The organism is Kribbella sp. NPDC059898 (assembly GCF_042730855.1).
Taxonomy (GTDB): Bacteria; Actinomycetota; Actinomycetes; order Propionibacteriales; family Kribbellaceae; genus Kribbella.
Window position 1 is genome coordinate 56462 of record NZ_JBHWKR010000024.1, and the last position, 43435, is coordinate 99896.

At 65.8% G+C, this 43435-nt stretch carries 41 protein-coding genes and 1 pseudogene (1 of these 42 only partly in view); 16 read left to right on the forward strand and 26 right to left on the reverse strand.

Annotated features, from left to right (window positions below; all coding sequences use genetic code 11):
- A protein-coding gene (locus ACFV9C_RS41715; RefSeq protein WP_380203047.1) for a hypothetical protein crosses the window boundary here: on the reverse strand, positions 1-526 show its beginning. Its footprint begins 677 nt before the window's first position; the window shows 526 of its 1203 coding nt (coding positions 1-526); it begins with the start codon at positions 524-526; its stop codon lies beyond the left edge, outside the window.
- A gap of 262 nt (positions 527-788) precedes the next feature.
- On the opposite strand from ACFV9C_RS41715, the gene ACFV9C_RS41720 reads away from it, so the two are divergent.
- From ACFV9C_RS41720 to ACFV9C_RS41740, 5 genes are all read left to right on the forward strand, one after another.
- Positions 789-1595 (forward strand): hypothetical protein, encoded by an 807-nt coding sequence (locus tag ACFV9C_RS41720; RefSeq protein ID WP_380203049.1) that lies wholly within the window; start codon positions 789-791, stop codon positions 1593-1595.
- A gap of 621 nt (positions 1596-2216) precedes the next feature.
- Positions 2217-2681, forward strand: coding sequence for a hypothetical protein (locus tag ACFV9C_RS41725; RefSeq protein WP_380203051.1), 465 nt, complete (start codon positions 2217-2219; stop codon positions 2679-2681).
- Positions 2682-2812: 131 nt separating this feature from the next.
- Positions 2813-4513 (forward strand): tetratricopeptide repeat protein, encoded by a 1701-nt coding sequence (locus tag ACFV9C_RS41730; RefSeq protein WP_380203053.1) that lies wholly within the window; start codon positions 2813-2815, stop codon positions 4511-4513.
- Positions 4514-5870: 1357 nt separating this feature from the next.
- Complete coding sequence (locus tag ACFV9C_RS41735) at positions 5871-6110, forward strand: hypothetical protein (RefSeq protein ID WP_380203055.1); 240 nt, start codon at positions 5871-5873, stop codon at positions 6108-6110.
- A gap of 56 nt (positions 6111-6166) precedes the next feature.
- On the forward strand, positions 6167-6787 hold the full coding sequence (locus ACFV9C_RS41740; protein ID WP_380203057.1) for a 2'-5' RNA ligase family protein: 621 nt from the start codon (positions 6167-6169) through the stop codon (positions 6785-6787).
- On the opposite strand, the gene ACFV9C_RS41745 is transcribed toward ACFV9C_RS41740, so the two are convergent.
- The gene (locus tag ACFV9C_RS41745; protein ID WP_380203059.1) at positions 6780-7010 is read right to left on the reverse strand and encodes a hypothetical protein; all 231 of its coding nucleotides are present in this window, start codon (positions 7008-7010) and stop codon (positions 6780-6782) included. The two genes, ACFV9C_RS41740 and ACFV9C_RS41745, sit on opposite strands and share 8 nt — an antisense overlap.
- Positions 7011-7229: 219 nt before the next feature.
- On the opposite strand from ACFV9C_RS41745, the gene ACFV9C_RS41750 reads away from it, so the two are divergent.
- Both ACFV9C_RS41750 and ACFV9C_RS41755 read left to right on the forward strand, forming a co-directional pair.
- Positions 7230-7679 (forward strand): hypothetical protein, encoded by a 450-nt coding sequence (locus ACFV9C_RS41750; protein ID WP_380203061.1) that lies wholly within the window; start codon positions 7230-7232, stop codon positions 7677-7679.
- Positions 7676-8560: a phosphotransferase family protein gene (locus ACFV9C_RS41755; RefSeq protein WP_380203063.1), complete on the forward strand. Its 885-nt coding sequence runs from the start codon at positions 7676-7678 to the stop codon at positions 8558-8560. Before ACFV9C_RS41750 ends, ACFV9C_RS41755 begins: the two co-directional genes overlap by 4 nt.
- A gap of 1210 nt (positions 8561-9770) precedes the next feature.
- On the opposite strand, the gene ACFV9C_RS41760 is transcribed toward ACFV9C_RS41755, so the two are convergent.
- Positions 9771-11219, reverse strand: coding sequence for a hypothetical protein (locus tag ACFV9C_RS41760; protein WP_380203066.1), 1449 nt, complete (start codon positions 11217-11219; stop codon positions 9771-9773).
- Positions 11220-11827: 608 nt separating this feature from the next.
- Between ACFV9C_RS41760 and ACFV9C_RS41765 the strand changes: the two genes are divergently transcribed.
- Positions 11828-12100 (forward strand): hypothetical protein, encoded by a 273-nt coding sequence (locus ACFV9C_RS41765; protein WP_380203068.1) that lies wholly within the window; start codon positions 11828-11830, stop codon positions 12098-12100.
- 208 nt (positions 12101-12308) lie between these two features.
- Complete coding sequence (locus tag ACFV9C_RS41770; RefSeq protein ID WP_380203070.1) at positions 12309-13010, forward strand: Abi family protein; 702 nt, start codon at positions 12309-12311, stop codon at positions 13008-13010.
- Positions 13011-13082: 72 nt separating this feature from the next.
- On the opposite strand, the gene ACFV9C_RS41775 is transcribed toward ACFV9C_RS41770, so the two are convergent.
- The gene (locus ACFV9C_RS41775) at positions 13083-13442 is read right to left on the reverse strand and encodes a hypothetical protein (protein WP_380203072.1); all 360 of its coding nucleotides are present in this window, start codon (positions 13440-13442) and stop codon (positions 13083-13085) included.
- A gap of 422 nt (positions 13443-13864) precedes the next feature.
- On the opposite strand from ACFV9C_RS41775, the gene ACFV9C_RS41780 reads away from it, so the two are divergent.
- The 4 genes and pseudogenes from ACFV9C_RS41780 (at position 13865) to ACFV9C_RS41795 (ending at position 17745) form a co-directional block, all read left to right on the forward strand.
- On the forward strand, positions 13865-15370 hold the full coding sequence (locus tag ACFV9C_RS41780; protein WP_380203074.1) for a serine/threonine-protein kinase: 1506 nt from the start codon (positions 13865-13867) through the stop codon (positions 15368-15370).
- 208 nt (positions 15371-15578) lie between these two features.
- A complete protein-coding gene (locus ACFV9C_RS41785) occupies positions 15579-16151 on the forward strand; it encodes a hypothetical protein (RefSeq protein ID WP_380203076.1) in 573 nt (190 codons plus the stop codon).
- A gap of 516 nt (positions 16152-16667) precedes the next feature.
- Positions 16668-16829, forward strand: a pseudogene (locus ACFV9C_RS41790) (competence protein CoiA family protein); the annotation flags it as partial.
- Positions 16830-16917: 88 nt separating this feature from the next.
- The gene (locus ACFV9C_RS41795; RefSeq protein WP_380203132.1) at positions 16918-17745 is read left to right on the forward strand and encodes a hypothetical protein; all 828 of its coding nucleotides are present in this window, start codon (positions 16918-16920) and stop codon (positions 17743-17745) included.
- A gap of 760 nt (positions 17746-18505) precedes the next feature.
- Here ACFV9C_RS41795 and ACFV9C_RS41800 read toward each other — a convergent pair.
- The 6 genes from ACFV9C_RS41800 to ACFV9C_RS41825 all read right to left on the reverse strand — a co-directional run bounded on the left by ACFV9C_RS41800 (position 18506) and on the right by ACFV9C_RS41825 (position 22569).
- On the reverse strand, positions 18506-18796 hold the full coding sequence (locus tag ACFV9C_RS41800; RefSeq protein WP_380203079.1) for a helix-turn-helix domain-containing protein: 291 nt from the start codon (positions 18794-18796) through the stop codon (positions 18506-18508).
- Between the two features lie 83 nt (positions 18797-18879).
- On the reverse strand, positions 18880-20664 hold the full coding sequence (locus ACFV9C_RS41805) for an ATP-binding protein (RefSeq protein ID WP_380203081.1): 1785 nt from the start codon (positions 20662-20664) through the stop codon (positions 18880-18882).
- Between the two features lie 46 nt (positions 20665-20710).
- The gene (locus ACFV9C_RS41810; protein WP_380203083.1) at positions 20711-21322 is read right to left on the reverse strand and encodes a hypothetical protein; all 612 of its coding nucleotides are present in this window, start codon (positions 21320-21322) and stop codon (positions 20711-20713) included.
- The gene (locus ACFV9C_RS41815; protein ID WP_380203085.1) at positions 21319-21795 is read right to left on the reverse strand and encodes a hypothetical protein; all 477 of its coding nucleotides are present in this window, start codon (positions 21793-21795) and stop codon (positions 21319-21321) included. Before ACFV9C_RS41815 ends, ACFV9C_RS41810 begins: the two co-directional genes overlap by 4 nt.
- A gap of 58 nt (positions 21796-21853) precedes the next feature.
- On the reverse strand, positions 21854-22075 hold the full coding sequence (locus ACFV9C_RS41820; protein WP_380203087.1) for a hypothetical protein: 222 nt from the start codon (positions 22073-22075) through the stop codon (positions 21854-21856).
- An 89-nt stretch (positions 22076-22164) separates the two neighbouring features.
- A complete protein-coding gene (locus tag ACFV9C_RS41825) occupies positions 22165-22569 on the reverse strand; it encodes a hypothetical protein (RefSeq protein WP_380203089.1) in 405 nt (134 codons plus the stop codon).
- A gap of 59 nt (positions 22570-22628) precedes the next feature.
- On the opposite strand from ACFV9C_RS41825, the gene ACFV9C_RS41830 reads away from it, so the two are divergent.
- Positions 22629-23003, forward strand: coding sequence for a hypothetical protein (locus ACFV9C_RS41830; RefSeq protein WP_380203091.1), 375 nt, complete (start codon positions 22629-22631; stop codon positions 23001-23003).
- Positions 23004-23047: 44 nt separating this feature from the next.
- Here the strand turns inward: ACFV9C_RS41830 and ACFV9C_RS41835 are convergent, their stop codons facing one another.
- The gene (locus ACFV9C_RS41835; RefSeq protein ID WP_380203093.1) at positions 23048-24679 is read right to left on the reverse strand and encodes a UvrD-helicase domain-containing protein; all 1632 of its coding nucleotides are present in this window, start codon (positions 24677-24679) and stop codon (positions 23048-23050) included.
- Between the two features lie 59 nt (positions 24680-24738).
- On the opposite strand from ACFV9C_RS41835, the gene ACFV9C_RS41840 reads away from it, so the two are divergent.
- Positions 24739-24945, forward strand: coding sequence for a DNA-binding protein (locus ACFV9C_RS41840; protein WP_380203096.1), 207 nt, complete (start codon positions 24739-24741; stop codon positions 24943-24945).
- A 2004-nt stretch (positions 24946-26949) separates the two neighbouring features.
- Here the strand turns inward: ACFV9C_RS41840 and ACFV9C_RS41845 are convergent.
- Positions 26950-29595: a replicative DNA helicase gene (locus ACFV9C_RS41845; protein WP_380203098.1), complete on the reverse strand. Its 2646-nt coding sequence runs from the start codon at positions 29593-29595 to the stop codon at positions 26950-26952.
- Between the two features lie 424 nt (positions 29596-30019).
- Between ACFV9C_RS41845 and ACFV9C_RS41850 the strand changes: the two genes are divergently transcribed.
- Positions 30020-30397: a hypothetical protein gene (locus tag ACFV9C_RS41850; RefSeq protein WP_380203100.1), complete on the forward strand. Its 378-nt coding sequence runs from the start codon at positions 30020-30022 to the stop codon at positions 30395-30397.
- A gap of 182 nt (positions 30398-30579) precedes the next feature.
- Here ACFV9C_RS41850 and ACFV9C_RS41855 read toward each other — a convergent pair whose 3' ends face one another.
- From ACFV9C_RS41855 to ACFV9C_RS41920, 14 genes are all read right to left on the reverse strand, one after another.
- A complete protein-coding gene (locus ACFV9C_RS41855; RefSeq protein ID WP_380203102.1) occupies positions 30580-30963 on the reverse strand; it encodes a hypothetical protein in 384 nt (127 codons plus the stop codon).
- Positions 30964-31062: 99 nt separating this feature from the next.
- Entirely contained in the window at positions 31063-31986 is a 924-nt protein-coding gene (locus ACFV9C_RS41860) for a hypothetical protein (RefSeq protein ID WP_380203104.1), read from the reverse strand.
- Positions 31983-32762 carry a hypothetical protein gene (locus tag ACFV9C_RS41865; RefSeq protein WP_380203106.1) on the reverse strand — a complete coding sequence of 260 codons (780 nt, stop codon included), beginning with the start codon at positions 32760-32762 and terminating at the stop codon, positions 31983-31985. The genes ACFV9C_RS41860 and ACFV9C_RS41865 overlap by 4 nt, the downstream gene beginning before the upstream one ends.
- A gap of 36 nt (positions 32763-32798) precedes the next feature.
- Entirely contained in the window at positions 32799-36176 is a 3378-nt protein-coding gene (locus tag ACFV9C_RS41870; protein ID WP_380203108.1) for a LysM peptidoglycan-binding domain-containing protein, read from the reverse strand.
- A gap of 43 nt (positions 36177-36219) precedes the next feature.
- A complete protein-coding gene (locus tag ACFV9C_RS41875) occupies positions 36220-36696 on the reverse strand; it encodes a pilus assembly protein TadG-related protein (RefSeq protein ID WP_380203110.1) in 477 nt (158 codons plus the stop codon).
- Positions 36693-37166: a TadE/TadG family type IV pilus assembly protein gene (locus ACFV9C_RS41880; protein ID WP_380203112.1), complete on the reverse strand. Its 474-nt coding sequence runs from the start codon at positions 37164-37166 to the stop codon at positions 36693-36695. Before ACFV9C_RS41880 ends, ACFV9C_RS41875 begins: the two co-directional genes overlap by 4 nt.
- Positions 37166-37564: a TadE family protein gene (locus ACFV9C_RS41885; RefSeq protein WP_380203114.1), complete on the reverse strand. Its 399-nt coding sequence runs from the start codon at positions 37562-37564 to the stop codon at positions 37166-37168. Before ACFV9C_RS41885 ends, ACFV9C_RS41880 begins: the two co-directional genes overlap by 1 nt.
- Before the next feature lie 22 nt (positions 37565-37586).
- On the reverse strand, positions 37587-37781 hold the full coding sequence (locus ACFV9C_RS41890; protein WP_380203116.1) for a hypothetical protein: 195 nt from the start codon (positions 37779-37781) through the stop codon (positions 37587-37589).
- 74 nt (positions 37782-37855) lie between these two features.
- Complete coding sequence (locus ACFV9C_RS41895; RefSeq protein ID WP_380203130.1) at positions 37856-38872, reverse strand: type II secretion system F family protein; 1017 nt, start codon at positions 38870-38872, stop codon at positions 37856-37858.
- A complete protein-coding gene (locus tag ACFV9C_RS41900; protein ID WP_380203118.1) occupies positions 38758-39681 on the reverse strand; it encodes a type II secretion system F family protein in 924 nt (307 codons plus the stop codon). Before ACFV9C_RS41900 ends, ACFV9C_RS41895 begins: the two co-directional genes overlap by 115 nt.
- Positions 39678-40943: a CpaF family protein gene (locus tag ACFV9C_RS41905; RefSeq protein WP_380203121.1), complete on the reverse strand. Its 1266-nt coding sequence runs from the start codon at positions 40941-40943 to the stop codon at positions 39678-39680. Before ACFV9C_RS41905 ends, ACFV9C_RS41900 begins: the two co-directional genes overlap by 4 nt.
- Positions 40944-41149: 206 nt before the next feature.
- On the reverse strand, positions 41150-41968 hold the full coding sequence (locus ACFV9C_RS41910) for a hypothetical protein (protein WP_380203123.1): 819 nt from the start codon (positions 41966-41968) through the stop codon (positions 41150-41152).
- 3 nt (positions 41969-41971) lie between these two features.
- Entirely contained in the window at positions 41972-42652 is a 681-nt protein-coding gene (locus ACFV9C_RS41915; RefSeq protein ID WP_380203125.1) for an SAF domain-containing protein, read from the reverse strand.
- Positions 42653-42823: 171 nt separating this feature from the next.
- A complete protein-coding gene (locus tag ACFV9C_RS41920) occupies positions 42824-43228 on the reverse strand; it encodes a hypothetical protein (protein ID WP_380203128.1) in 405 nt (134 codons plus the stop codon).
- Between the last annotated feature and the right edge of the window lie 207 nt (positions 43229-43435).

Consider the following 43435-nt stretch of genomic DNA (forward strand, 5'->3'; position numbering starts at 1 on the left):
CTTGACGCGATGCGTCGAGGTAGCGGACCTCGCCGTACACCAGTCGGCCTTGCGGATCGACGCAGATTCCCGTGATCGCCGAGGCAGAGCCTGTCGCCGGTCCGCCGTCAACCGTGAACCCGAGCCGGCCGTCACCAACCATCGGTGTCACCTTGCCGGAGGCATCGATTTTCGCGACCTGCCCGATCCCCTTGAGGGAATGCGAAATATAGATCGTCCCGTCGTCGGCGACGGCCAGTTGCGATGCCGAAGTGACAGCCGGATCGACAAGAATGTGCTGCGCTCCCCCGCCGGGCTGGAAGACCCAGATGGTTGCCCGGTTCTTCTCACTGATCAGCAGCCGAACCACCCCGTGCCCGTCGACCTCAAGGTCGCGCACGGACCCGCTGAGCCTGGCCTCGTCAGCCTTCGTCGCGGACGCATCCGTTCCACCGCCGGCCACCACGGTCAGAGCCTGGCGTTCCTGCTGCTTCGGTGAGTGATCCGCACAGGCAGTGAGGAACAGACACTCGGAGGCAGCCAGCACTACGGCTACGGTCGCCGCACATCTCCAGGTCATCGCGAACAACCTACCCGCGTGCGGGACCCTCGCAGAGCCACCGTGCCGCCCGTACCGCCTTGAGATCAGCACTGCGGACAGTTTCGTCCTTAACCGACTCCGCCGTGCTGGCATTGTGCAAGGAGGCTGATCGGGGGCGTCCCACACACCCGACGGATCCCGCTACCGGACCGGTGGCCCCGATCAAGCGGTCCGCCGCGCAGCCTCTGTGGCTGGATAGTCTCGGGCCATGACCGATGAGAGACGCGGGCTATCGCGTGCATCTGCCGGCATCAGGACGCACCGTGGTAGGTCTTCGCGGGTGTTGATCGCCCCTATCGCGATGGCAGCCCTCGTCGTCGGCCTGCTGATCGTCTTGGCCAATCGTGGAGGCGCCGACCACGCCGCCATCCCTCCCGCACCGATGTCACCGGACGGAGGGTCTGCGACCGGCCCGGCTGCAAGGCCATCGCCGACCGATTCCGTGAGCGCAACCGCCTGCAGCCTCCCTGCAGGCGGTCAGACGGTGCCCAGCACCGCGATCATCGGGGCGTCCTGGAGCCTGGTGAACCAGGTCGCTGTTCCCGGCGCCGATGCGTACGGTCCGCAGTGGACGGATCCCGATGGACTACGTCGTTGCTTCGCGCACTCGCCGGTCGGAGCGGTGTGCGCGGCCTACAACCACCTCGCGTCGATGTCGATCCAGAACGACACGACAGGCGCAAAGACCTTCCCAATTCTTCGCCGCATCATGGTGCCTGGAAAGGACCTCGAGAGCTACATCTTGTGGCTCCAGACCGCACCGGAAGATACCAGCGACACTGACGGGACCGTCGGCGTCCAGCTGACAGGTTTCAAGATCCTGGACGCGACGGGTGACCGCGTGACCCTTTTGGTTGCCGCCCAGGCCGGCGCGGGCTACGCATCGTCGACCTGGACGATGGTATGGCTCGGCGGAGACTGGAAGGTCCGTCCTCCGCAGCCCGGTGAGCGCGCGGGCGAGCCGTACACCGCCATCCATGATCTGAGCGGCTTCGTCCCGTGGCGGGGTGCTTGACGTCGGTCGATCGCGGCACCGCAGGTTTGCTGCTTCAGGACGCCCTGTCGGTTGCCATAGCCAACTACTCATAGAGTGTTCATTCGAGGAGGCTACTCAGCTGCGGGTGACTCGTAGCTGATGGTCTCCGAAGAGAGATCTGCATGCTGCCCTCACGGCGCCAGTTCACCGCACTCGCAGCAGAAGTAGGGCAGACTGATCAAGAATCATGGTCCTCGCAAGCAAATGCCCAGGTCAGTGAGCCTGCTCCCCGCGGACGCGGGGATGATCCCGCAGTGCAGCGGTGCGGAGCGGAGACCACTCGCTGCTCCCCGCAGACGCGGGGATGATCCCGGACCTGTCGCGTCCGAACGCATCACGGTCCGCTGCTCCCCACAGGCGCGGGGACGATCCCAGCTTGGCAAGCTCTTTCGCGGACGGGTGGTGCCACTCCCCGCGGATGCGGGGATGACCCCCACTGAGCGTGGTGACTCATGCTTTGAGGGGGCGGTGGTGACGGTTCAGAGGTCGCGCCGGCGCCGTCGCAATTCACGAAGATCTGACGTCACAGAACACTCTCAGTGCCAGCCGAACAGCTGGCAGGGGTTGACCGGGATTGAGCGGGGTGGGGAGGATCGTGGGATGGATCCTGTGACGGCTGTGGTGGTTTCGGCGATTGTTGCCGGCGCGGCCGCGGGGGTGAAGGACTCGGCGGCTCAGGCGGTGAAGGAAGCGTACGCAGGATTGAAGACCCTGATCGCTGGCAGGTACCGCGACGTCGATGTGGCGGTGTTAGAGCGTCGCCCTGATTCGGTGGCCAAGATGGAATCATTGGCTGAGGATCTGGAGGAAGCAGGCGCGGCGGGAGACACCGAGCTGGCAGCTGCAGCCGCAGTCGTGCTGGAGGCTGTACAGCTGCATCACCCACAAGCGGTGGTTGGTGTGGATGTGAAGAGTCTTGTCGCCGCCACCTTGGAGATCTCCGACATCAAGTCCACCGCCGATGGTGTGCGACTCGCGGACAGCCGGATCGCGGGCGATGCGAAGATCACGGGAGTACATGCGGGGCTCAAGGAGCCGCCGGACCCCACGGCGGCGCGGTCGTAGCTCCCGCCGCTACCGCGCCTGCCATCCCGGGTGTCGCTGTCAACAATGTAGCGGGCAACACCATCGGCGGAGACCTCATCATCGGGGCCCTGGAGCCGCTTGGCCCTCGCCCGCTCCACGCGCTAGTCAAGGTGTTTGGCAATGACGATCTGCCTGCGGTCGCGCAGCTGAATCCCTACCTGCTTGGGGCCACGAGCTCGGCGTACGGCAACGCACAAAGCCAAAACCAGGACGCCTATGTGAGACGAACCGCCAACCAGCTCGACGCCCGGCTAACGGAGGCGCTGAGCGCTGACCAGCTCGTGATCGTGGTCGGCCCGTCCAAGGCAGGAAAGACCCGCACACTCTTCGAAGCGATCCGCAATAACAACCCGGCCGCAAAGGTGTTGTGGCCCGTGAACGACGGCGTTGTTGAGGTCGCCACTCACCCCCGGATCGCTGACACCGATGATCCGATTGTGGTGTGGCTCGATGACCTCGACGAATACCTGAACGCCACTACCCCACTCACGACAGCCTTGCTGGCACGGCTCTCTGCTCGTGCCGGCCGCACGACAGTCGTGGCGACGCTGCGTTCGGAGAAGCGGGACCAGCTCCGCATCGCCGGCGAGCTCCAGCGCGGCACCCGGTTGCTACTCGATCAGGCGCTCACGATTGACCTGAACCACACCAGCGAGAACCCGGACGAGCAAGCCGAAGCTGCCAACACCTACCCTGACGAGACTTTCGGCCACCACGGGCTGGGCGAGATCCTGGCCGGGGCACGAGACCTGTTGCAGCGTTACGACGATGCGAAAGTACGAGATCCGTTGCAGTACATCGTGACTCAGGTTGCCGTCGACTGGGCACGGATTGGCCGGCCAGGCCCGATCCCCGAACCCACGCTCGCCGAGTTGACTGTGGAGAATCTCCGCTTGACGCGGCCAGACATCGACATCACCAGCGTCAATGTACGCGCAGCAATCGCAGCCGTGCGCACACCTCCGGAGGGCGCAGGGAGGGCGGCGGCGCTGTCCACCAGCTACCTCGACGAACGCACTCGCGGATACCGCCCGTTCGACTATCTCGTTGCCGCTGACGATGGCCAAGATCACCGCGATCCACGCCCGGTGCCGGAAACGTTCTGGGCCGACGCAACTCGCGACGCCGACGCTCGCACCCTGAACATCGTGGCGATCGTCGCCAGCCAGCGGGGCACGTGGAGTGAAGCCATCACCTTGCTGTCGAGGGCTTACATGGCCAACGATGTCGACGCCATGGTCATGTTGGGGCTGCTCATGCTCACTGCCAAGGAGGCGACCGCTGAGGCAGCCGAGGGGGCAGAGGCCCTCTTCCGCGAGGCCGCGGCCGCCGGTCATCCTGAGGCGAAGGTCCAGCTTGGGTCCCTGCTCCTGGAACGAGGAGACGTAGCCGAGGCCGAATCCTTGCTCCGCGAAGCCGCGGACAGCGGACAGCCTGATGCGAGGTTCATGCTCCGGTCAGTGTCCCCCGACGGCGGACAGGCTCATGCGAGAGCCCAGTTGGGGGCTCTGCTCCTGGAACGGGGAGACTTCGCCGGGGCCGAACGTTTGCTCCGCGAATCCGCTGCTGCCGGACATCTCGACGCGAAGCTCCATCTCGGGGCTCTGCTCCTGGAACGGGGAGACATCGCCGCGGCCGAACCTTTGCTCCGCGAAGTCGCTGCTAGCGGAGAGCCAGCGGCGATGGCCCGGCTCGCGCTCCTGATCGTGGAACGAGAGGGTTCCGGAGAGAATGAGCCCATTCCGGAGGAGGCCGGCCTCTGGCTCCGCAGGGCCCTTAAGGGCAGAGGCGCCCTCAAACCGGATCTCTAGCTGGTGGCACATCGGGCCTGAGCGTCTGGAGGTGCCACCTCAGGGTTGACTCGTCCGAGCCAAACCCAGAACCTCGACTGAGCAGGCAACGACATCGTCGCTGGCCACGCCGAGACAGCATGCTCCCTAGTCTGACGCGGAGCCATCCGAGATCCCCCCTGTGCCATGCGGCCTCACCTGGGGCCACCCCAGTACGGAGCCCCTACCCAAGCGATATCTCCCCGCGGATGCGGGGATGATCCAATCACCGCTGACCACGGCAGCAAGAACCGGACGTGTTCCCCGGACCCGGAGACCCTAGTGATGTCCTCAGCATGCCTAGCCAGCGGGTTGAAGCTCGCCGCGACATCCCGGCTCGCGACCGTGCGCTTCGCCTCGAACAACAGCCGGCGCAATGTGCCGTACGGGGAGACGAGATCCGCGACCCAATTACGTGGGGATGATCCGACCGCCACGCCGATTGCCAGGTCGAGCCCGGCGTGACTCCCCGCAGGCGCGGGGACAAGCCGTGCGGGACAAGGCCATCAGCGCCAGGGCGTCGTGCGCAGCTATTGGTTGGCGCAGTGCTTTCAGGGTCACACCGATGAGTCCCGAGCAGGACGTTCTTCCCGACCGCGGGTGCCGCGTCTGTGACGCCGGTGTAGATCTGGTCACCGGTTGACGCAAGCGGCTGGCGTCGCCGCACTGTCCTCAGCGTGCAACTCCTGCGCAACAGTCAACATCCCGTTGTCAACGTCTGCGGGCGGCTGGAGTACCGGTGCGAATCGGTCGAAGTTGAGTCCGAAGAGAAATTGCATGCTGCCCTCACAGCGCGTCTTCACCGCATTGGCAGAAGTAGGGCAGACTGATCACGAATCCCGACTGTCGCAAGCAAACGCCAAGGTCAGTGAGCTGCTCTCCGCGGACGCGGGGATGATCCCAGCCAAGAGTGGTCGAACTCCCACACCCACGGCTGCTCCCCGTGGACGCGGGGATGATCCGTCGGGTCGGAAGCTGTGACCTGTGGCCGATGACTACTCCCCCGCGGACCCGGGGATGATCCGCCGGTCACCGTCGAAGACATCCTTGCTGAGGGCTGCTCCCCTCGCAGACGCGGGGACGATCCTCACATGCTCGGGCAGTTCACCCGTGGGTACCTCTGCTCCCCGCCGAGGCGCGACACCTGGCCGACCAGCTCCAGCCGTCCCCCGATGAGGTCGGCGGGCCGTTCCAGTGCACGACCGGTCGGGCCGCCGGCCTGTGGGCCGACACCCATTTCGGCCCGCACCAGCCCAGCAAGGCGTTGGCGCTCACCTTGGACGGTCTGAAGGCTTTCGAGCGCACCCCAGTGGCAGATCGCAACGCGAGCAGTGAGCGGATGGTGCGGCTGCGGCTGGCCAAGGCACACTTGATGCTCGGTGAGCCGGACGGGGCGGCAGAGGCGCTGCAACCGGTGCTGGAGACCCCGCCGGAGCATCGGGTACGGCCGTTGCTGCGCCGGGTAGGTGAGGTGGCAGCGCTGGCTGCCGTGGAGGGACCGCGGCCGGCTGCCGCGGTCACCACTGGGATCCGGGACAGCATCGCGGACTTCACGTTGCGTGCCACGTCAGCGACCTGACGCGCCACGCCGACCTCACCGCCACGGTGGACCAGGGCAGGGCCAAGATGTCGTGCATGACCGACGTGACGGAACTCCAAGATCACTGGTACTGGCGGCCCGGCTGGAGGGTCGGCCGGTCGTTCTACACCTGGCACATCACGTTCGCTGACTCCCCGGCGGTCGCGACCCTGGCCGACGAGTACGCACCTGCACTGGCTGACCTGCCGGAGTACGACCCGATCCCGCTGGAGTGGCTTCACCTGACCATGCAGGGCATCGGCTTCACCGATGAGGTAGACCGGGAGACCGCCGATCGCGTGGTGGAACTGGCCAGGGCCCGGCTGGCGTCGGTGCCGCCGGTGGACGTCACGATCGGGCCGGCAGTGATCGACCCGGAGGCGCTGAAGCTGCCGGTCCAGCCGGTGGAGCCGTTGATCGCGATCCGTGACGCGATCCGGGCAGCGATCACTGACGTGTGCGGCGAAGTGAGCGAGTCACCGGAGTACCGTCCCCACGTTTCCCTCGGCTACACCAACTCCACCGGCCCTGCACAGCACGCGCTCGACGTCCTGGCCAACCACGAACCCCACACGGCACAGGTCCGGGTAGAAGCGGTTGCGTTGATCGACCTGAACCGTGACCACCGGATGTACCAGTGGACCACCGTTGCCGAGGCCAAGCTCGGCGCTAGTTGACCCTACGGCCAACGCGCAGTTCGGCGTTCAACTGGTTGCCCGATCGTTCCCCGCCCAGCCGGCGGATAGTCGCAAGGTAGCGGTCAGGCCGGAGGGGCAGGGGCTTGGACACGACTTCCCAACGTTGCCCGTCGTCATCGAAGAACACGACACCTTGGGCAACGGTCTCAGCGGCCAGGACGTAGACGCCGATGGCAACGCGGCTGGCCGGTACGTCGTCCATCGCTCCAGGCTAGCCTCGGGCTGCCGATCAGTCGGAGACAGCCGGTGGTTGGTACACGTTGGCCAGGCAGCGCACCACAGCGTCGAACGCCGAACTGCACAGCTGCCGTGGCCAGGAAGGCGAGGTGCCGACAACGTGGATGCGTCATGTCGCCTGACAGCGACCGAGCGAGCCATGCTCCTGGCTGCCCGTGTTCGCGCTCTGGCCAAGCTCGGAAGCGTGCAGGAGACCCTGCGGACGGTCGGCCTGGCCGACGAGCAGTTCGCCCACGCGGATCGCGCCAAGGACCCCGACTGGATGCACTACTACGACCGGGCGCAGCACCTCGGCAACACCGGCCACGCATTGTGGGACCTTGCCGTCCCGGAGGGCGAAGCCGAACAGGAAGCAGCATCCAGGCTGGCCAGCGCGGTCGCCGGCCACACCGAAACCTACGTTCGGTCGCGTGCGATGAGCGGGATCAAGCAGGCGTCGCTATGCATGACGGTCGGCGATCCACAGGAAGCCGCCGTGATCGGCGCGCGGGCGCTCAAGGACGCCCAATCCCTGCGCTCGCGCCGCGCTGCCGACGACCTCCGCGATCTGGACCGCCGCCCCACAGTGTTCGATCGGGTCGACGAGGTCGCCGAGCTCCGCCACGACATCCGCAACGCACTGGCCGCCTCGTGACCGTGCCACCTTCGGAGGTACTGCTCAAACGCGCCTGCGCTCAAGTTGGCCTGTCATCGTTCGGCGCAAGGCCAATCCGGATTGGTGAGAACGCGATCTACAGCCTCCCAAGCCGAGTCGTGGTGCGCATCGGACGAAGTGGGCAGGCAACTGCTGCCGCCAAAGAGGTAGCCGTTTCCCGCTGGCTGGAGTCGGCGGAAGTGCCAGCAGTCAAAGCCTTTCCCGACATAGATCAGCCACTCGTCATCGATGGCTCACCAGTCACTTTCTGGCGCGAGCTTCCCGAACACCGTCACGGCACACCACCCGAAGTCGCCGCCGTACTCAAACGGCTACACGCCAGTCCGCTACCGACAGACTTCGAGCTTCCGGCACTCACGCCGTTCGTTCGCCTCGCCGAGCGCATTGACCGCGCCAAGACCCTCGCCGACGACGATCGCGGCTGGTTGCGCCACCAACTCGCCCAGCTCACGAAGGCCTTCGCCGAGCTTCCGGCCGGCCTGCCACGGTGCACGATCCACGGCGACGCCTGGGCAGGCAACGTCGTAGTAACGGCCGACGGGCCGGTCCTCCTCGACCTGGAGCGATTCTCGCTCGGACCGCCCGAATGGGACCTGGTCAGCACGGCCGTTCGGTTGAGCACATTCGGCACCATGACGGCCAAGGACTACGAGAGCTTCGCCGCGGCGTACGGACACGACGTGCTCAAGTGGGACGGATTCGACGTCCTGCGCGACATCCGTGAGCTGCGCATCACCTGCTACGCCGCCCAGCGCGCCAGCGAGGAGCAATCGGTCCGTGCCGAGGCAGCATTGCGAGTTGCGTGTCTCCGCGGCCTACGCGGGCCACGACCGTGGCCGGATTGGAAACCCCTGAGCTGACATTGAATGGCCGCATGACTGTGTCCCCGCTTCCGCGGGGTTGATCCGGAAACTCCTGGCGAGTTCTTCGAAGGCCAGACGTCCTCCTACAACACTCGGGGGCTCACGATCAGGCCGACGCACTTGTGACGGTGCACGCCGCTCGCGCGTGCCTATCGTACGGCGCGTAATCCCCGCGTACGCGGGGATGATCCGGTCGCGTCACGCAGCTGGACCAGGCCGTCGATGTGCTCCCGGCGGACACGGAATGATCCGGGCAGCAGCACCACGGAGGCGAAGAATGTCTGATACTCCCTGCGGACGGATTGTCCCGGCTTGCAGCCGGTGGTCTTGGTGCCGATCTGCTCCCCCGCGAACGCAGGGATGATCCCACCATGAAGGAGATCCACGACCTGCAAGTAGCGTGCTCCCCGCGGCCGCGGGGACGATCCGCCTGAAGACTGGGTAGCGTTCTTCGGAATGCTGTGTTCTCCGCGGATGCCCTGGGATGGCTCGTTGCCAGGGACCCACTAGCCCCGCAGCGCTTGAAACTCCCTAGCGGACGTGGGGATGATCTCGGCCCACTTGCCCTCCCTGCCGCAAAGCAGTGATCTGGCTGGGAGAAGGCCCACGGCTCACGAAACCCTCCAGCGGCCACGGCGACGACTGACCAGCAGTACGTCCGGGCGACCAGCTCCGCGCAAAAGCTTGCCTCGAACCCTTCCTCGCGGACGCGGGGATGATCCCATCGGCAGGATCAGGTACCAGTGCTGCTCCCCGGCAGACGCGGGGGTGACCCAGACGTCTACTGCGCGATTGGCGGCACCATTGAGCCTTCCCCGCACACGCGGGATGCTCCCAGCGTGACCGCGATCGTTATTCCGATGATCAGCTGCTCCCCGCGCACGCGGGGATGATCCAGCCACCTTCAGGTTCGGGTGACGCTTCCTCACCTGCTCCCGCGGACGTGCGTCGTGCGGTGGGACGCTGCGCTGCACAGACGGCGCCTTGCCCTGGCCGGCGCGGTCTGCCGGCATGTGATCTCCGAGGCGGATGGCCCGCACGTGAACGGGTCCGGGCGATGAATCGACGCCTGTTGATCCGTTGTTCCTCGCACGGACGCGGGGCTTCAGCGACAGGGGGCGCAACGTGCCGCACCCCCTGTCAAATTCCGTGAATCGACCCAGACATCACGAGTGGGCAGGCCCCGTTCTGGTGTTCACCGTGCTTCCTAGGTGGCTCGCTCGGCCTCGAGTTGCCTGCGGGTCAGGGCGGTGCCGCGCGGCCACTTCATGCTGACCAGCTGCCGCAGTCCTTCGTTCAATTCTTCTGTACCGGACGCCGATTCGGCGTTGATGTCGTCCAGGAGGAGTGCGATGGTGCGGGCGAGGGTTGTCGGTCCTCCGCCGCCGTATCCGTAAGCGACGCCGCGGCCGTGCTGCCGTGGCACCGGGTACAGTTCGCCGTCGGTTGTGCGGATCCACAGCGTCTGGCCGAGGATCAGTTCCTGCAGTGGCGCGGTGGCCGGAATCCGGGCCGGGATCGCGGCGGCGATTCCGGCGTCGTACTTGTAGCGAACTACAGGTGCGTCAGTGCGTGGGTCGACGAGGTAATTCTCGACCCGGTCGGCATCGAACACTGCGAACATCGCCGGCAACGGCTCCTGGGCGGGCTCGAGGCCAGCGAGCCACTCAGCCGCTGCGGCATCGTCGGCGTCAGGGGCGAAGCCGTCGACGTAGGAGCAGGGGAAGTCTTTTCCACCGTCCCACTTCACCTTCTCGCGCACGCAACTCCACGACAGGGTGTCGGGGTTCCCGAGGATCTGGGCCCACGCAGCGCGCCGTACTACTTCAGGTACCTCAGTGACGGTGTCGTCGCCGGCTGCCGCGACCGCGGCGATCTGGATGTGCCCCAGACGATACGCCTCGGTTTCGCTCAGGCGGTCGATGTCACGCTCGACTTCGGCCCGCGACAGCTGACGCTGTTCGCGGGCAAACGCCGTGAGCGTCACGCTGACCGGGCTGCCGGCCTCGTGATCTGCGACGGCGCGCAGCAGCACCCCGACATCAACCTCGTCGATCGGAGAGGTCATCATCTGCGCCGCTCCGGGCTGCCAGCCCAACATCTCCTCGGGCTTACGCAGTGCCAGCGGCCACCACGGCACCGGCCCAGCGAGAATCTCGGCCAGGTCCGTCCATTGGGGCTCGTAGACACGGTCGGTCGCATGCCGATCGACGGCCTTCAGTTCCGGCCCGTCGACGTCGAACAGTTCAAGCCCGATAACGATCGAATCCAGTTCGGGCACATCGGCCAGGATGCGCCGCAACGAACCCCCGGTGAGGTCCGGCGAGCTCCCGAATGGTGTGTAGGTGAGGCCGAAGGTGAAAGCTCCGGGAACCTCCCAGATCAAGACGGCGTGCCCGCGGCTCGTCACCACCCGGCTGAACTCCGACGAGGCATCTGGCCCAGGGCGGCGGAAGAACACCGGCGCGCTCTTCTCGATGCCTCGTCCGGCCTGCGCGGCGTAGCGCAGGATCGATGCCTCAGTGAAGTAGTCCTTGTTGCCCTCCTGGACGGCCGGGGTAGGAAAGGCTGGGTCTGTTTTGCGTAGTTGCCACGCTCTGGGACGGGACACACCGAGCAGTTTTGCGATATCGGCCATGGAGAGCCGCTTCGACATCCACCATCTCCTCAGATTGAACTTACGGTGCCCGTAAGTTTCTAGTTACGCTATCCCCCTCAAGTCACTTACGCAAACCGTAAGCATGATCGGTTTGGAATCTCGGCGGGATGTGAGCGATGCGCGGCAGGCCGGGTACGCGCCGGGTCCGGGCCTGCATCGCCCCTCCCGAGTCACAGATTGCGAGAACGGTTGCCCTCTTCACCGGCCGGTATGGTCATCACCATGGCCGCCTTTCGTCGTCGTCTCGACGCGCCGAGAGTTGGCCTGACGGTCCGCTCACCTCGGAGGCAGACGGTGTTCGTGTTCCCCTCAGATGCGGGGATGTTCCGCGGAATAGGTCGGCTGCGCCGCAGTGCCTCGGGCGCTCCCCGCGGACGCGGGGATGATCCCATCACGCCATCAGGATCGTTCAGCAGTTCGGACTGTTCCCCGCAGGGGCGGGGATGATCCGCCTGGGACGTCTACTCGTCCTCGCTGCTGTCCTGCTCCCCGCGAACGCGGGGATAACCAGGACATGAACAGGGCGGCCATGGGCCGAGGCCGGACTCCCCGGACGGTCGAGGAAGGCCCTCGAAGCCGCGCGGCACTCGGAAAGGGATGCTCCAATGAAGTCTCAAGTGACGTACCGGGTACACGTAACCCATGAGGACGGGCAGTGGCTGGCCGACGTTCCACAGCTCGAAGGGGCGCACACTTACGCGCGCAGTCTCGCCGCACTCGACCGGTACATCCGAGAGGTCATCGTCCTCGCCGCCGACCTGCCCGACGACGCCATGGACTCACTCGATCTGGACTACACGTACAACGTTGCCGACCCGCTGATCGCCGACGCCGTCCGCGCCCACCACGAGCGAGCGGAGCTCCATGATCGCGAATGAGGCCTGACTTTGACCCTGACGACAAGAACTGGAGGTGCTCCCCCTCGACTTGGGGATGATCCGTCGACCAGGTGCTCTGGGGCGATCGCCATGTTCAGAGGCCGCCGGGCCGGCCGGAGACATAGCTAAGCCCCGCGGTGCCTAACACAACATCAAAGTTGGCCAGAGGGCAGTTAATCCGCGGGGCGATACCGCTACTCTACCCGGGGTGCAACCACCTGTTCAACCTGCACTCTCCCACGGCGAGTTCGAGAGCTGGCTCAGCCAGCCCCGCGCGGACCGGTATCTGAGCCACTGCAACGGGGACATCGCCGTCGCAATCGAACTCTACTTCTGGAACTCCAGACTCGCAGCGGCCGCCTTCAGCGACACCTGCCACCTGGAGGTCGCCCTGCGCAACGCGTATGACCGCCAGCTCTCAGCGCGCTACCCGGACTGGGCGGTCGACCCCGCCAGCGATCTGTTCACCCGGACCCAAGGCATTCAGGCCGCCGTACGGAAGCAGGCCGAGCTGAACCGCCGCAGCCAGCAGGCACTCGTCGATGCGCGCCGCGGGCTGGGTTCCAACCCGCAGCACGGCAAAGTCGTCGCTGCCATGACCTTCGGGTTCTGGACCAAGATGACCGACCACCCTCGCACCGCCCTGTTTTGGAACCCGATGCTGTCACGTGCGTTCGCCGGGTCACCCCAGCGAGCCGCCGTGCACGAGCTCGTTTCCCGCATCAACAAGTTCCGCAACCGGCTCGCCCACAACGAACCCGTCTTCTCCACCCGAACCGGTCTGCACGACCGCTTGGCCGACGCCGAGGCACTCTTGAACCTCATCTCCCCCGCCACCGCAGCCGTTGTCAAGGCCAACTCGCCAGTGCCCGCGATCATGGCCAGCTGTCCCGTCAGCAACCTCGTGTAAACCCGACCAGCCGCGCCGGCGGAACGTTCGACGTCAAGCGTGCTCCGCCAGCTCCGCGCCCGGATCTAAGACTTAGCGACTCTCAACGTCAGCGGCCCTTCCTTGCGCAGGTGTCTTTGTGCGTTTGACGTCACCTACCCAATCGATGAAGGCATCGCTCCTGGCTTGGCGGTGCCTACGGGCAATGCGCGTCAGGCGGTACAGCAAGCCGGCGGCGGCCAGGCCGAGCACGATCGCAGCACACACGAAGTAGGTCCCGTCTCCGTGAGTTGCCCTGGCCAGAAAACACCCACAGCTGGCTGCAGCCAGGCCGAGCAGGATCTCTGCGCGCCGAAGCGCGGGAACGAAGTGTCGATCGATCTTCAGTAGGGCGAATGTCAGCCCGAGCGTCGGCCGCACTCGCGGCTCGTCCTCCGCCAGTTCGTTGCCCATCTCATGTCTCCTCTTCACCAAAGTGGGTCGGCCACGACGAACGCCTTGTCCGGCCTCCCAGAGGTCGGACGGCACCACGTGCTGACCGGTTCCGATGGGTCGGTGGTGGTGTGCTTCGTCATCGAGCGTTTCGTCCCGCTCATCTAGGTCGCCCGCTTTCGTGTGGGTCCTGGGACTGCGGAGCACGATCACACCCGCGGGGAACCACGAGACTCGGAGCCCAGAATCGCCATCCGCCAACCCGGAGACCTGATCTCGTCCGTCCCATCAGTCACACAAGTAACATCAGCCTCAGAACACGTCTCATATTGGGCGCCCAAAGTCTGCGATCTGGCGATTCTCGACAGCTGATGCGGGTTGATGGCGGGGCGTGCGTCGCACCAGTACGATGCGGCAACGTATCCAAAGGAGGGGCCGGGGGGATGATGGAGCGGCTCACCAACGAGGATCCGGCGACGCTGGGACCGTACCGGCTGATCGCACGGATCGGGCAAGGCGGCATGGGTGTCGTCTACCTTGCCGAGGCCGGCGCCGGGAATGTAGCGGTCAAGGTTTTGCGGGCAGAGCTGGCTCGAGACCCAGCGTTCTTGGCGAGGTTTCGGCGAGAGATCGCGGTCTGTCAGCAGGTCGGCGGGGTGTGCTGTGCGCACTACCTTGACGCCGATGTCGACGCCTCACCACCTTGGCTCGCAACTGAGTACGTCACAGGACCCACGCTGGCAGAACATGTCGGCGGCCGCGGCCCGGTCTCTGATCTGATGCTTGTCGGGCTCGCGGCCGGCATCGCCGAGGGGCTCGTAGCCATTCACCGCGTCGGCTTGGTTCACCGGGATCTGAAGCCAGCGAATGTGATTCTCAGCCTGGAGGGTCCGCGGCTCATCGACTTCGGGATCGCCCATCACGCCGACGCGACCGCACTGACCGCGCCGGGCACAGTTGTCGGGTCGCCCGGCTGGATGGCTCCGGAGCAACTCCGCGGAGACAGGATCGGGCCGGCTGCAGACGTGTGGGCCTGGGGAGCAACCGTCGCGTACGCCGCCACCGGGAAGTCGCCATTCGGTTCGGGATCGGCACCTGAGATCGCCCAGCGGGTCCTGGCTGGCCTGCCTGATCTGACCGCAGTTCCGGAGTCACTTGCCGGGCGTGTGCGAGCGGCTCTCTCTCCCGATCCAGCCGATCGGCCATCTGCGGCCGACCTGATCGCTGACGCAACGACGCCGACGTCCCCGGATGCGATCACCACGGTGCTGGCCGAGACATGGAGGCCTATCGGCACGCTGCTCCTCACCCAGCCCACCCACCAACCTGCCGGGCTGGCGAACGGTTCGACTGCCGGCAACCACCGCAGGCGATGGCTGGTCCCTGCCGGCGCTGCCGCGGCGGTCGCAGTCGTGGCCGCTCTCGGCGCAGGCCTTCTCCACGACAGGCAGGCGTCGACGTCGCACCAACCCACCACCCAGGCCGTGACTCCCCCGGCCGTCTCGACCAGCACACCTGCACCCCAGCCATCCCCGTCGGCACAGACGTCGCTGGCGTCTTTGCCCCAGACCGTGGCCACCACCAACCAGTGGTCCATGGCCAAGTTCCGGCCATCTGCGACTGAGGCATCAATGTCTGGCACATTTCGAGCGTTCTCGGACCGGCCCAACTACATCGCGAACTTCCCTCTCACGATGAACGGGTGCGCCTCCCGAGCCATGAGGACCCACTGGCGCACCCTCGGCCAAAAGGTCACCGTCGGAACGATGTACTACTCGGACACGCCAGACACCGCGACCGCGTCAGACGCAACGAACCTGACGACCGCGACGAGCGGATGGATCGATACCGGCGGATGTGAACAGCCGGCCTTCTTCGTGCCTCACGGCTCAGCGAGCACCCTGGTTGACATCGCCTTCGAGACTCGCATCTACGACGCTGCCCCTTAGACGCCCGGGCGACACGAACATCTCGATCCCGGCGAAGCGCGACCGAGCTGCCGGCTTTATGACGCTAGAGCGGTAGCTGCCGAAGTGGATCCAGGAGCCAGGCGACGACTGATCGCCCGGCTGTTGCGTATCTAGCCCACCTCCGGCGACCGACCGTTCAGCGCCGGTCGGCGTTGCTCGCCCAACGGCTTTCGCACATCGTGGAGTGGTGGACACCGACGCCGCGCTGGTCGAGCTTTACGGGCCGCAGCCCGAGCATTTCATCGCAGCGCGCGACGAACTCGCGAAGGCAGTCGGGGAAGGGGATGGTCACGCGGCCGCCACCATCCGGATGCTACGCAAGACCACCATCGCGGCCTGGCTTGCCAACCAGCTCGTCCGCGTTGACCCGGACGGTGTCCACGCGCTCACAGAGCTGGGTGAGCAGCTACGCGAGACCTACCTGTCGACCGACAGCGCACGTCGGCGCGAACTCACGCGTCAGCGCCACGATCTCGTCGCTCACCTCGTGCAGGTCGCCCGCTCAAGGGCAGCCTCCGACCGCCGGCTCACCGGCCAAACCGTGGAGCGGCTCACCGAGACTCTCGACGCCGCCTTGGTCGACCCTGCCGCGGCACAGCTGCTCCGCAGCGGGCAGTTGACCAACGCTCTGCGCCACGTCGGCTTCGGTGTCGTCGACGAGAACAACAACCCCGCACCGCTTGCGCCAGCCCGGCCACGAGTCGTCCACCGCCCCCAGTCTCGACGCAAGACCACGACTGCTCGCTACCATCGGGGATGACCGGTCAGAAGCTGCCTCAGTTCAGGTCGGCCTGCGTGCTCCCAGCCGACGCGGGGATGATCCGCACCACTCGATCCCGGACCTTCCCCGGCTCGGCTGCTCCCCGCGGACGCGGGGATGATCCGCCTGCGCCGGCCTCCACGGCGAAGTGCCATCGACGAGTGTCTCGGGCTGCGTATCCGGCCGTTGCTGTAGGGCACTTGGTGATCAGCTTCGAGTGAAGCAGCGCGCCGACATGCGACACCGCGATTCGATGAACTCGTCGACGTTCCGCTCGACCCGATTGACGGCTGACGCGCGCCTGACGCGTCACACACCAGTCGCAACTGCCCCACCAACCTCAGAACACATCTCAGATAGACCACCCGAAATCTGAGATCGAGCGATTCCCAACACAGATACGCGTCCCCGGCCGGAAACTGTCGGAGGTGCCTGGGATCCTTCCCCACGCCGGAGTGGCCGGCCGTGACGCATCGCAGGCGGAAGGTGGTCTGAGGAGTGCTGTACGCGAATACGGTGGCCGGCGCCAACTCCGAACCTGCGCCCGGGTCGCTGGGCACGTGCCCGGTCTGCGACGGGCCGGTGCTGGCCAAGTGCGGGCAGATCAACGCCTGGCACTGGGCGCACGAGGCCGGCCAGGACTGTGATCCCTGGACCGAACCACTCACGGACTGGCACCGCGCCTACCAGCGGCTCGTTCCGGCCGAACGCTGCGAGGTTTTCATGGGCAAGCATCGCGCCGACCTCGTGGCTCCTCGCGGGAAACGTGGTCGAACTGCAGCACAGTTCGATCTCGGCCGAGGACATCGCCAAACGCGAGGCCCACTACGGCCGCGGCATGGTGTGGTTGTTCGATGCACGCCGAAACTTCCAGCGCGAGCATCTGAACCTTCGGCGCGGCGACAACGGTGACTACGTAAAGTTCCAGTGGAAGCAGGCCCGACGATCGATCCTGGAATGCCGCCGGACGGTCCTGCTCGATCTCGGTCAGGGTCTCGTGCTCAGTGTGAAGAAGAAGTACGCCGGGCCACCTGTCCGCGGCTGGGGCCACCTCTTCCACACCACCGATGTCTGGAGCTGGCTACGCGACGGCATCCCGCCTACGCCAATCGTTTGGAACGGCGCCGAGTACCGCGACCTGGTCGAGCGGATCATCCACGCCGCCACCTACCTGCGCCAGAGCACCGGAAGCACAGGAAGCGCGGGAGACTCATCAGCGGTGCTCGCCGCTGACGAGACCAGCAGGATCATGAAGGCCATGCTGTTCGCCGGCAACGAACCCCGAGACGAGATGCGCTCGGCCCTTGTCGACGCTCACCGCGGTGGCATCGATCTCGACCAACTGCATGACCACATCGGTCTCAGGGGCCGCTGGGACGTGCCCGGTCAACTCACCGTGCTCTGCTGGTGCGGGGCAACACACCGCTTCCAAGTAGGCCCCACAGACTCTCGCCAGTTCGACACCTGGAGTGCAACCCAGACCTGGCCACAGACCATCCCGGCCCGCTGCCCACGCCAACCCGGGCGCAGCAGAACGGTGACGATCAAGAAGCCACCGCCGACAGCCGCCTGGTGGGAAGGGCTCTACGGGTGATCGCGACCGCCGGCGCACCTGGACCGATCAGCTCCAGGTGGGCAACGTTCGCAACGCCCGCTGCCTCTGCCAGCTGCGCGCGGACCGTCGCGCCAACCGCCAGACACCTACCGGGAAACTTCGTTGAAAGCTCGCAACCCGGCCAGGCTTTCGCCGTCGTATGGCGAACAGCGCGGCCACTCAAGCAGGTCACAGAGTCACGCGGGCGATGAACGAGGTCGGCCCAAGGATGCTCAAGCCCCGAGGACCACGGCCGTCCGGCCGGGGCAGGCCCACTTCTTGGAACTCAGCAGCCCGCCAGTCACCTGCACGGGAAGAGCGCCGCACACGCCATAGACCGCTCAGACCTGCTCGCGGAACGCCCCCATCTCATGGAGAATTGTGGGGCGAGCTCGAAGAATCGCGAGGTCAGATAGTGTGCTCCCCGCAGACGCGGGGATGATCCCCCCATCCGCACCGACGCCGTTTGCAGCTTCCGGTGCTCCCCGCGGACGCGGGGATGACCCGGCGCGTGACGACTGGGACGCCTACATGGTGCACTGCTCTCCGCCGACGCGGGGATGACCCGGCTTCTTCACCGAAGCCGACCCGTACGTCCTCCTGCTCCCCACGAACGCGGGGAGGACCCGGAGATGGTTGCCCAGGTGGAGGTGACGGTTTCCTGCTCCCGCCGCGGACGCGGGGAGGACCCGTTCATCGACAAACCCCTCCAGGAGCCCCCGAACTGCTCCCCGCGGACGAGGGCTCGACCGGCCGATGCTCAGGTCGCAGCCGCCGGACGTTGTCGTGGAACCACCTGATCGATCCGGCCCACCCGACCCGCTCGGCGATCACCGTCACCGTGCATGTCTGGCGTCGACGCGAGCAAATGCCGCACTACCGGTTCGAACGGCGTGAACACCGTCGGCACCGCCACCCGCTCGTACTTCGGCAGTCCGTCCGACGCCACCGCCCGCGCCACCGTCGACCTGCCCACGCCCAGGTCCCGCGCGACCTGACGCTGCGGAACACCGTCCGCGACCAGCCGCAGGATCAGAGCCCAATCCTCCACAGAGATTACCCAACCAATCTGTCTGGGTTGCCTCGTTTTCGACCGTCGCACCTGGCGCCAGATACTGGATTGACCGTTCGGGCTCAGGGCGCGATGCTTGCCATGAAATGGGAGTCTGTGCGCCGAGCTCCCTTCTCGACCAGGCCAAGCTTGCGCAGCTTGCTGAGGATCACGCCGACGGTGGACGCGGTGGCAGAGTATCCGGCTCGATAACAGAGTTCCTCGTTGCTGAGAGCAGCCGGGTAGGCGTCGATCAGGACATCGAGAACTTTCCGTTCCCCCTCGCCCATCCGGGGATGGTGTCTCCAGTATTCGAATAGCTCCGCACCGCTGGGCAACCGCACTGCTCCGCCGACGGCTGCCAAGCCGGCCTGGGTCGGCCGGATCGGGCGGCCGTCGGCGACGTAGCCAGCCCGCCGCAACTTCGCCAAGATCACCCCAAGCGTTGACGCCTTCGGCGAATAGCCGGCTAGGAACGCTAGGTCGCTGTGGGCTCGTCCGTCAGGCCACTGCGCGAGTACCTCCAGGACTTTGCGTTCTCCCTTGCCGATTTTGATCGAAGTGTCGACGGTCTTCGCCTCGCGTGCCGTAGCCGGCCGTTCGCGCGGCCCCTCCGTTGCCGAGCTTTCCACAGGCTTCGCCGGACGGGCGGGGGCCGAGCCTCGGGCACGTTCAGGCAAGGGCGCCTCGTTGAGGCGCGGCTGCACCGGGGCGGGTATCGCCGGAAGTTCGAGGTTAGCTCGTTCGAGCTCTTCCAGGATCGGCTGCAGTGTGACCTCCAACTGCTCGACCGACGCATTCAGGCCAGCGATCATGTCCGCGCCTGCTCGGGCCAGCGCCGCCCGCATCTCCTCGGTCACGACCGGCACCTCGACCCGCGCCGGCTCTGGGCACGCGCGTTCGGCCTGTTCCAGCGCGCGCTCCAGTTCCGCGATCCGCTTCCGCAACGCCTCCGGGTCGTTCTCCTTGGCGCGCTCGACAGTGGCAGCAATCTCTGCCGACAACGCCGCCGCGTCGACCTTCGCCCATTCGGCCGGCGGAATCAGGGTCTCCCCCACCTTGGGAGTGGCCGAAGAATCGAACGTCGTACGCCGGTCGACCTGCACCTGCTGCAGAATCCTCAGCCACTGCGGCGACCAGACCCACGCCCTGCCCGTCTCGAGCGCGGGCAACGACGCCTTCACCTTGCGCGCCGTCTCAGGGTCAGCGTGAAGGTTGACCCACTCGTCGACGGCCTTGATGTCGTGGGTTCCTGTCAAGCCCAGCAGGATCAAGGTCCCGACCTGCGAGCGCACGTTCGTGTTCACCGAGGCGGGGCGTTGACTGATCAAGGTGATCCCAAGGCCGCGGATCCTGCCCCGCCGTACGACGTCCTCCATCGCGCCGAGGAGTCGCTCGACTCCGGCGTAGACGCGTTGCGGTGCGTACAGGTCGCACTCATCCGCAATGATGTGCAACGGATAGGTGTTGGCCAGGTAGAGCGTTTCCATGAAGTCGGTGAGGAATCGTCTCATCGCCCTCTTGCTGAGACGTGACACGTCCAGCAGGAGCGGGACTCGCTTGGATGCGACGAGCTCGGCCAGCAGACTGCCGGCGGTCTCCTCGAGCGGAACATCAGCGTGGTTGCCACCAACGATGGTGATTGGGAACCCTGCCCGCTTGCCGTCCGCCGATGACCGCAGGCCCCAATGAGCGCCGGTCGGATCGATCACGACCACAGGTACGCCGGCGCCGAGGAACTGCTCGGTCAACACAGCCGCGGTGTGAGTCTTACCGCGGCCTTTGACGCCGAAGATGCCAAAGGTCTCGGTGGCCGCGTCGAGCGGCATCGACAGGTCCGCCGAAATCCGGATCTGCTTCGCGACCATCAGTCCCACCGCCGCCGGTCGGCCACGAGGAACCTGGCAGCCCCGATCACGATCGGCTGCCTCTCTGTACAGCAGATACGTTGTCGACGATCGCGCGAGCAACGAGCCGACGCTCGTGGGGTCCTTCGCTCATCCAGTTCCCCAGCTCGTCCGCAGTCGCACCGATGAGCGACTCACGGTCCAGGATCGGTGGCAGCAAGTTCGTGATCGCATCCACGATGTCCCAGCTGTCTGCGTCGTTCGCCACTCGAGCCGCTGCGTCGCGAACCTTCACCACGGCTTCCCAGGCCGCGTCCCTGTCGAACAGGACGCCGGACTCCTCCGTCAGCGGAGAAACCGCGGAGTCGATGGTGGTCTCTGGCCCTTCCCCAGCCTCCCGGTCGATCACCGGACGCGCAGGCAGCACCCCAAGAAGTTCGTTCGCACGGTCCGCCGTGTCCCTAGCGTCCGCCAACGCACGACGAAGGATCTCCACCTCTTCGGCGTCAGACGACTCGGCGGGGTTGGCGGCGAGCTCAGCCGTGATCGCGTCGATCACACGATCCAGTTCCCGAACCGTGCCTGCCGCCGTCGGCACCTCGACACGGACGAACGTGCGCACCAGCCCCAAGGCCGCGTGCGCCTCTCGCAACGCCTCCCGCAGGCTCTGGTCGCTCACGACTCCACCTCGCGGAAACCTCTGGCCCGGTACTGCGCGATCTGGTCATCATCGACCGCCAGGAACACTCTCGATGATGGCTGAGTGGCGTAGTTCTTGACGAGCTCGACGGCTTCGCCACGACGGACGTGGGCCCGGCCGTGTGAAACCTCACCGCCGTTGCCGAATGAAACCTGGTGGCAAATCGAACATTCGTGACCCCACGACGCATGGGTCATCGACGACCTACGCCGGCCATCTGCGGTGTATGTGCTACTCACGACTCCGTACCTCTCCGATCTCGCGGGCTTAGCTGCGAGTGCATGCAGTTGTTGGTCCTTGAACCAGTCGCGCTGATCGACCGGCAGAATGAATGGCGGGTCAAGCTCGTCCGCGAACTCTTCGGCCATAGTCGCGATCTCTTCGGCTGCATCCTCCCAGCGCAGCGCGGCGGCCTCCGCGACGGCCGCCAAGTACCCGGTCTCCCAGCCCACCTCGAATGCGCCAGTGCATCTCCCCGAATCGGCAGCCCGGACCGCTGGACGTTTGCGTCTACGAAGTCGGTGTGTCGACGCCGTCACCTGTCTGGCGCAGTTCTCCGGACTCCTCCAGTGCATCCTGCGCGTCCATCGCGTCCAGGTACGCCCGCATGTGTGCACGATCGGTCTTGCTGAGCTCGGTCCGGAACAGCGACTTGCTGGTGCCGACGTAGTCGGGTCCGTGGAGACGGTAGCCGTCTCCGCTGCCGTCGCCGTTCAGCTTCGTGATGGTCATCTGGTAGGCGCTACCAACCTGATCTACCTCTACGAACAGCCCTGCTCTTCCCATCCTCTATCTCCTCCGCTCACCAACGTTCTCTGACCTCACGATGCCAAGACCCGATGGTCGATGGATCCGGAGAGGTCCAGTTCGAGGATCGCATCCAGCCGATCGATCGTCGTCGACACCACGTCGTACGGCGCGCGCTGCGGGTACGACCGGTCGAGGTCGGCCCGCAACTCGGCCACCGCCTCGGGGGCCACCCCAGCGCGGGGTCGGCCGTTCGATGCTTCCGGATCCACTCCGGTGTTTGCCAGCGCCGGGACCTGCGCGATGTCTCGCAGGATCGCACGGAGCAGATGCCGCGGAACACTGTAGGTCTCCAGGTGAGTTGCCAGAGCACCTCGCAACGCCTCAATCGCGTCCTCGCTGACGGCGAAGGCCGCCGGGGGTGCCGCAGGGGCCGAGTCGTCAGGGCCGGAGCTGCACGTGATCTTCCGCACTTTCATGAGCACCCTCGTCCACCGAGCGTATGAGTTCCCCGCTCGTACCCCGGACGTTCGTCGACGTGTGCGAGCTCGTGCTCGAGGACCTCGACCAGGCTCGCTCCGGTCAGCATGCGGCGGATCCGGACCTCGCGATGCGACCACGACGTCACCCCGGCTCCCATCCCGAGCAGGCCACCGATGCCGTCGCCCTCGCAGGCATCGACGTATCGAAGCCTGAAACCGGCCGCACGGATCCGCGTCTCCGCGGCCGCGATCCGGTCCAGGAACGGTCTGTTCGCCTGGGCCGCGTCGCCTGCGAGAAGCCGGCGACAGCTCCTGCAGGTCACCGGCTGATCCTGGCCAACCGGCTCCCCGACCACGACATCACACCGCGCACGAATCGGACGACCGAACGCGTCGTTGCGGATCGCATGAACAGCCATTCCCGTCCTTGACTGCGCCCGCCGGCCCCACATGAGCTCCGCCTCGGCCAGCGCGATCATCGCGACCTCCGAGCCATCGATTTCGCCAGCCGGCCAAGCCTCGAACCTCCGGAACCAGGCGAGCTGACGTACTCATCGATCCACTCCAGCCCAGAACGGTCCAAGTACCGCTGAGCCCGTGTCACAGCAACGTACGCGAGCATCGACTCCTCGCGGGCCGGCTCGACCTGGCGGCCTTCCTCGTCCGGGCTCGGCTGACGGAAGTCGTCCGCGATCTCCACGGAGTTCCACTCCCTGCCCTTGGCCTTGTGCGCAGTCGACAACACGATCGTCGCCTTGCTCTCCGACACCGACCGGTCGATCGCCTCGATGATCTTCTCCGGACCATGGTCGTCGATCAGCCGTACTGCGACGGAAAGATCCCGGCCTCCGTGGTCGTGTTCGACGTACTCCTGCACCATCCCCCATGACGTGAACACACACAGCTCGGGATGTGCAGTGCGGCCCTTCTCTCGCAGCTCGACCGCTGCCTCGGCCAGACGCCGTACGTCGTTGCCGCCACCGACGATTGCGGCAGGAATGTTGGCTCTGTGGAAGCGCATCAGTCGGTCTACGGCTTCGGCGTTGCTCCGGCACAGCACGGCGTTCGGCTGGGCCAGGGGCTTCAGTTTCGATGCGATCGTCGACGTCCCGATGAGCCGGAGATCTGCGTTCAACAGCTCGAGCCACTTGTTGGCTTCCTCAGCAATCGCCGGCCCGAAGCGAAAGCTCTGCTGGAGAAACATGCGATGGTCGACCACCATGCCGGCCATCGCGTCCTGCGCACCTCTCCACCCGTAGATTGCCTGGCAGCTGTCACCGACCGCGACCTTCTGCGTATCCCTTTGCTGGTTGAACAGCTGCGTCACCACCGGCGTCGAGTCCTGCGCCTCGTCCAGCAACACGTAGTCGGCGTTCAGGATCGGGTTGGTCAGCGCCCACATTTTCAGGTAGACGTCGTGGTTGAACCTCAGTTCCCCGTCCGGCCTGGTCAGGTCCTCCTCCCACGCCTTGCGGGCGAACGGGAGCACAGCCTTCACCAGAGCTGCCCGGTCTGCGTCGTCGACGGCGCCGTTGACCCTCGGTACATGCCGCGGCTGGATCTCACGGTCGGCCGACAGACAGAACCTGTCCGTTGTCTCCATGGCAATGCGCGCGAGCTGGTAGGAGGTGATCATCCGATCCGGGCCCAGGCGCAGCGGAGCCTTTGCACCGAGGATGCGTGCGGTCTGGGGCGCGAGCACTCGCTTCCCGTTCACCCGCTTGTTGAGCGCATCCCAGCCCCACTCTCGGCGCCGCCCCATCCAGATGTAGGCGAACCCGTGCGCGGTGCGGCACTCGACGTCCCCTGGGAAGGACGCCTGCGCGTCCTTGGCGATCGACTTGTTGTAGGCCACGTAGATGCCACGAGTCCTCGGCCGCGCAGCTGCCATCAACTTCAGTGTCGACGTCTTTCCAGTGCCGGCGCCTGCTTCCAGAACCATGTCGGTGCCCGTGCGGAATGCGTCGACCGCAGCGGCCTGCTCTGCTGTGGGCCGAAAGGACGGTGCCATCTCGCTCCTTCGTTGCGCCGGGTCCGGATCTCGGTGGTGTGGTCGTGAGCCGGTGGGCGAGCTCACACCTGAGATAGTCACGTGACTACTAGTCATGTGACTAGAACGGTACTTGTCGCGTGACTAGTAGTCAACCGACTACTACCCTGTCGTTCATGACATCGCCTTCAGACGGGGAACTCCTCGGCGCCGCCGAGATCCGAGCCATCCTCGGCCTGACGAGGCAGCGCGTCTACCAGATCACCTCTCGACCCGACTTCCCCAAGCCGCGAGCCGAGTTGGCCATGGGCAACGTCTGGGATGGACTCCCCGTCCGCGAATACCTCCGCGCACACGGCTACCAACTCTTGGACGAACGCTGAGCCTGACCGGCGGACAGTGCCAGATCTACCTCGGTGGAGGGCGTACGACTGGGGCAGCAAACCTCGAGCAGATCGAGCCGAACGACGGCTTCCTGCTCCCAAAGGTCACGAGCGCTGGCAACCACCGCCCGTGCTCACGGCGACGCAGGCCTGGATCGGCGTCCGTCCGTCGGCCCAAAGTACACGTAGCTGGGAGGCGATTGGCGGAACATGCTGCGCTCCCCAGCCGCGCGGAAAAGAGGTGTCGATGGAACACGGTGAGAGCTCGCCGACGACGCCCGCCAGCATGCGACGCCTCACCGTGGATACCCGACCGGCCAGCGCTCGAGGTCCTCCGCCGCGCCTGACCCGACCCGAGCACAGCTCGTCTCCCTACAGGCTGAGTCGGCTGAAGGCGATCCAGCTCTTGATCAGCAGAAGCCGAACCCGAATGGCATCGACCACCAGCGCCGATGAAGCAGTGAGCGTCTGGCAAGTAGTCACGCGGACCCGGTCCGACGGGAGAAGCCCGCGATACCGGGCCCGGATCGGCCATGTCAGGTTCGACCGGACGCAGTGCGTCCTCGGGTCGACCCTCGCCGCACGCCTGCTCGTCCCAGCACCTATCGCACACGACGACGGCGATCGGAAGTTCTTCGCGAACCTGGCCTTGTGCATCGCACCTGACGCACTGGCCGCTGCCTTCCAACTCAGCGAGCCAGGATGGTCGCGCAGTGGCCTGCTCACAACGTGGGTGATGCCCGTCCTCCTGGACGTAGCGTCCACAACCCCGGCAGGCTCCAGCAAGCACGTCGCTCGCCAGGCTGGACAGTGCCCTGCGAAAGACCTCGCAGTGGTCACCATCCCCGATCGCAGAAGCCAGCTGGTTCCCTGCACGCACGATTGCCTCAGGCCCGTAACCATCGTCCAGGAACAACCCTGCCCGGCGGATGATCCCACGCCTGAACTGCGGGGCACAGGCAACCAACTCTGATCGGAACCGGGTCAACAGCCGCCCTGCAGCTGCCAGGCTCGACGAGGACGCCTGACGACGTGGCTTGTTCCGCACCGGAGAGTCAGTCGGGTTCGGATCTCGTTCGGGATTCGGCGAAGCCGTCGTCGCGTCCTCGCGTGTTACCTCCTGTACGTCCGCTACCGCGGAGGAAGAGACAGATAAGCCTTTAGGTACAAGACCAGATACAGAAGGGGACGTTTTGCGGGGGTGGTCATTCCGCAAATTGCGCGGGGCTGATTCCTCATTCTTTTGGACCCCGTGTCCAGACGTGCCTGCTGCGCCCTTGCGGATCATGTTGAACGGAAGCCCCGTTACCGAAGGTCCTCCGGGCGACGGAACCTCGACAAGAGCCTCAGCATCCAAGAGGGCCTTCCGGTGCCGGCGTGCCGTTGCCTCGGACACCCGCCAGCGCCGGGCGAATTGCGGAATCGACGTGACGGTCGACGTGACTGTGCCCATCATGCAACGCCACTGCAAGAACGCCTGGAACGCGGCCTTGTCGACGTCGCCAGCCGCAACGAGGTCGAACAGGCTGACTGGTGCTTCGACGTACTCAACCTTCTTGTCGGCCGACGGACGACCCCACAACTGATACTTCGCCGTCGTGCGTTGCCGACGCGGGTCGTAGGTGTACTGCACATCCAGCCACGAGGTAGCAGCCGCAGTCTGGACCCATCGCGACACCCGGTTGACAGCTGCGGCAACCTTCGGCTCTGGATCCTTTGGATTGTGGTCAGTAACTTCCTCAGCTGTGATCCAGCCGAGTTCATGGGCCAGATGCGTCTGCAGGACGCCTTCCACCACTCCGCCCGACGAGGCCCTGAGCCGCCTGGCGAGTGCTGACACGATCAGGACTGTCTGGGCCGACTCGTTGAGCATGGCCACGGGCACCTGGACGTACCCGCGCCCCGGGTCCCTGTATTGCATCTTCGGCCGCACCGCGGCAACCGCGAGGCCTGCCGCAGTGAGCATCGGGTCCTCGACGAACGGGAGTGGCTCCATCCCGACGCTCATAGGCCCGCCGCCATGTCGGCGAAGCGCGAATAGTGCCCCTGGAACGCGACGACGATGTCCGCGGTCGGCCCGTTGCGATGCTTCGCAACGATCAGGTCCGCCTCACCGGGCCGGGTCGACTCCCGCTCGTACGCGTCCTCGCGGTGAACCAGGATGACGACGTCACTATCCTGCTCGAGGGAATTATGCAGACAGATACCGTTAGCCACGAAATTGTGGGTGCCAAGGACTGTCGCGTCGAAAACGGTCTGCCCTCCGATGTTTTCGATCTGCACGATCGAGTCCCAGAAGATGTCGTTCGTCGCGAGCGTCTTGAGCTCTGCGACATCGAGGACGTTGGCTACATCGGAAAGCCGTTGACGCGTCGGTGCGTCCGCGAAGAGAGTGCCTGCGCTACGACGGCCGAGTGCGATGCCGAGCGCGGCCTGACTAACTCCGCGGGCGTGCATGGCCGCCTTTACCTGATCCCAAACTTCAATCGGGACGGTGTCGCGCTTCGGGGCCGACTTGATGTTCTGCAGGCGATCGACGAGCTCGGCGACCCTCTCCCCGCGAGCGCCGTGAACGCCGATGTCCATGCAGAACCGACGCTGATCATCTACACCTTGAACCTTCAGCTGATAGGAGTCGCGGTAGCCGGCCTTTCGTGCGAGGTAGATGCGACTGAAGATGTTGTGGCGGAGGAGGAGGCGGGCCAGGTCGTCGACGAGGCGGCGGCTGGTGCTTGCGTAGTAGATGTGACCCTGGCCGGCCTTCTCGTCCCAGCGCACGGAGCCGTCGGTGGCCCATAGGTGGCGTACGAAGTGAGCCACCTGCTCTTTCGGCAGGCCGAAGATGCCATCCGGGATGAACTTCTCGTGGCTGCGCAGGCCCCGAAGGGCCAGGTTTTCGAGCCACCCGGCGACCGGATTCTTCGTTCCCCGAGCTGACTGAGTCCGAGTGGTTAGCCGCAAAGTGATGACTCGCGCGACGGCGTACTCGTCTCGCCGTACTAGGACACCGAACCGTCGCTGTGCTGCCTCGGCAACAGCTGTGAGGTTAGCCTCGTCGATGCTCGCGTACCGCACGCATCCGTTCTCAAGGAATGACCCGTCGCCGAGCAGGTGGGCGAGCAGGGTGAGCTCGTCTTCGTCCCAGGGCTTGACGTCGAGCGGATCAGGGAGCCGCCGGAGCGAACCCACCCGGCTACCGGGTGGGAGCTCGCCCAGCGGCTTCCAGCCGTTGTACGTCAGGAACGGATGGTTCGCCGTGGCCTTCACCTCGCGGCCGGAGGCGAGCTTGACCCGGAACACTTCCTTCACGCCGCTGGGGAAGGCGTGGGTGAGAGTGCGCGGCACCAGCTTCAGCCGATCGTCGAGCGACCAGACCGGGATGTCCCGAACATCCTCAGCGAGCAACTCGCCGAGCGTGATCTCCGCGCCGGTATCCGCCCGCATGAGGCGGGTGTCCGCGGTCAGGCAGCCCGATTCACGAAGGTCGGAGGCCATGGGGCGTTTGTCGGAGCGTTGTTCGGAGCCTCGGTTCAGCTGGCAGATGGCGACGACGGGGAGCTCGAGTTCTTTGGCGAGGAGCTTGATCGAGCGGGAGAACTCGGAGACTTCGAGCTGGCGGGACTCGACCTTCTTACCGGACGTCATCAGCTGCAGGTAGTCGATGATGATCAGCTTGAGGTCGTGACGTTGTTTCAGGCGGCGGGCTTTGGCGCGGATCTCCATCATGGTGAGGTTCGGCGAGTCGTCGATGAACAGCGGGGCCTCGGAGACCTCGCCCATCTTGCGGGCCAGCCGGGCCCAGTCCTCGTCGGTCATCTTGCCGTTGCGCATGTGGTGCAGAGGCACCTTCGCCTCGGCGGAGAGCAGTCGCATGGTGATCTCGTTACGGCTCATCTCCAGCGAGAAGATGCACGAGGTCAGGCCGTGCTTGATCGAGCAGGACCGGGCGAAGTCCAGACCCAGGGTCGACTTCCCCATGGCCGGGCGGCCCGCGACGATGATCATCTGGCCGGGGTGCAGCCCGTTGGTCAGCTCGTCCAGGTCGGTGAATCCGGTGGGTACGCCGATCATCTGGCCGCCGCGTCCGGCGATGGCCTCGATCTCGTCCATGGTCGGTTCGAGCAGCATGCCGATCGGGGCGTAGTCCTCGGCGGTGCGCTTCTCGGTGACCGAGTAGATCTCCGCCTGCGCCTCGTCGACGACGTCGTCGACCTCGCCCTCACCGGCATACCCGAGCTGGACGATCTTCGTACCGGCCTCGACCAGGCGGCGGAGGATCGCCTTCTCCCGGACGATGTGTGCGTAGTACGACGCGTTCGCCGCGAGCGGGACGGACGCGACCAGCGTGTGCACGTACGGCGCGCCGCCGATCCGGGTCATCTCGCCGCGCTTGTTGAGCTCGGCGGCGACGGTGATCGCGTCGGCCGGCTCGCCCCGCGCATACAGGTCGGTGATCGCGTCGAAGACCACCTCGTGCGCGGGCCGGTAGAAGTCGGTGCTGCGCAGGTTTTCGATCACGTCCGCGATCGCGTCCTTGCTCAGCATCATCGCGCCGAGCACGCACTGCTCGGCCGCGAGATCTTGTGGGGGTGCTTGTGGTGACGGGTGGTGATTGTGCCCGTAGTCGGGTTCTATCGGCTGTGCGGACATTTCACCTCCCGATGCGGGTGGTGGTCCGCGGCGCCGCCGGTGTGGCGTGCTGCGTGGTCAACGGTTGTCTCCTTCGTCGTGACGCAAAGAGTGGTCACAACCTGTGACATTGGTGTCACGAGGCGACGAGGTGCCGACACGCTGGCGAAAGTCTGCTTTCTGTCCAACGTGGAACGGTGTTACCGTTGAGTGACAACTAGGCCTTACGAAATCTGCCGGGTTTGGCGATTCGCGGTCGTCCAAACTCAACAACGCGATCTCGTGGCTGCTCAACGGCGCCGGCTCCCTCGTGGGGCCGGCTTCGTGTTTAGTTGTGGTCTTGCGGGTCGCTGGTTGCGACTCCTCTCCCCTAGCTCGCGGTTGGAGCCAGTTCAGGCAGCGGTTCGGCTGTGTAGGCCGATTGGAATGGGTGCGGCGTGACGCGGTGGAGCACGTCAAAACCGTGGGCTTGGGCGACAAGGGCGGCGAGATAGGGAGCGCGCTCCATGCCCTGGCGCCGCGCAACAACGTCGATGTGGTCCACGAGAGGTCGGGCCAGTCGGCAGCGAAGCTTCGAAGTTGCGCCGGTGTGGGGAACTGGGACCGCTCGGACGATGTCGAAGGTTTCGGCCTGGTCGACCTCACTGCGCGCGAAATGGTGCAGGTCCTCAAGGAGGGTGCACAGGTATGCGCTCTGTGTGAGGCCTTGAGACTCTGCAACGCGGACGACGTGGTCAACCAGCCCCTGCGGGGCACGAGCAGGTACGAAAACGCGATCGCCCTTGGATGGGCGGCCGCCGCGAGGATGCTCGGCTCGGACTGACATAAGACGCTCCCGATTTCAGAAACCACTAGCCATGAGGGAACCCTGCCAGAACCGGTTTCAGAAACCATGGACCGACACGCCGAGACTCTCAACAGGCTCATATCCACAGAAGGCCCAATTCCGGCCCGGTCTGTGACAGCGATGTCGGAAGTTTCTCCAGACCCCCCCGAAGCCCTAGCTCAGTGCTGACGTCGCGAGTGAGCTGCTCGCTGTTCCCGAGCCACCTGGAGCACTCGTTGCTCTAGGCCCGAATCAGACAGCCAGATGCTGACCAGCGCACGAATGACTGCCGCGGCCTCGGTGCCCTCGCCGTACTTGGCCGCCATCAACGCGTCATGATCCCCATCCTCAAGCACGAGAGGGATCCGCGCCGGGTAGCGAAGTTTGCGCGTGTCAATGGAGCCAGTGTCAGCCAGAGCGAGTTCCCGAGCGGCCGACTTCAGCTCGGGCTCGTCTTGCCAGAGCCGGATCAGCGCGCGCAAGCGCTGCTGCGCTGCGACGCCGTCCCGCGCTCGGCCGGCGATGAGCGCGTCGCGCTGGTCAGGCGTGAAGTCGGGCGTCATGCGTCGGCTCATCAACCCGTCCCAATGCGTCGTGCGATCACAATTCGACACACGCTACAGCGTTGGGCCGTTGGACGTGGCAGCCCTCGTGGTGCGAGATCAGCCGTTCGTGACAACTACCTGGATCTCCCCGACGCCGAGTGCTGCGGCCTGCGTGAAATCCAGCGGGATCACGCCCGTCTGGCCACCAGCGGCCCAGTCCAGCTCCCAGTAGGACGTCGCAGTGATCCGATACTTGCCGCCCGGCTTCGACTTCGAGATCTGCGTGTACTTGTGCCCACAGGTCGGGGACTCAGCAACGCCGGCTGACGGGGTGTAGGGCGTGCCCTGGCCGCATGTGACCGTGCTCCCGTCGCCGAGATCCCACACGATCTTTGTCATCTTTGCGTCGATCGTGACACCGAGGCCTTGATAGGTCCTTTGCACGTGTTGTGGGCCGACCGTAACGCCGCTCGGGTCCTTGGCCCATAGCCAGACTGGCACGCCTACGTAGCCGACACCGTTCGGACCTGACATCTTCTGTGAGATCCCGATGTTGATCGCTTGGAACTTCATCATTGCTGCTACAGCTCGCGCGGCCTGCTCGGGCGTGATCGTGGGCCGCTGAGGCGGAAGCCAGATAATCGTGTATTCGCCACCGATTATCGGCTGCATGTCGGTGCCGCCGACAACGTAACGGCAGTAGTAGGCGACGTACCCGGCCGCAGTCGGCTTGCCTGCCTCTGCGGGGACTGGACTGGCAGGCTTGATGTAGCAGGCAGCTGGCGCGTAGTAGGTTCCAAAGTCGGTCAACGTGCAGGGCACCGCAAAACCCGAGGGAGTGCTGACCTTGCACTGGCCAACGGTCTCGGTCTTGCCCCCCTTGCCAGGATGGTCGGTGGAGTCCTGACCAGGGTCGGTCGTCTCTACTATGCAGTTGCCTAACCAGTCCGTCTTCTTGCAGGTGGCGGCGGACGCTTGCTGAGTGAACGCAACTAGAAGTCCAGTCAACAACGCCACAGCGAGGAGTAACCGTCGGATCATGCGCAACTCCTCCCGGGCTTGTTGCTTGAGTCCTTGACCTTCCAGGAGCCGCCGACGAGGGTCATAGCTACCGTGTCGTTGAGATACGGCTGGCGATTCGGGTTGACCTGTGACTTGCCGTCCTTGCCAACGCCGTACGCTTTCCGTACGTCCTCACAGACAGCCAACGTGACGTCCGTGATGACTCCAGCGGTGTTCCTGATGCCGATCGAAGCAGCCTTGATGGAAACGATGGTCGCCGGCGTGATCAACCTCCGTCCGCGCTGCTTGTAGTAGACATCGGCTGTGTAGCGATCCACGGTCAACTGCACTCCTGTTGCGACAGCGGCGAGTTGGGCCTGCGGTGCATTCGTGCCACCCGACTGGGCGACTTGAATCTGCACAGCAGTCCAGCGCCTGTACCCGGTCGTCGCGCCCTCGGTAGCTACTTGCTCGGGTGCGGCCGGCTTGGAGGGCGTGCTGGACAGGGACGGGCTACTAGGCGCGGAGGTTGGTTCAGACGAAGGAGAGGTCGCTGTCGATCCATGATTCTTGCTCCGTCCGGAAAGTACGACGATTCCGGCAACGACCAGAGCGACGACAGCTACGATTCCCAGCACGACGCCACCCCAGACCTTGAGGCCACGCGAGGATCTCGAGATCCGATTCGAAGGATCGCTCTCTCCAGGCGTCCCCGCGGGGTTTTTGCCGCGGTTTAGGAGTGACACTGCGTTACCTCCAGTGGGCTTGTCGTCACCGTTCATCATGCCTTGGGGTGGTGTCGGCTTGTCCAGCATGTTGTCGGACTCCTGCGGCTTGTGTGTGGGCGGTGGTCAGGCGTGGTTGCGGCGTTGAGCCTGTTCGATCTCGGTCATGAGCTCGAGGGTTTCTGGGTCGAGGTCGATGTCGAGGTCTCGGACGGTTTGGTTGAGGCGGTCGACGACTGTGCGGATGCCGTCGGTGTTGCCTGCGGCGCGTTCGACGCGTAGTTCGGTGCGTGCGAGGAATTCGTCGTGCTGGAGGCCGGCGTGGTGGGCGGTGGTGATGGCCCAGCGGGCTTGGTTGATGTCGCTTGCTTCGAGGGAGCGTTCGGCGACGAGGAGTGCGGTGTCGCGGATCTTCGCGGAGATCTGGTCGGCGTGGTAGGAGGCCCATGAGTACAGCTGGGGGGTGCCGCTGGCCATCGGGCGTCCCTTGATGAGTTTGAGCGCTTCGATGAGGTTGCGGGTGGGTGAGGCGTTGATGCCGGTCTTGGTGAGTTCGTTGAAGTGGTCCCAGTCGGTGCGGACGTCTGGGTGGAGGCGGTACTTCTTGCTGACTGCGGCCGGCAGGTACGGGTCGCCTCCAGGGGTTTCGCCGAGCCAGGCGCGCAGTCGGGACAGGACGCTGAGGCGGGTCGACGAGGAGATGACGAGGGTGTCGTCGATGGTTGTGCCTGGGGTGCCGTTTGGGTGCAGGGCGAGGAAGACCGCCATGCGCCGGCAGACCTCGCTGCGTTTCTGTTCGACGCTGCCGGTGGCGCCGTGGATCTCGACTGGGCCGAGGAGTTGGAGCCACGGGGCGGCTGGTGGGAAGGGTGGTACGTCGAGTGGTGCGTGGATGTGCGTGATCGCGGCGGGCTGCCTGCCCGGTACCTCGATGGGGTCGAGTTGCTGCTCGGCGGGCGCGCTGTCGGGGGCGGGTGCTGTTGCGATCGGGAGGACCGCGGCCGCCGGCTCCGGGGCAGCAGCGGCGGCGGGTTGATCGAGGTCGTGGTCCCACCAATCAGCCGGCTCGGTGTCGGTGCGGGCCGCCGACTGGAGGAGCTTGATGATGCGGTCGTACGTGACGCCTGCCACCAGTTGGGGCTGGAGCGGGAGGCCGACCGGGGCGAGGACAGCGTGGTCGGGATCGGACAGGAGTAGGTTCCAGTCGCTGAGTGGGTCGCCGGTCGCGGTGACGGCGGCGACCGCGACTCGGGGAAGCTCGGTGACGAGCTGAGTGAGGCGGTGTCGCTCGTCGGCGGTGAGGTCGGTGGCGACCAGGACGACTTCCGGCGTGAGTGCGTCGGCGCTGTCGGGGTCGAGGCGTGCTTCGTTGAGTGAGGCGTGCCCGGATTCGGCGAGGTGGTCGCGGTTGCGTTCGGCGCGGCGTTCGAGGGCCAGGAGGAGGTTGTTGGGGCCGTCGACGTAGCGGATCCGGCCGGCGCCGAGTGCGGTGGCGAGTTCTTCCATCTCCCCCACGACGGTGACTCGTAGGTCGTCGGCCCAGGTTGAGGTGGCGAGTTCGATGATGATCGCGGCCAGGATCGCGCGGGAGTAGGCGGGGTCGGGGCTGGTGATCGCCAGTGCACCTGCCTGCTCGAGGTCGACCAGGACGTGTGCGTTGTTCTGGTCGTGGCCGATGGTGACCAGGGTTGGCCAGGGTGCGGGCATGGTTTCGACGACGTCGGTGCTCTGCAGGAGCTGGTCGACGTCGTTGATGCTGATGAACCAGCTGCCGTTGCCGATGCCGGTCTGGAATGGCGGTGGTGCGTCGGGAGACGGGGTGAGGAGGCGGAGTTCGACGATGGTGTCGGACATGTGGACTGTGGTGATCTGCGGGAGGGTGCGGTCGGCGTCGTCGAGGACGCTGGCCAGGGCTCGAAGCAGGACGTTGAGCCGATCGGCGGTGAACGGGTCGGCGATGGTGCGGAGTTGGGCTTCGGTGGTGCGGGTGTCGTCGGGGGGTGCGGGGATGGCCTGGCCGGGGCGGCGGTGGAGCAGTTGCAGGACCTTGCGGGTGGTGAGGAGTCCGATGAGGCCGGCGGCCAGTAGGGCGCCGGCGCCGCCTGCGGTGCGGACCGGGAAGGCGGAGGACTGGATGAGCTGGCTGCCGTCTGTTGAGACTGGGCCTGGCTGAAGGACCTCGGGGGTCTGGGTGCCGGCTTGGCTTGGCGTGGTCTCGGCCTGCGATGGTTCTGCGCTGGGTGTGGCGGTCGCCTGCGGGATGGTGGCGCTCTGGGTGGGCTCCCCCGTCGGCTGATTCGTGGGCTGGGTCGGTTGCGCTGTGGGGTCTGTAGTGGGTCGTTCGCTGGGTCGTTCGGTGGGTTTGGCGGACGGTTCCGTGGTCGCGTGGTGGGTGGGACGCGCGGAGGGCCGGGGAGTTGCCGGCGTCGTCGGCTCTACGGGCTTGACGGTCGGGGGTGGCGTGACTGTCTTGCCGGGGTCGACGGGCTTGATCTGGGTCGGGTCGGTGGGCTTGGTGTGGGTGGGGTCGTGCCGGGTGGTCTGCGGGGTGTCCTTGCCCGGGAGGGTGAGGTTCCATCCGGGTTGGATGAGGTCGGGATCGGTCAGGTGTCCGCCGTGGGGTTGTGGGTGGCCTTGGTTGGCCTTGGCGATGGAGGGCCAGGCGTTGGCGTCGCCGAGTTCGTCCTGGGCGATTTCGGACAGCGTGTCGCCCTTCTTGACCGTGTAGCCGCCCGGAGCGGCGGTGTTGGCGGGGTTGGTGGTGTGGTGGGTCATCGGGACCGTGGGCAACTGGATGACCTGGCCGGCGTCGATGTCGTCGATGTCGGTGATCTGGGGGTTCGCGGCGACGATGATCCGGTACTTGGTGCCGTCGCCGTAGGCGCGTTCTGCGATCCCCCACAGGGTGTCGTTGGACTTGACGGTGTAGGGCGTTGTCTTGGCCTGTGTTGGTGTGGCCTTCGGGGCCGGTGCCGTTGCCGGTGCGTTCTGGGAGGCTGCTGCGAAAGCCGTCCCGGTCGCCTGGGGGTTGGCTGTCTGTCGGCTGCTGGTTGCCTGTGTGGGGGCGGAGCTCTGGGTGAGGTGGGTTTGCGTCGACACGGTCGGCGTGTGGTTCGGGACTGGGCTGTGGTCGACGGCAGCCGATGCCGCGGTCGCGAAGGACGGCGCGACGAACAGGGCGACGATCGCCGTGACGAGTCCCGCGGTGATGCGCTGGCCTCCGCCGAGTACAGGCAGCCTCCAGTGTCTGCGGCTCAGCTGGGATGCGAGCTCGACGAGGACCGCCAGGGTGAAGTAGGCCCAGGCGATCCAGGCAACCCAGAGCAGGAATCCGAGGAACAGTTGCCCGGTGTCTTGGGAGGTGAGCAGCGTGCCGAGCTCGCCGAGGCCTGGCCACTGGTCGGGCAGCGGGTTGCCGCCGATTTTGACCAGGAAGATCGGGATGCCGGCGACGATCGCTGCGAGGCCTGCGAGGGCCACGAGTCCCTTCAGGACGCGGGTCATGAGCGTGGTCCTTCCTTGGCCTGGCGGTGGGTGGTGTTCTGCATCAGAACCCTCCTTGGGCCAGGCGTGCGGTTGCGCGGCCGTGCACGGTGAAACTGTCGATTCCGAACATGCTGAGGAAGACGGTGGACTGGTTGGTGGTGGTGGACACGGTCAGCGTGGTGCCGTTGACCGCGATGGCGCCGTCGACGCCGGCTGCTGCGAGGTTGCTTCGCGCGGCCGCCGCGGCGCGTCCGGTGTCGACCGACAGTTGGGACTGACCCGTGAGCGCTGAGCTGCTGATGGCTTGACCGCCGGCCCGGGCGGCGTCTTCTGCCGCGGCTTGGGCGTGTCGCTGCGCGCTGACCTGGCGTGCGCCGTCGACGACCAGGCCTGCGGATCCGAGCAGGGCGATGACCACGACGATGAAGAACAGCGACATGGAGCCGCGCTCGTTGTAGCGGCGCTGGGAGGCCCAGGGGTCACCGTGGGCCTGGCCGGGGCGGTGGGTGCGGTGGGTGCGGTGGGCGTTGTGGGTCATCGGCGTTCCCGGTACTCGTCGATCGCGCTTCGGCCGTCCGCGGACATGGTGATGGACTTGCTGACGCCGGGCAGGAGGAGGTCGGACAGGTCGACGGTGCACTCGACGTGTGTCGTGACCGATGCCGGCATGCCGATCGGTGCTGCGAAGCCGCTGGTGTCGACGTTGATGGTGCGGGTCGTGCACTTGACGTTCTGGCCGCGCAGGGTCGAGTCGGCAACCGCCGTTGCCTCGTCACGAGCCGATCCCGCGGACCGTGCGATGGAGGCTGACCGTGCTGCCGCGTTGGCGGCGTCCTCGACGGAGTTCTGAGCCAGGGCGATCCGGCCGGCCGCGATGACGAGGCCGATGATCAGGATCAGGCCGCCGCCGAGGATCGCGAGCTCGAGCGAGGCCGATCCCGTCTCGTCGGTGCCGCGGGGATGCCGGCGGCGTGCAGCGGGCCGGACCTTCTGCCTTGGGGCGGTCATCAGTTGTCCTCCGGCGAGGTGATCCGCTCACGCGGGCTCGTCACGGTCTGGCTGATGTTGAAGAACCGCCAGTTGGTCAGAATGACCGCTGCCTGTCCTGTCACCGTGACGGTGACGGTGGTGGCGTCCCTGGACACGGACACGCTGCTTCCCCGGAGCACGTCACTGTTGCGGGACAGGATCGACTGTGCGGCGGCGGAACCGGCACCAGAGCTGGCGCCCTCGGCGCGGGCGGTGGCTGCGGCTTCGTTGGCTGCTTCGTTCGCGACGGTTCGTGCGTGGTACCAGACGGCGGCCTGGACGACGCCGAACACGAACAAGATGACCGCGGGCATGAGGATCGCCATCTCGAGCGATAGCGACCCGCGGTCTGTTCGGCTTCGTGTCGGCTTCGTCATTGGCTGGTGAGCTTTCGGGTTGTCAGAGCTTGCCCATGTACTTGGCCACGGCGACACCGATGCCGCCGACAACGATGAGGCCGAGGGCTGCCAGGCCTGCCGCAATGATGGCTTGTTCGAGCGTGACGGAGCCGCGCTCGTTGTGCTCGAGGTTGTGGCGGGCGTGGACGGCCCGTGCGACCAGTTTGGTGTAGCGGGCAACGATCAGATCGGTCATGAGTGCTTCTCCCGTGATTGGTGTTCAGGTATCAGTGTGCGACGAATGGGGGACGTTATGCGTTGCTTAAAGATTCATCCACCGAGGAAGACCCTCATCATCGGTGGTGTGATCAGGAGCAGACAGAAGATCAGCGCAAGCAAAGACTGTGGTCCGACCATGCGTTCGGTTGCCGCCTCGGCCTTTGCTTGCTCGCGGGACAGTTGAGCGTTGCGCAGGTCCTGTGCCCGGGCCTGCAGCGTGTCTGCGACCGCGACACCCTCCTCCCCCGCCGACGTCATGATCTCGGCGAGGTCATGCAGCTCGGGCAGTTGAAGTTCGACCGACAAGACGTCGAGAGCCCGCCAGGCCGAGACGCGCTCCCACTCGGCCCGCTGCAGCTCTTCGGCCAGCCGGCGGAAGATCCTGCTGTTGCCGACCTGGGCAGCTTCCTTGAGCGCCCGGGCGGGATCCAGGCCGGCGAGCTTCTCCAGGTTCACCAGTTCGATGTAGGTCGTGACCGCGGCGCCGTACTCGTCGCGGGCCTCCTGAGCCTTCCCGGAAACCTCAAGATCTGGGATGAACCAGAAGGTGATGCCGAGTCCCAGACTGATCACAGTGGGAATGCTCAGCGGCAGCGGCACACCGATGATGACCAGGAACGCGGACAGCAGTGCCGGGAGTAGCAGTCCGAAGGCGGTGGCGAAGATCTTGCGGCCGACAAACCAGCCGGTGGTCTTCTCCAGAAGTCGCAGATCGGCGGTTGGGATCTTGAACCCGGGAACATTGACCAGGTGTCGATGACCTCTGTCGCCCAGCCGTTCGATCCAGGGTCGCGCCTGAGTCTGTCCTGGCATCCAGGTTTCGGCCCGCGGGGGCGCGAGCCGATCCATGGCGTTGCCGAGGTCGGGAAGGCCGGGCGGGATGAACGCGTAGATCAGGCTGGTCACGCCCAGGCCGCCGATGAGCCCGAGGATGATGCCCAGCGTGAGGGTAGTCATGCTGCCACCGCCGATTGGTCTCGGTTGGTTCCGCCTGGCCGCTGCTCCTCGGCGTCGTAGGCAGTCAGCACGCGCGGCATCGGTGGCGTCGATGCGATCTTGCGCATCCAGATCAGGCAACCGACGTAGCTGGACAGAAGCACACCGAGGATGATCTGGCCCAGTGCCGTGCGGTACGGCGCTACGTAGGAGTCGTTGAACAAGGCACCGATTGCGATGCCGCCGGCCGTGATGAGGGTGATGTAGCGGGCCGTTGCTCTGGGCTTGGCTCGAGCTGCCTCGCGGCTGCGGCGTGCCTTGACGTCGTCGCTGATGGTGCTGGCCAGACCTTCCAGAACACCGACCAGTCCTTGGCCGCGCTGCTGTGCGCCGATGACCAGTGCGGCTGCAAGCAGGTCGCCGGTTGAGTCGTTGAGGTCGTCGGCGAAGCGCAGCAGGGCCTCGCGGGTGGGGATGCGTGCGCTGAGTCGGCTGACCAGGTCCCGGACCTCGGTGCGGATCGGAGCTGGTGCGGAGCCGAGAGAGCTCGAGATCGCGGATTCCAGGCTGTTGCCGGCGGCCAAGAGTCCCTTCAGGTTGCGGGCCCACTGTTCCATGGCGGTGAGCCGGTCCAGGACGCCTGTGTCCGGGCTGCGGAGCAGCCACGGGAGTCCGAAGATCGCGGCCGGGGCGATGACCAGGGCAAGGACCCAGCCGGTCACCAGCCACAAAATGATGCCGACGATCACACTGGCGAGGAGCAGCTGGTCGCGGCGCTTGCCGGCACGTCCAGTGGGCCTGCGCGTGAGCTTGGCCCATCGAACCTTCAGGGATCGCTTTGGTCGGCGAGTACGCGCCGGCCGTGGCCGCAACCCGGTGATCAGCAAAACGATGCCGAGGGCAACGCCAATGCCCGTCAGGGCTCCAAGGAGGGCGTTCACAGGCGCTCCGATCCACGCGGTCGGTAGTTGACGCGCTCCAGGTCAAGCATGAAGTCCTCACTCGGGTGCGCTTCAAGGATCGCTGGGCTGTCGTCGTCGCGGGCCATGTAGAGCGGCTTGGTGATGGCGGGGTGATTGGCCTCGCCTCGCTGCAGTTGGTGGACTTCGGTCACGCGCCGCTGAATCGTGCCGCCCTTCCACCGGTTGTCGATCTGGGCGCAGAAAACGATCAGGTCGATGTTGTCGACGACTCGATGTGAGGCTGCGGCGTGGTCTCCCCCGCGGTCGGTTGCCAGGCTTACCAGCCGGCTCAGTGCATGCCTGCCGGACTTGGCGTGAACCGTCGACAAAGATCCGTTGCTCGCCGTCATGGCGTGGAGCATGGCGATGAGCTCCACGTCCTGCTTCACCTCCCCGACAAGAATCCGGCCGAGGTTCATCGTCAGCGCCTCGACCAGAAGGTCAGCCACATCCTTGGCCCCGGCGTCGCCTGCCTCTCCCCCGCCGGCCCGGGCCTGCATCGGCGCGACGTTCGGGTACTGATCGGGCAACTCGTGCAGCAGGAGCTCGAACGCGGTCTCGATGGTTCCAATCCGCTCCTGCTTCGGGATCGCGTCCGCCAGAGCTCGCAGCATCGTCGTCTTGCCGCTGCCCTGGGCCCCGGCGATGACAATGCTCTTCTGGGCTCGGACAGCGTGCGTGAGGAAGTTGGCGACCTCGCCGGTCAGCATGCCGAGTTCGACCATCGTGTCCAGGGTGACGTCGATGTGCTTGTGCTGGCGGATCGTGACCAGTGGGCGGGGGGACAGGTTGTAAGCCATGGCGTGCAACCGGTGCCGCGAGCCCAGCAGCATCGTGACGGTCGGGTTCGGATACGAGAACGGCCGTGACCCCGAGGCGGCATGGGTAGCGATCAGTTGGATGGTCTCGAGGAGCTCCTCGTCGGAATCGGCGACCGGAGCCACCTCGACCCGGCGGCCGTCGCCGTACACCACGCGGACCTTGTCGTACCCGTACATCTCGATGTTCTCTGCGTCGGGGTCGTCAAGGAGGGCCTGGAGCCTGCCGGCGCCGAAGGTCGCGTCGTGGATCGCCTTGCGGTACTTCTTCTCGAGCTCGGTGGACCAAACCTGCTCACCGCTGCCCGCCAGTGTGTCTCGGGAGTACTCCTCGAGCACTTGACGGATGATCTCGAGGCCGCGCGCTCGGTCGTCGGCCGGCGTTGAGTGTTCGGGCTTGGTCTTGGTCAGGCGGTCCGACACCTCGCCGCGGAACGTCTTGACCAGGTCCCAGTCGACGTCGCCATAGACCGTCGCCGTTCGGTGGGCGTGCTGAGGGTCACCAGTCCAGCGGGGCTGGATCGTCTCGGGCTGCGGCGGTGCAGGTGTCCAGGGCCCGGTGCTGGCCGGGGTGTTGAAGATGGGGACCTGCCTGAGGTCCGGTTCGAGGCCGGGCTGATTGGTGTGGGTCATCGGCTGATCCTCTGAGTCAACCTGGCGCGACGGTCGCGGATCCGGCGGGTGATCTGTTCGGCTCCGGTGACCATCGAGCGTGCGAAGGCGCTGTCCTGGAACTTCTTGGTCGGCTTGTCGCCGTCTGAGTAGACCGCGGCGTTCTGGGGATCCCAGGGAATCTCGAACCACAGAGGAAGACGAATGGCGCGCTCGGCGACGTTTCCGGAGCTGTACGGGCGGTTCGGGCCGACAACGGCGACGCCGAGGGTGTCGGCTGTTCCGGCAGGCTCACGCTCAGCCCGGAACCGGCCGGCGAGAGTTCGTGCTCCGTGGGAGGCCGACGTGTTCGATCCGGTGACGATGATCAGTGCCTCGGCGCCTTGAAGCAGCGGGGTCGGCTCGTTGAGTGCGCCGGCGCGGCCGGCGTCGACGAGAACGTCCGTCCCGGCGCCCTCGAGGTCTTGCGCGGCCTCAGCCAGCGGTCCCCAGAAGCCGGCAAGGTTGCGCCCTTGGGCCGGAGGATCGGTGTAGCCGAGAAGGCACTGGACACGTCCTGTCTGGTCGAGCCCGATCGTGTGGTTCGGCAGATTCGTGAGGAGCTGGCCGTAGCGCTGCGAGGCGGCTGCCTCGATGACTGTGTTGCGAGTCAGGCGCGCCCACTCGTCATCCTTGGGAGAGGTGTTCCTGCCGGTGAAGAGACCTGGCAGCAGTGCCGATCCGGTCGCAGCGGCCTCGACCAGGAGAACCGGGCGTGGCCATGCCATCGCCAGCCCAATAGCCGTGGTGCTGACACCGGGCGCACCGTTGGCGCTCACGAGAGTGATGAGAGCCATGACCTAGCGCTCCCGCGAATCGAGGATCAGGGCCACCCGCCCGGTCGCAGCGTCAACAGACAACCCCGCGGCAACATCGCTGGGAACCTCGACATCGACCCGCGTTGTCTGGTTGTCCGGCCCAGGTTGTGATCCGACGACCGTTGCGGCGATCGGCGCGCCGGCTGTCCCGGTCCGGCTGACGGCCCCGGACTGGTCCGTCGGGAGCGTGACGAGGCGCACGGTGTCCCCGGTCTGGAGCGTGGTCGCCGGCAGCTGGGACGGTTTCAACTGGAGGCCGACCAGGGTCCGGCCCTGATGGGGCACGAGGTCTGACGTGGCCGCCCCCTGGGGCAGGAGCGTGCCTGCCGGAAGATCGGTCGCGGCTCGCTTCCCGACAACCGAGTTCAGCTGATCGCCGTCGACGGTGCGCAGGTTCTGGCCTCCGCCGACATCAACGACGCGGAGGTCGCTGCGCTGGATGACATCCCCCCGAGTGACCGTCGTCGTAATAGCCACGACCGGGTGGGTGTTGCCTGCGCTGACCACCAGCGCTCCCCCGCCGATGCCGGCCACCGCGATCAAGGCGATCGCGCCGGCCACCAGCGGCAGCCGGCGCTCCCGGCGGATCGCCGGAGCAGACGACCGCGATCCGCGGCTCGGCGGCACAGGCGCCTGCTGGTGTGTCTGTGTCGATGTACTCACGTCATCCCCAGTGATCGTCGGTAGTCAAAGGACAGCATACAGAAAAGGTAGATATAGACAGAAGTAGGCGGAAGAAGGCGGAGCAAGGCGGACGTGGGTGCGGTCTGTGCACGGTCGAGTCTGCAACCCGTTTGCGCCGGGAGCGCGTGTTTTGCATGAAGTGGCAACACGTCACGGTTGGTCAGACTTGAGGTACCGGGAGATCGCGGTTGCAAGATAGTGGTTGCGGCTGCGTGCGCCGGCCTCCTGCCACATCCTGTCGAGGATGTCCACGTCCGTGGCCAGCAGCTGGAGGTTGATAGTCACCTCGTCGTCCTGCCGCGATCCACGCTGGCTCTGGTACGCCGTGCGGGCGAAAATCTTCCCGGTGCGCTGGGTTGGCGTCTTAGCCCTGAAGACCTCTGGCAGCTCGTCCGACTGCTGCTCGACAGCGTCGAGTGCGAGGTCGGTGTAGGTGATTCCGGTGTCGAGGCCGCGCTGCTTCATGATGTCCCGGATCTCGCGAGGCAGCGAGACGATCACCCCGCGGCGTGCGCCACCGGACTTCTGTCGAGTGGACTCTTCGTCGTCAGCCACTTCGTCACCTATCTAGACGTGGATCAGCACCTCTGCTATATGGCTAGGCTAGCGATATGCCTAGGCTAGGGCTAGTGCATCACTAGACGATGTCTATAGGGCCTGCAGGACACGGTGATCCTCCGGCGGCCCGACTAATCAGATGTCGAGATGCAGCGAAGATGAGCCAATGCTGCTGGATAGCTGAGCTAGCTGTGCCGTTCGGCC

Bases quoted from the DNA above. Each gene is read 5' to 3' on its own strand.
- ACFV9C_RS41720 (WP_380203049.1), top strand. From the start codon at position 789: ATGACCGATGAGAGACGCGGGCTATCGCGTGCATCTGCCGGCATCAGG.
- ACFV9C_RS41725 (WP_380203051.1), top strand. From the start codon at position 2,217: ATGGATCCTGTGACGGCTGTGGTGGTTTCGGCGATTGTTGCCGGCGCG.
- ACFV9C_RS41735 (WP_380203055.1), top strand. From the start codon at position 5,871: ATGGTGCGGCTGCGGCTGGCCAAGGCACACTTGATGCTCGGTGAGCCG.
- ACFV9C_RS41740 (WP_380203057.1), top strand. From the start codon at position 6,167: ATGACCGACGTGACGGAACTCCAAGATCACTGGTACTGGCGGCCCGGC.
- ACFV9C_RS41745 (WP_380203059.1), bottom strand. From the start codon at position 7,010: ATGGACGACGTACCGGCCAGCCGCGTTGCCATCGGCGTCTACGTCCTG.
- ACFV9C_RS41760 (WP_380203066.1), bottom strand. From the start codon at position 11,219: ATGTCGAAGCGGCTCTCCATGGCCGATATCGCAAAACTGCTCGGTGTG.
- ACFV9C_RS41765 (WP_380203068.1), top strand. From the start codon at position 11,828: ATGAAGTCTCAAGTGACGTACCGGGTACACGTAACCCATGAGGACGGG.
- ACFV9C_RS41775 (WP_380203072.1), bottom strand. From the start codon at position 13,442: ATGGGCAACGAACTGGCGGAGGACGAGCCGCGAGTGCGGCCGACGCTC.
- ACFV9C_RS41780 (WP_380203074.1), top strand. From the start codon at position 13,865: ATGATGGAGCGGCTCACCAACGAGGATCCGGCGACGCTGGGACCGTAC.
- ACFV9C_RS41805 (WP_380203081.1), bottom strand. From the start codon at position 20,664: ATGGTCGCGAAGCAGATCCGGATTTCGGCGGACCTGTCGATGCCGCTC.
- ACFV9C_RS41820 (WP_380203087.1), bottom strand. From the start codon at position 22,075: ATGACCATCACGAAGCTGAACGGCGACGGCAGCGGAGACGGCTACCGT.
- ACFV9C_RS41825 (WP_380203089.1), bottom strand. From the start codon at position 22,569: ATGAAAGTGCGGAAGATCACGTGCAGCTCCGGCCCTGACGACTCGGCC.
- ACFV9C_RS41835 (WP_380203093.1), bottom strand. From the start codon at position 24,679: ATGACTAGTAGTCACGTGACTATCTCAGGTGTGAGCTCGCCCACCGGC.
- ACFV9C_RS41840 (WP_380203096.1), top strand. From the start codon at position 24,739: ATGACATCGCCTTCAGACGGGGAACTCCTCGGCGCCGCCGAGATCCGA.
- ACFV9C_RS41845 (WP_380203098.1), bottom strand. From the start codon at position 29,595: ATGTCCGCACAGCCGATAGAACCCGACTACGGGCACAATCACCACCCG.
- ACFV9C_RS41855 (WP_380203102.1), bottom strand. From the start codon at position 30,963: ATGACGCCCGACTTCACGCCTGACCAGCGCGACGCGCTCATCGCCGGC.
- ACFV9C_RS41860 (WP_380203104.1), bottom strand. From the start codon at position 31,986: ATGATCCGACGGTTACTCCTCGCTGTGGCGTTGTTGACTGGACTTCTA.
- ACFV9C_RS41865 (WP_380203106.1), bottom strand. From the start codon at position 32,762: ATGCTGGACAAGCCGACACCACCCCAAGGCATGATGAACGGTGACGAC.
- ACFV9C_RS41870 (WP_380203108.1), bottom strand. From the start codon at position 36,176: ATGACCCGCGTCCTGAAGGGACTCGTGGCCCTCGCAGGCCTCGCAGCG.
- ACFV9C_RS41875 (WP_380203110.1), bottom strand. From the start codon at position 36,696: ATGACCCACAACGCCCACCGCACCCACCGCACCCACCGCCCCGGCCAG.
- ACFV9C_RS41880 (WP_380203112.1), bottom strand. From the start codon at position 37,166: ATGACCGCCCCAAGGCAGAAGGTCCGGCCCGCTGCACGCCGCCGGCAT.
- ACFV9C_RS41885 (WP_380203114.1), bottom strand. From the start codon at position 37,564: ATGACGAAGCCGACACGAAGCCGAACAGACCGCGGGTCGCTATCGCTC.
- ACFV9C_RS41890 (WP_380203116.1), bottom strand. From the start codon at position 37,781: ATGACCGATCTGATCGTTGCCCGCTACACCAAACTGGTCGCACGGGCC.
- ACFV9C_RS41910 (WP_380203123.1), bottom strand. From the start codon at position 41,968: ATGGCTCTCATCACTCTCGTGAGCGCCAACGGTGCGCCCGGTGTCAGC.